50 protein-coding genes and 2 tRNA genes (2 of these 52 cut by a window edge) are annotated in these 56,876 nt (G+C 60.1%); 25 read left to right on the top strand and 27 right to left on the bottom strand.

All coding sequences use genetic code 11. The annotated features are described in order from the left end of the window. Positions 1 to 404: the 5' portion of an organic hydroperoxide resistance protein gene (locus RBH71_RS16620; protein WP_003511906.1), read on the bottom strand. It extends 19 nt beyond the left edge of the window; the window shows 404 of its 423 coding nt (coding positions 1-404); the start codon lies at positions 402 to 404; the stop codon falls past the left edge of the window. Positions 405 to 596: 192 nt separating this feature from the next. Here RBH71_RS16620 and RBH71_RS16615 point away from each other — a divergent pair, with 192 nt between their 5' ends. Continuing rightward, positions 597 to 1,055, top strand: coding sequence for a MarR family winged helix-turn-helix transcriptional regulator (locus RBH71_RS16615; RefSeq protein ID WP_003511901.1), 459 nt, complete (start codon positions 597 to 599; stop codon positions 1,053 to 1,055). Between the two features lie 54 nt (positions 1,056 to 1,109). On the opposite strand, the gene RBH71_RS16610 is transcribed toward RBH71_RS16615, so the two are convergent. Further along, a complete protein-coding gene (locus tag RBH71_RS16610; RefSeq protein WP_013635657.1) occupies positions 1,110 to 1,835 on the bottom strand; it encodes a L,D-transpeptidase in 726 nt (241 codons plus the stop codon). A 159-nt stretch (positions 1,836 to 1,994) separates the two neighbouring features. Continuing rightward, positions 1,995 to 2,903, bottom strand: a complete 909-nt coding sequence (locus RBH71_RS16605; protein WP_003511899.1) for a L,D-transpeptidase — start codon at positions 2,901 to 2,903, stop codon at positions 1,995 to 1,997. A 166-nt stretch (positions 2,904 to 3,069) separates the two neighbouring features. Here RBH71_RS16605 and RBH71_RS16600 point away from each other — a divergent pair, with 166 nt between their 5' ends. Further along, complete coding sequence (locus RBH71_RS16600; RefSeq protein WP_003511898.1) at positions 3,070 to 5,790, top strand: heavy metal translocating P-type ATPase; 2,721 nt, start codon at positions 3,070 to 3,072, stop codon at positions 5,788 to 5,790. 45 nt (positions 5,791 to 5,835) lie between these two features. Here RBH71_RS16600 and RBH71_RS16595 read toward each other — a convergent pair whose 3' ends face one another. The 4 genes from RBH71_RS16595 to RBH71_RS16580 form a co-directional block, all read right to left on the bottom strand. Continuing rightward, a complete protein-coding gene (locus RBH71_RS16595; RefSeq protein WP_003511897.1) occupies positions 5,836 to 6,801 on the bottom strand; it encodes an alpha/beta hydrolase family protein in 966 nt (321 codons plus the stop codon). Positions 6,802 to 7,061: 260 nt separating this feature from the next. Further along, positions 7,062 to 8,687: a cisplatin damage response ATP-dependent DNA ligase gene (locus RBH71_RS16590; RefSeq protein ID WP_003511896.1), complete on the bottom strand. Its 1,626-nt coding sequence runs from the start codon at positions 8,685 to 8,687 to the stop codon at positions 7,062 to 7,064. Then, entirely contained in the window at positions 8,684 to 9,706 is a 1,023-nt protein-coding gene (locus RBH71_RS16585; RefSeq protein ID WP_323572687.1) for a ligase-associated DNA damage response exonuclease, read from the bottom strand. Before RBH71_RS16585 ends, RBH71_RS16590 begins: the two co-directional genes overlap by 4 nt. Before the next feature lie 226 nt (positions 9,707 to 9,932). After that, positions 9,933 to 11,465: an MDR family MFS transporter gene (locus RBH71_RS16580; RefSeq protein WP_003511892.1), complete on the bottom strand. Its 1,533-nt coding sequence runs from the start codon at positions 11,463 to 11,465 to the stop codon at positions 9,933 to 9,935. A gap of 141 nt (positions 11,466 to 11,606) precedes the next feature. Here RBH71_RS16580 and RBH71_RS16575 point away from each other — a divergent pair, with 141 nt between their 5' ends. Beyond that, positions 11,607 to 12,122: a MarR family winged helix-turn-helix transcriptional regulator gene (locus RBH71_RS16575; protein ID WP_003511890.1), complete on the top strand. Its 516-nt coding sequence runs from the start codon at positions 11,607 to 11,609 to the stop codon at positions 12,120 to 12,122. 81 nt (positions 12,123 to 12,203) lie between these two features. Continuing rightward, positions 12,204 to 12,863 carry a glutathione S-transferase family protein gene (locus RBH71_RS16570; protein WP_003511889.1) on the top strand — a complete coding sequence of 220 codons (660 nt, stop codon included), beginning with the start codon at positions 12,204 to 12,206 and terminating at the stop codon, positions 12,861 to 12,863. 97 nt (positions 12,864 to 12,960) lie between these two features. Here RBH71_RS16570 and RBH71_RS16565 read toward each other — a convergent pair whose 3' ends face one another. Together RBH71_RS16565 and RBH71_RS16560 are read right to left on the bottom strand one after the other, a co-directional pair. Continuing rightward, complete coding sequence (locus RBH71_RS16565; RefSeq protein WP_003511887.1) at positions 12,961 to 13,581, bottom strand: glutathione S-transferase family protein; 621 nt, start codon at positions 13,579 to 13,581, stop codon at positions 12,961 to 12,963. 226 nt (positions 13,582 to 13,807) lie between these two features. Further along, positions 13,808 to 14,800, bottom strand: a complete 993-nt coding sequence (locus RBH71_RS16560) for an asparaginase (protein ID WP_323687421.1) — start codon at positions 14,798 to 14,800, stop codon at positions 13,808 to 13,810. Positions 14,801 to 14,873: 73 nt separating this feature from the next. On the opposite strand from RBH71_RS16560, the gene RBH71_RS16555 reads away from it, so the two are divergent. Then, positions 14,874 to 15,626, top strand: a complete 753-nt coding sequence (locus RBH71_RS16555) for a DUF3750 domain-containing protein (RefSeq protein ID WP_003511884.1) — start codon at positions 14,874 to 14,876, stop codon at positions 15,624 to 15,626. 7 nt (positions 15,627 to 15,633) lie between these two features. Here RBH71_RS16555 and RBH71_RS16550 read toward each other — a convergent pair whose 3' ends face one another. Then, a complete protein-coding gene (locus RBH71_RS16550) occupies positions 15,634 to 16,977 on the bottom strand; it encodes a chloride channel protein (RefSeq protein ID WP_003511883.1) in 1,344 nt (447 codons plus the stop codon). 146 nt (positions 16,978 to 17,123) lie between these two features. On the opposite strand from RBH71_RS16550, the gene RBH71_RS16545 reads away from it, so the two are divergent. Together RBH71_RS16545 and RBH71_RS16540 are read left to right on the top strand one after the other, a co-directional pair. Continuing rightward, entirely contained in the window at positions 17,124 to 17,396 is a 273-nt protein-coding gene (locus RBH71_RS16545) for a YlcI/YnfO family protein (protein ID WP_003511882.1), read from the top strand. Next, the gene (locus RBH71_RS16540; RefSeq protein ID WP_003511881.1) at positions 17,393 to 17,692 is read left to right on the top strand and encodes a type II toxin-antitoxin system RelE/ParE family toxin; all 300 of its coding nucleotides are present in this window, start codon (positions 17,393 to 17,395) and stop codon (positions 17,690 to 17,692) included. The genes RBH71_RS16545 and RBH71_RS16540 overlap by 4 nt, the downstream gene beginning before the upstream one ends. A gap of 3 nt (positions 17,693 to 17,695) precedes the next feature. Here the strand turns inward: RBH71_RS16540 and betA are convergent, their stop codons facing one another. The 3 genes from betA to betI form a co-directional block, all read right to left on the bottom strand. Continuing rightward, positions 17,696 to 19,345 carry a choline dehydrogenase gene (gene betA / locus RBH71_RS16535; RefSeq protein WP_065658185.1) on the bottom strand — a complete coding sequence of 550 codons (1,650 nt, stop codon included), beginning with the start codon at positions 19,343 to 19,345 and terminating at the stop codon, positions 17,696 to 17,698. A 72-nt stretch (positions 19,346 to 19,417) separates the two neighbouring features. Next, on the bottom strand, positions 19,418 to 20,899 hold the full coding sequence (gene betB, locus RBH71_RS16530) for a betaine-aldehyde dehydrogenase (protein WP_003511879.1): 1,482 nt from the start codon (positions 20,897 to 20,899) through the stop codon (positions 19,418 to 19,420). Between the two features lie 11 nt (positions 20,900 to 20,910). Then, positions 20,911 to 21,531, bottom strand: coding sequence for a transcriptional regulator BetI (betI, locus tag RBH71_RS16525; protein WP_003511878.1), 621 nt, complete (start codon positions 21,529 to 21,531; stop codon positions 20,911 to 20,913). Positions 21,532 to 21,877: 346 nt separating this feature from the next. On the opposite strand from betI, the gene RBH71_RS16520 reads away from it, so the two are divergent. The 3 genes from RBH71_RS16520 to RBH71_RS16510 all read left to right on the top strand — a co-directional run bounded on the left by RBH71_RS16520 (position 21,878) and on the right by RBH71_RS16510 (position 25,204). After that, positions 21,878 to 22,117 carry a ribbon-helix-helix domain-containing protein gene (locus tag RBH71_RS16520; protein WP_025592709.1) on the top strand — a complete coding sequence of 80 codons (240 nt, stop codon included), beginning with the start codon at positions 21,878 to 21,880 and terminating at the stop codon, positions 22,115 to 22,117. 182 nt (positions 22,118 to 22,299) lie between these two features. Further along, positions 22,300 to 24,102, top strand: a complete 1,803-nt coding sequence (locus tag RBH71_RS16515) for a GGDEF domain-containing protein (RefSeq protein WP_003511876.1) — start codon at positions 22,300 to 22,302, stop codon at positions 24,100 to 24,102. Positions 24,103 to 24,190: 88 nt separating this feature from the next. Next, the gene (locus RBH71_RS16510; RefSeq protein ID WP_003511875.1) at positions 24,191 to 25,204 is read left to right on the top strand and encodes an NAD(P)H-quinone oxidoreductase; all 1,014 of its coding nucleotides are present in this window, start codon (positions 24,191 to 24,193) and stop codon (positions 25,202 to 25,204) included. A gap of 388 nt (positions 25,205 to 25,592) precedes the next feature. On the opposite strand, the gene RBH71_RS16505 is transcribed toward RBH71_RS16510, so the two are convergent. The 5 genes from RBH71_RS16505 to RBH71_RS16485 all read right to left on the bottom strand — a co-directional run bounded on the left by RBH71_RS16505 (position 25,593) and on the right by RBH71_RS16485 (position 30,277). Next, a complete protein-coding gene (locus RBH71_RS16505; RefSeq protein ID WP_323687420.1) occupies positions 25,593 to 26,633 on the bottom strand; it encodes a sulfate/molybdate ABC transporter ATP-binding protein in 1,041 nt (346 codons plus the stop codon). A gap of 11 nt (positions 26,634 to 26,644) precedes the next feature. Continuing rightward, positions 26,645 to 27,514: a sulfate ABC transporter permease subunit CysW gene (cysW, locus tag RBH71_RS16500; protein WP_003511871.1), complete on the bottom strand. Its 870-nt coding sequence runs from the start codon at positions 27,512 to 27,514 to the stop codon at positions 26,645 to 26,647. Next, on the bottom strand, positions 27,507 to 28,364 hold the full coding sequence (cysT, locus tag RBH71_RS16495; protein ID WP_013635645.1) for a sulfate ABC transporter permease subunit CysT: 858 nt from the start codon (positions 28,362 to 28,364) through the stop codon (positions 27,507 to 27,509). Before cysT ends, cysW begins: the two co-directional genes overlap by 8 nt. A gap of 201 nt (positions 28,365 to 28,565) precedes the next feature. Then, positions 28,566 to 29,591 carry a sulfate ABC transporter substrate-binding protein gene (locus tag RBH71_RS16490; RefSeq protein ID WP_003511869.1) on the bottom strand — a complete coding sequence of 342 codons (1,026 nt, stop codon included), beginning with the start codon at positions 29,589 to 29,591 and terminating at the stop codon, positions 28,566 to 28,568. 245 nt (positions 29,592 to 29,836) lie between these two features. After that, positions 29,837 to 30,277 (bottom strand): RrF2 family transcriptional regulator, encoded by a 441-nt coding sequence (locus RBH71_RS16485; protein ID WP_003511868.1) that lies wholly within the window; start codon positions 30,275 to 30,277, stop codon positions 29,837 to 29,839. Between the two features lie 204 nt (positions 30,278 to 30,481). On the opposite strand from RBH71_RS16485, the gene RBH71_RS16480 reads away from it, so the two are divergent. Genes RBH71_RS16480 through cysN form a run of 3 tightly spaced genes read left to right on the top strand, consistent with a single transcriptional unit; the run spans position 30,482 to position 33,726 of the window. After that, positions 30,482 to 31,264 (top strand): phosphoadenylyl-sulfate reductase, encoded by a 783-nt coding sequence (locus RBH71_RS16480; protein WP_013635643.1) that lies wholly within the window; start codon positions 30,482 to 30,484, stop codon positions 31,262 to 31,264. Between the two features lie 27 nt (positions 31,265 to 31,291). Further along, on the top strand, positions 31,292 to 32,245 hold the full coding sequence (gene cysD / locus RBH71_RS16475; RefSeq protein WP_003511863.1) for a sulfate adenylyltransferase subunit CysD: 954 nt from the start codon (positions 31,292 to 31,294) through the stop codon (positions 32,243 to 32,245). Continuing rightward, positions 32,245 to 33,726, top strand: a complete 1,482-nt coding sequence (gene cysN, locus RBH71_RS16470; RefSeq protein WP_003511861.1) for a sulfate adenylyltransferase subunit CysN — start codon at positions 32,245 to 32,247, stop codon at positions 33,724 to 33,726. The genes cysD and cysN overlap by 1 nt, the downstream gene beginning before the upstream one ends. Before the next feature lie 79 nt (positions 33,727 to 33,805). Here cysN and RBH71_RS16465 read toward each other — a convergent pair whose 3' ends face one another. Continuing rightward, positions 33,806 to 34,033: a hypothetical protein gene (locus RBH71_RS16465; RefSeq protein WP_003511859.1), complete on the bottom strand. Its 228-nt coding sequence runs from the start codon at positions 34,031 to 34,033 to the stop codon at positions 33,806 to 33,808. Positions 34,034 to 34,136: 103 nt separating this feature from the next. On the opposite strand from RBH71_RS16465, the gene RBH71_RS16460 reads away from it, so the two are divergent. Together RBH71_RS16460 and RBH71_RS16455 are read left to right on the top strand one after the other, a co-directional pair. Continuing rightward, complete coding sequence (locus RBH71_RS16460; protein WP_003511857.1) at positions 34,137 to 34,358, top strand: hypothetical protein; 222 nt, start codon at positions 34,137 to 34,139, stop codon at positions 34,356 to 34,358. Then, a complete protein-coding gene (locus RBH71_RS16455) occupies positions 34,355 to 34,675 on the top strand; it encodes a hypothetical protein (protein ID WP_003511855.1) in 321 nt (106 codons plus the stop codon). Before RBH71_RS16460 ends, RBH71_RS16455 begins: the two co-directional genes overlap by 4 nt. Before the next feature lie 161 nt (positions 34,676 to 34,836). Here the strand turns inward: RBH71_RS16455 and RBH71_RS16450 are convergent. Next, positions 34,837 to 34,913 (bottom strand) — tRNA-Pro (locus RBH71_RS16450). A 264-nt stretch (positions 34,914 to 35,177) separates the two neighbouring features. Between RBH71_RS16450 and RBH71_RS16445 the strand changes: the two genes are divergently transcribed. Together RBH71_RS16445 and mqo are read left to right on the top strand one after the other, a co-directional pair. Then, a complete protein-coding gene (locus tag RBH71_RS16445) occupies positions 35,178 to 35,597 on the top strand; it encodes a hypothetical protein (RefSeq protein WP_003511854.1) in 420 nt (139 codons plus the stop codon). Positions 35,598 to 35,986: 389 nt separating this feature from the next. Beyond that, positions 35,987 to 37,720: a malate dehydrogenase (quinone) gene (mqo, locus tag RBH71_RS16440; protein ID WP_025592695.1), complete on the top strand. Its 1,734-nt coding sequence runs from the start codon at positions 35,987 to 35,989 to the stop codon at positions 37,718 to 37,720. 263 nt (positions 37,721 to 37,983) lie between these two features. Here the strand turns inward: mqo and RBH71_RS16435 are convergent. Beyond that, positions 37,984 to 38,058: transfer RNA gene (locus RBH71_RS16435), tRNA-Gln, on the bottom strand. 202 nt (positions 38,059 to 38,260) lie between these two features. On the opposite strand from RBH71_RS16435, the gene RBH71_RS16430 reads away from it, so the two are divergent. Continuing rightward, on the top strand, positions 38,261 to 39,169 hold the full coding sequence (locus RBH71_RS16430; RefSeq protein WP_003511851.1) for an MBL fold metallo-hydrolase: 909 nt from the start codon (positions 38,261 to 38,263) through the stop codon (positions 39,167 to 39,169). A gap of 145 nt (positions 39,170 to 39,314) precedes the next feature. On the opposite strand, the gene RBH71_RS16425 is transcribed toward RBH71_RS16430, so the two are convergent. Beyond that, positions 39,315 to 40,235: a DUF1499 domain-containing protein gene (locus RBH71_RS16425; RefSeq protein WP_111801212.1), complete on the bottom strand. Its 921-nt coding sequence runs from the start codon at positions 40,233 to 40,235 to the stop codon at positions 39,315 to 39,317. 531 nt (positions 40,236 to 40,766) lie between these two features. Between RBH71_RS16425 and RBH71_RS16420 the strand changes: the two genes are divergently transcribed. The 3 genes from RBH71_RS16420 (at position 40,767) to RBH71_RS16410 (ending at position 43,358) form a co-directional block, all read left to right on the top strand. Further along, positions 40,767 to 42,131: a dicarboxylate/amino acid:cation symporter gene (locus tag RBH71_RS16420; RefSeq protein WP_003511848.1), complete on the top strand. Its 1,365-nt coding sequence runs from the start codon at positions 40,767 to 40,769 to the stop codon at positions 42,129 to 42,131. 241 nt (positions 42,132 to 42,372) lie between these two features. Continuing rightward, positions 42,373 to 42,969: a demethoxyubiquinone hydroxylase family protein gene (locus RBH71_RS16415; protein ID WP_003511846.1), complete on the top strand. Its 597-nt coding sequence runs from the start codon at positions 42,373 to 42,375 to the stop codon at positions 42,967 to 42,969. A gap of 116 nt (positions 42,970 to 43,085) precedes the next feature. Further along, positions 43,086 to 43,358: a hypothetical protein gene (locus RBH71_RS16410; RefSeq protein WP_003511845.1), complete on the top strand. Its 273-nt coding sequence runs from the start codon at positions 43,086 to 43,088 to the stop codon at positions 43,356 to 43,358. Here the strand turns inward: RBH71_RS16410 and ppdK are convergent. Beyond that, positions 43,336 to 46,062 (bottom strand): pyruvate, phosphate dikinase, encoded by a 2,727-nt coding sequence (ppdK, locus tag RBH71_RS16405; RefSeq protein WP_003511838.1) that lies wholly within the window; start codon positions 46,060 to 46,062, stop codon positions 43,336 to 43,338. The genes RBH71_RS16410 and ppdK overlap by 23 nt on opposite strands. A gap of 228 nt (positions 46,063 to 46,290) precedes the next feature. Between ppdK and RBH71_RS16400 the strand changes: the two genes are divergently transcribed. Continuing rightward, on the top strand, positions 46,291 to 47,268 hold the full coding sequence (locus tag RBH71_RS16400) for a VOC family protein (RefSeq protein WP_003511837.1): 978 nt from the start codon (positions 46,291 to 46,293) through the stop codon (positions 47,266 to 47,268). 270 nt (positions 47,269 to 47,538) lie between these two features. Here RBH71_RS16400 and RBH71_RS16395 read toward each other — a convergent pair whose 3' ends face one another. The 3 genes from RBH71_RS16395 to RBH71_RS16385 all read right to left on the bottom strand — a co-directional run bounded on the left by RBH71_RS16395 (position 47,539) and on the right by RBH71_RS16385 (position 52,412). Next, on the bottom strand, positions 47,539 to 51,006 hold the full coding sequence (locus RBH71_RS16395) for a chromosome segregation SMC family protein (protein WP_003511835.1): 3,468 nt from the start codon (positions 51,004 to 51,006) through the stop codon (positions 47,539 to 47,541). 84 nt (positions 51,007 to 51,090) lie between these two features. After that, complete coding sequence (locus tag RBH71_RS16390; protein WP_003511833.1) at positions 51,091 to 51,771, bottom strand: DsbA family protein; 681 nt, start codon at positions 51,769 to 51,771, stop codon at positions 51,091 to 51,093. A gap of 128 nt (positions 51,772 to 51,899) precedes the next feature. Next, positions 51,900 to 52,412, bottom strand: a complete 513-nt coding sequence (locus RBH71_RS16385) for a DUF721 domain-containing protein (protein ID WP_003511832.1) — start codon at positions 52,410 to 52,412, stop codon at positions 51,900 to 51,902. Between the two features lie 97 nt (positions 52,413 to 52,509). On the opposite strand from RBH71_RS16385, the gene mutY reads away from it, so the two are divergent. Beyond that, complete coding sequence (mutY, locus tag RBH71_RS16380) at positions 52,510 to 53,613, top strand: A/G-specific adenine glycosylase (protein WP_003511831.1); 1,104 nt, start codon at positions 52,510 to 52,512, stop codon at positions 53,611 to 53,613. After that, positions 53,610 to 54,221 carry an HAD family hydrolase gene (locus RBH71_RS16375; RefSeq protein WP_003511829.1) on the top strand — a complete coding sequence of 204 codons (612 nt, stop codon included), beginning with the start codon at positions 53,610 to 53,612 and terminating at the stop codon, positions 54,219 to 54,221. The genes mutY and RBH71_RS16375 overlap by 4 nt, the downstream gene beginning before the upstream one ends. Positions 54,222 to 54,557: 336 nt before the next feature. On the opposite strand, the gene RBH71_RS16370 is transcribed toward RBH71_RS16375, so the two are convergent. Further along, complete coding sequence (locus RBH71_RS16370; RefSeq protein ID WP_003511827.1) at positions 54,558 to 55,700, bottom strand: site-specific DNA-methyltransferase; 1,143 nt, start codon at positions 55,698 to 55,700, stop codon at positions 54,558 to 54,560. A 232-nt stretch (positions 55,701 to 55,932) separates the two neighbouring features. On the opposite strand from RBH71_RS16370, the gene RBH71_RS16365 reads away from it, so the two are divergent. Further along, on the top strand, positions 55,933 to 56,876 hold the 5' portion of the coding sequence (locus tag RBH71_RS16365; protein WP_003511826.1) for a hypothetical protein. It continues 157 nt past the right edge of the window; only the first 944 of its 1,101 coding nucleotides appear in the window; the start codon lies at positions 55,933 to 55,935; its stop codon lies off the right edge, out of view.

The following is a 56,876-nucleotide window of genomic DNA, read 5'->3' as shown; positions in this document are numbered from 1 at the left end:
ACTTCCGTGGAGGTGCGCATGGCGTGGCTGTAAGGGCACACGATGTGGGCGGCGGCTACCAGTTCTTCTGCCTTTTCGCGCTCAAGACCGGGAATGTTGACCTTCAGCGACACTTCGATGCCGAAGCCGGTGCCGTCTTCGCGCGGACCGATGCCAACGGTTGCCGTCACAGTCGTGTCTTCAGGAATCTTTACCTTCTGCTTGCCGGCGACAGCCTTCAATGCGCCGAGGAAGCAGGCGGAATAACCGGCTGCGAAAAGCTGCTCCGGATTGGTGCCGCGGGCGCCATCGCCGCCGAGTTCCTTCGGAACGGTCAGCGTTACGTCGAGTACGCCGTCTTCCGACTTGGCGTTGCCGGCGCGGCCACCGGTGGCGGATGCTTTGGTCGTGTAGAGAATAGGCATGGCATTTACTCCCGTTGGGTTGGTGTTGGGTTTCCTATAATGCGCAATTCAATTGTGCGCAATATAATTTTGCACATTGAATAAAAAATTGTTTTTGCGATAATTTCACGAAATTTCGCCGCGCATCCATGTGGCAGGAACCGAAAGGCAGGGCTGATTGTTCCCTTCCCGGTTGATTTTTGGAGCAGAACAATGGGCGCAGAGAGCGATGACACCAATTTGGAAAGCCTGTTGAGGCTGGACCAGCAGATATGCTTTGCCCTTTACGGCGCGGCGCACGCTTTCACCCGCGCCTATAAGCCGCTGCTGGACCCGATCGGCCTGACCTATCCGCAATATCTGGTCATGATGGCTCTGTGGGAAAAGGAAACCTCCACCGTCAAGGCGCTCGGTGAAATGCTGGGCCTCGATTCGGGCACGCTTTCGCCGTTGCTGAAAAGGCTGGAACATGCCGGGCTGATCACCCGCAAACGCGGAACTGTTGACGAGCGGCAGGTGCTGGTGGCCGTAACGCCCAAGGGCGCCGATCTCAAAAAGGAGGGCGTGAAGATCATGGCGGCAATCGGCGACGCCACGGGCTGCGGGCTGGAGGAACTGGTGCAGCTGCGCGACCAGGTGAATGCGCTGAAGGAAAATATCGCCCGGCCGTGACCCCGAAAAAACAAAGGCGGCACAAGGCCGCCTTTTTATCCGAACAGGCTTGGCTTACTGCCAAACAACCACACGCGCCTTCTGCGGCACGCGGTCATAGAGGTCGATGACGTCCTGGTTCATCAGGCGTACGCAGCCGGAAGAGACGGCCTTGCCGATGGAGTTCCATTCCGGCGATCCATGCAGGCGGTAAAGCGTGTCCTTGCCGTTCTGGAAGATATAGAGCGCGCGGGCGCCGAGCGGGTTTTTCAGGCCCGGTGGCATGCCGCCGTTCTTGGAAGAATATTTGACCAGTTCCGGCTGGCGGGCGACCATTTCGTCCGGCGGGGTCCATTTCGGCCATTTCTGGCGCCACTGGATGACGCCTTCGCCGGACCAGGCGAAACCATCGCGGCCGATGCCGACGCCGTAACGCATGGCGCTGCCGCCCTGCTCCACGACATAGAGGAAACGCGAGCGCGTATCCACGACGACGGTGCCGGGGCGTTCGCCGGTCGGATCGACTACGCGCTGACGATAATAACGCCGGTCGATCTTCTGATAGGGAACCGCGGGAATGACGTAACCGCCATCCTCGACCGAACCGTACATGACGGCCAGTTCCGCATCGCTAACGCCCGACGAGAACATCTGGCGGAAATCGCTGCCGATGCTGCTCGCCTGCTGGCGAATGGCTTCACCCGTGCCGGAAGAAGCGCAGCCCGCCAGCAACGAAGCGGAGGAAATACCCAGAAGGGAAAGGAAAGTGCGTCTGGAAAGATCTGTGTCGGTGCTTGTCATAAGGCCGGATTGTCCCACATTTCGAACGGCTATATCGCCGTTGTACATCGTTTGTTCCACGTACACAGGCGTATTGCGAAAATAGTTAACCGACCGCTAAAAGCCAGTCAGAAGGCGCTGGGGGAACCCCACGATGCAGCGCTTTCTTTTAGAAAGTGGTCAGATAACCACAATCTGTGCGCCCTTCGGTACGCGCTCGTAGAGGTCGATCACATCCTGATTGAGCATGCGCACGCAGCCGGACGAAGTTGCCTTGCCGACGGACTGCCAGTCGGGCGTTCCGTGCACGCGGTAAAGCGTGTCCTTGCCGTCCTTGAAAATGTAAAGGGCACGCGCGCCGAGGGGGTTGTTGAGACCCGGCGTCATGCCGCCATTGGCGGCGGAAATGGAGGTGAGTTCCGGCTGGCGCCTGACCATTTCGTCGGGCGGCGTCCAGCGCGGCCATTTCGCCTTCCACTGGATCTTGCCGCGACCCGACCAGGCGTAACCGTCGCGCCCGAGGCCAACGCCATACCGGATAGCCTTGCCGCCCGGCTGCACCAGATAGAGAAAATGCTGCTTCGTATCCACGACGATTGTACCCGGCGCTTCCGCTGTCTGGTAGCTCACCTCCTGCCGGAGATAACGCGGATCGATGCGACCATAGGGAATGGGCGGCAGGGACCGGTCGTCATCGCGAATCGGGCCATACATGACCCGGTGCAGCGGATTGGAGACCGGAAGGCCATAGGCCATCGCCTGACCTTGCGCCTGCGGCACATTCAATCCCTGCACCTGCGGCGCGCTCAGGCCCTGCCCGCGCACCGGCGGACCGTATTCCTGATGGAAGCGGGTTCTAAACAGATCCGGCGGGCGCGTGGAAAGCTGACCCGGCTGTGGTGGCAGTTCCGGCTGGCGATTGGAGCTTACGGAATTGAAATTGAACACCGGCGCCGTTTCCTGAACGAAGACGTCCGGGTTCATCCGGCTCGTATCCGTCACGAAAAGGCAGCCGCTCAGGAAAGGCAGCAGCGCAATAACCGCCAGCGAGGCCGCCCGGCGGCAGTTTTTCAATAGGAGTGCTGTCATCTGAACCGCTTCATGAAACCAAGTTTGAAGGCATGATGCATTGCGCGGCTGGCGCGAGGCTGGTGTGTGCCTTTCAAAAAAATCGGAAAAGCGCATTTTTGCCCTTGAACCTCTAGTTGCTAGAGGTGCCAGATTGGCTGTCGAGTGGAATTCAGGAGCTAGAACCATGAATATTTCGACACGCGGCAGTTTGAACGGGGAATCAGGAGACCTGACCTTCACGGTCGGCGGCATGGATTGCGGCAGCTGTGCGGCGAAGATCGAAACGGCGCTCTCCCGCCTGCCCGGCGTTGCCGACGTCAAGGTCTCCGTTGCGCGCGAAAGGCTGAACCTTTCGCTGGCGGAAGACAAAACGTCGGTCGCAAAAATCGAGGATACGCTGCGCAAACTTGGCTTCAAGCCCGCTTTGCTGCCGCAGGACAAGGCTCCGCGCGAAAAGATTGCGGCGGAACATCACGATCATGGGCATGATCATGACCATTCATCGTGCTGTGGTCATCACCATGCGGAAGCAGCACCGAGCATCGAGCAGAACAATGCCCTGACCTTCTCTGTCGGCGGCATGGATTGTGGCAGCTGCGCGGCCAAGATTGAAACCGCGCTCTCCCGTCTGCCCGGTGTTGCCGACGTCAAGGTATCCGTTGCGCGCGAAAGGCTGAACCTTTCTCTGGCAGATAACAAAACCCCGGTCGACAAGATCGAGGACACGCTGCGCAAGCTCGGCTTCAAGCCTGCCTTGCTGCCGCAGGAAAAAACCGCACTTGGCAAGGTCGAAGAACATAATCATGATCATGCGCACGACCATGACCATGGATCATGCGGCGGTCATCACGGCCATGATCACGATCACAAACATGATCATTCAGGCCACGACCATTCGAGCCATGACCACGCCGACCACGACCATTCAAGCTGCGGCGGCCACCATCATGACGATGCGAAGCACGCGCATAGCCGCGGGAGCGTTGAAACCGTCGCGCAGAGCGCCGACATAGGCCACGCCCATGGCGCGGATGAAAAAAGCGTGTGGTGGCGCACCGCCAAGGCGCGCAACACCTTCACCGGCACCATTCTCGTGGCCGTTGCCTATGCGGCGGAGCTTGGCTTCCCGGCATGGGGCAGTTACGCCTTCATCGTCGCAACGCTGGTCACGCTGTTTCCCATTGCGCGCAACGCCTTCAACGCCGCGCGTTTCGGGGCGATCTTCACCATAGAGATGCTGATGACGATTGCCGCCATCGGCGCCATCATCATTGGCGAGGCGGAAGAAGCGGCGATCGTCGTGCTGCTGTTCTCCGTTGGCGAGTTGCTGGAAGGCTTTGCCGCCGCACGTGCCCGCTCGGGCATCAAGGCTCTCGGTTCCCTGCTGCCAAAAACGGCACTGGTGGAAGAAAACGGTACGCTCCGGCAGGTGGCCGCCGATAAGGTTCGCATCGGACAGGTGGTCGTGGCGCGTCCGGGCGACCGCATTGCCGCCGATGGCGTGGTGATGGAAGGCGAATCCAGCGTCGACGAATCGCCGATGACCGGCGAGAGCATTCCGGTCGCCAAGGAAAAAGGCGCACGCGTCTTTGCGGGTTCGATCAACCATGATGGTTCGCTGCGCATTCGGGTCGACCGCGCGCCGGAAGACAACACCATTGCCCGCATCATCACGCTCGTTGAAGAAGCACAGGACGCCCGCGCCCCGACCGAGCGCTTCATCCAGAACTTCTCGCGTTATTACATGCCGCTGATCGTCGCGATTTCCGCACTTACCATCGTCGTGCCGCCGCTTGTGGGCCTTGGCGATTGGGACACCTGGATTTATCGCGGTCTCGCCCTGCTTCTGATCGGTTGCCCCTGCGCACTTGTCATTTCCGTTCCGGCTGCCATCGCCTCCAGCCTTTCGGCTGCGGCACGGCACGGTATGCTGGTGAAGGGCGGTGCGGTTATCGAGATGCTGGCACGCACCGAAACCGTGGCCTTCGACAAGACCGGCACGCTGACGCTCGGCGAACCTGTCGTGACGGATGTGGTGGCTCTTGACGGCAACGAGGCCGGGCTGATCGCACAAGCCGCGACCATCGAGAACGAGTCCAGCCATCCGCTTGCCAGAGCCATCGTCAACCATGCCAACAAGGCAGGCGTAACTCCCCTGCCCGGCTCGGAGATCAAGGCGATTTCCGGTCGTGGCATGCAGGGCACCGTCGGCGGCAAGCGCCTGTTCATCGGCGCGCCGCGTTTTGCAACCGAAGTCGGGACCGTATCGACGGAACTTGCAGAGCGCATTTCCGCACTGGAAAGCGAAGGCAAGACCGTGGCTGTCGTCATGGCCGAGGGAGCGGCGAGCGGTCTCTTCGCCATGCGCGACGAACCGCGCAAGGATGCGGCAGAAGGCATCAAGGCACTGAAGGAGATGGGTATTTCCTCGCTTATGCTGTCTGGCGACAATGCCCGCACGGCAAAGGCAATCGGCAACAAGCTGGGACTTGAAGCGCGCGGCGAACTCCTGCCGCAGAACAAGGTCGAGGAAATCCGCAAGCTTGCCCAGAAGAAAACCGTGGTGATGGTGGGCGACGGCATCAACGATGCGCCCGCCCTCGCGGCTGCAAGCGTCGGTGTCGCCATCGGCTCAGGCACGGATGTGGCGATGGAAGCGGCGGATGCAGCGCTGATGCGCAACAATGTCGGCGATGCTGCCCGCCTGATCGGCCTATCGCGCGCCACCATGCGCAATATCCACCAGAACGTAACGATCGCGCTCGGCCTGAAGGCGGTATTCCTGGTGACAACGGTTACCGGCCTCTCCGGCCTGTGGCTCGCTGTCTTCGCCGACACCGGCGCTACGGTTCTCGTCACCGCCAATGCCATGCGGCTGCTCGGCTACTTCAAGAAGAGCGCCTGACTTTACGAGAGGGCCGAAAGCCGCAAAGCGGTTTTCGGCCCTTTTTTATGCAAATTCGTTGAAAAAGCGGATGCTTTCCGTCACGGCGCCCGGCACCACGCCATTGTGTGTGCCGGGCAGCAGTTTTTTGTCGACCTTGAATCCCGAATACACGGCGCGGTCGACGAAAAGCTGGTGATCGGCGTCGAATGGGCGCTCCTCCGTGCCGCGCAGCAACAGCGCCGGGCATTTGAGGCTGGGGCCGAAACAGACCGAAGAGCGCATGATGAATTCCCGCTCGTCGGTTTCGTCGAAACAGAGTTCGTCCGAGTAGCGGTTGAAGTAACGCCATGAATTGACGCCCGCAGAAATCGGCGCGGCGGCACGGAATTTGCGGCTCATGGCGGCCAAGAGCGTCAGCGTGCCGCCATTGGAATGCCCGGCGATGAAGAAGCGTTTCCTGTCGATACCGGGCAGGCTTTCCAGATAGGTCGCCGCCGCCAGCGCGTCCGCTGTTTCGTCGTAGAAACCGGAATAATTGCCGTTCTGGCCGTTTTCGCCCCGGAAGGACGGCAAAAGCACCACGAAACCCGCCTCCCAATAGGGCTTCATCATCGCCCAATGGCCGTCACCGGTGGCGTTGCCGCCGTGCAGGAAAAGCACTGCGGGTTTGAGTACCGTCGAGGGCTGATAATGGGAAAGCCAGGCCACAAGCTCGATGGAACCATCCGGCCCGCCACGATAGGTGACCCGTTCCGCGCCCGGCGGTGTGCCGAGCGGCGATGATTTTTCCGGAGCGGACATTTTGCGCAGCAAATGGGTATGGAACCGTTTGCGCGCCTCGCCGTAATCCTGCTTTTCCAGCGGCAGCACCTCGGGCGTGGGAATGCCCGCTTTCGCACCTGCGGGCAAAAGTGCCGCTGCTGACAGGCCCATGGCACCCACAAGCAGATTGCGCCGCGTCAGGCTCCTTAAGGTCGCGCCGCTTTCTTCCTGTCCGAATGCTGAGGAGAGAAAGCGTTTATCTGGCATATGCGCACCTGAGTGATCAAAACATTAGAAGCAGTTCAGCACTGCGGCGAGAGGCTGTCCAATCACGGATTCGCGAATGACAACAATGTATTCGCAGCCATCATGGCATTTTCTGGACGAAACATTCCCTTACTCCTGGGCTTGTTACAGGAATCCAGTCGACGCGCATCGGCGCGGCGGGAAGAGTCCCATCAGCCCATTGACTTGGGCTGGCTGGATCCCTGTGACAAGCACAGGGATGAGGGAGACAGCGGAGACCCCTACCCATCAACGCCATCGATCATCGCCACAAGCGTCGCCAAGCGATCCGCCTCCGCCGGGAGTTTGTCGGCGCGAAGCCTCGCAATGCGTGGAAACCGCATGGCAACGCCGGATTTGTGGCGGTTGGAACGGTTGATGCCCTCGAAAGCCACCTCCAGCACGAAACCGAAATCCGGCGTGGCGCGCACCGCGCGCACGGGCCCGAAACGCTCCACGGTATTGTCGCGCACGAACTTGTCCAGCACTTCAAGCTCCGCATCGGTAAAACCAAAATAGGCCTTGCCAACCGGCACCAGCTGTTCACCATCCTCCCCTTCCGCCCATACGCCGAATGTGAAATCGGAATAATAACTCGAGCGTTTGCCGTGGCCGCGCTGCGCATACATCATGACAGCATCGATATTGTAGGGATCGCGTTTCCACTTGAACCACGGCCCCTTGGCGCGACCCGCCTGATAGGCGCTGTCGCGGCGCTTGATCATCACGCCTTCGATCACCGGATCGGGTGGCGCGGCGCGCAGCGTATTCAGCTCGTCCCATGTTGAAAAACCGATGAGCGGAGACAGGTCGAAGCGGTCATGCGGGGCATGTTCGATGATATCCGACAGGCGGCCACGGCGTTCTAGATAGGTCTGCGCGCGAATGTCGCTCTCACCATCGAACAGCAGGTCATAGGCGCGGATGAAGGCCGGATAGTCATCCTGCATCTTGGCCGTCACCGTCTTGCGGTTCAGCCGTTGTTGAAGGTCGGAAAAGGTGCGCGTGAGATTGTTGGAGCGCGCCGTGCCGCCAATCAGCAATTCACCATCCATCACGCCTTCGAAATCGATGGCATCGAGCACGTCGGGAAATGCGCCGGAAATATCGTCGCCGGAGCGGGAGTAGAGTTTGCGCGTCTCGCCTGCGCGGGAAAGCTGCACACGGATGCCGTCCCATTTCCACTCGGCCGCATAATCGGCAGGGTCCAGACCATCGAGATCGCCGTCTGCAACCGGGGTGGCCAGCATTACCGAGTGAAAGATGGCGGGCGTTGCCAGAACCGGTCGCTCGGACTTGCCCTCCAGCCAGGCGAAAAGCGTCGTGTAAGGCGGCGTCAGACCGTGCCAGAGGGTTTCGATTTCGATGATGTCCTTATCCGCGAAATCCGCCAGTGCCTGCCGCGCCAGCCGCGCCGAAACGCCGATGCGAAGGCTGCCGGTTGCGAGTTTCAGGAAGGCGAAACGCGAGGAGGTATCGAGCCGGTCGAGCAGATCGCGCACCGCTCCGCGCACCTCGGTGCGGCCGAGCGAATTCATCAGCGTCACGACTTCGCCAAGACGGGGATCCTGCGCCTCGGAATCATCCAGACCGCCGATATTGCCCCAGACCAGCGAGATGGTCTCGGCCAGGTCGCCGACATAATCGTATGAATAGCGGAACAGCACCTCGTCCATGCGCTCCAGCACCAGCTCGCGCAGCATTGCGGGCTTGACGCTTTTGAGGTCCAGCGTGCCGGCAATCGCCGCCAGCCCATACCCCCGGTCTGGGTCAGGCGTATCGCGGAAATAATCGGTCAAAAGCTTCAGCTTGCCGTTGCGCGATGGGGTGAGGACAAGTCGGTCGAGAAGGGTGGCGAAGGCTTTCATCTCAATCCCCCCTCGTCTTCGTAACCGACAAGATGCAGCGGTTTGGCAGCAATGCCCTGCAATTCGCACCAGCGCACCAGCGCCTCCTCGCGACCATGCGTGACCCAGACGGCCTGCGGGCCAATTTCTTTGATGGTTTCCAGCAGTTCCGGCCAGTCGCAGTGGTCGGAGATGACCAAAGGCAGCTCCACGCCGCCCTGTTTCGCCCGCTGTCGGACCATCATCCAGCCGGACGCGAATGCGATCAGCGGCTCGTTGAAACGGCGCGCCCAGCGCTCCTGAAATGCAGAGGGCGGGCCGACGACGATCGCGCCCTTAAAGATGGCGGGATCGCTTTTTTCAAGCGTCGCGGGGCGCAGCTCACCGAGATCGATGCCTTGCGACACGTAATAATCGCAAAGCCGCGCCAGCGCGCCGTGGATATAGATGGGATCGGCATAACCATTGTCGCGCAGGAGCCTGATAACGCGCTGCGCTTTGCCGAGTGAATAAGCGCCGACCAGATGGGTGCGCTCGGGAAACTGCTTGATGGAGGTGAGCAGCTTGCCGATTTCCACCCGCGGCAGCGGGTGGTGAAACACCGGCAACCCGAAGGTGGCCTCGGTGATGAAGACATCACACGGCACCGTTTCGAAGGGTGTACAAGTGGGATCGATACCGCGCTTGTAATCGCCGGACGCAACGATGCGCATGCCGTTCATTTCCACGGAGATCTGCGCCGAACCCAGCACATGGCCCGCCGGGTGGAAACCGACGGTCACGCCGTTTACCTCCACCGTCTCCCCGAATGCGACCGCCTGCTCGCTGCCGCAGAAGTCCTCGCCGTAACGGATGCGCATGATATCGAGCGTCTGGCGTGTGGCCAGCACCGCCCCGTGGCCGGCGCGGGCGTGATCGGAATGGCCGTGGGTTATCAACGCGCGCGCCACCGGCCGCACCGGGTCGATATAAAAATCGCCCGGCGGGCAATAAAGACCCTTGGGCGTGGAGTTCAGGAGCTGTTCCGGCTTCATATTCATTGAGATAGGGCCGCCCGCGCGAATTTAAAGTGCTGCGAGCATAACGCGGAACGGGCGTTAAATTTCCAGGGGTGCAGTTTTGTTTTCGCGCTCAGAGGTCGCGGGTATATTGGAAAGGCTCGGAACCATCCCTCATCCTTGTGCTTCTCACAGGGATGAGGGAAGAGCTAGTTGCCGGAGGAAGGCACAGCTCGAGTTCACCGCGCCTTATAAGGACAGCCGCCCCCTACTCCCCCGCACTTTCCGCCGGCTTGGCCGCCTGTGCTGCGGCTGGCAACCGGACCGGTTTCAGCATCAGTGCTGCGGCAAGGCCGATGGCGGCGGTTGCGGCGGCTGCGAAGAACAGCGGCGTGAAGGCATCCGAATAGAGCGAGGCAACGGCGGCCTGGGATGCCGCGGGCAGTTCGGAGAGCATCTTCGGCGTCAATTCCTCAATCCGTCCGACACCCGGAATGGTCACGGCAACGCCCTTGAGGCTGGAGGTGACGATCGCGCCATAGACCGAGATGGCGATTGCTGCGCCGCCCATGCGGGTGAGCGTCACCGCGCCGCTTGCGGCACCGATATCGGTCTTCGGCGCGGAATTCTGCACGCCGATAATGGGTGCCTGCTGGCCGAGGCCGACGGCGAAACCCTGCGCCAGCATGAGAATCGCAATCAGCCAAAGCGGCGTTCCCGCATGCATCTGCGTGAAAAGCAGCATGGCGATGACATTGATAGTAAGCCCGGCCACCGAAAACGGTTTGTAGACGCCGGTGATCGAGATCAACCGCCCGGCAGACAGTGAACCCATGACGATGCCGCCGGTGACGGCGATGAAGAACAGGCCGGCATGGGATGGGGAAAGCCCGGTCGTGGTCTGCAGGAACAGCGCGTAATAATTGACCATGCCGATGCCAATGCCGCCGCTGGTCAATGAAACGATCATCAACAGCGGAAAGGTGCTGTCCTTGAAGAGCCTGAGCGGCACCACGGGTTCCGGCGCGCGACGTTCCACCTGCACCCAGAGGAAGGCGGCGATGACGGCGAAAGCGATAATACCGAGGCTGGGACCTGCAATAAGCGAACCGAACAATTCGCTGCTGTCGGCCCAGAAGACGACGCTTGCGATCGTCGCTGCCAGCAAGACGGCGCCGAGATAGTCGATCTTCGGCTGACGCGCGGGACGGCGGTAGGGCAGCAGGAAAATCAGGCCGGTGATGACGATAAGCCCGAGTGGCAGGTTGATGAGGAAGATCGACCGCCAGCCGAACAGATCGCTCATCGTGCCGCCGAGAATAGGCCCGACGCTGCCCGAGGCCATGATGGTGAGGCTGGAATAGCTCTGGTAACGGGCTCTTTCACGCGGTTCGAACAGATCGGCATTGACGGAGAAGATCGAAACCATGATGCCGCCGCCGCCAAGGCCCTGAAGCACGCGGGCCGCGATCAGGCTATCCATCGACCAGGCCAGCCCGCAGGCGAGCGAGCCGAGCGTGAAGATGATAACCGCAGCGATCATCACGTATTTTCGCCCGAACAGGTCTCCGAGCTTGCCATAAACAGGCATGACCGCGCTGGTCGCCAGAAGATAGGCCGAGCCGATCCAGCCGAAACGCTCCAGCGCGCCGAATTCGCCGACGATGGTGGGCAGCGCTGTCGAGACGATCTGGTTGTCGAGGGTAGCCATGAACATGGCCAGCATCAGAAACAGGAAAACGATGAGCCTACGCCGGTGATCCGACACAAGCGGCGCCACGGGGGCAACGGACATATCCATGAAAAATCTCGTTGAGTTTCGGCAATTTTGCTGCGACAATTTGTGTGCTATTAGCATATATATGTCAATGGCAAGTTTTTGACATCCATGATATTGGCGCTAAATGTGATCGCAAATCGGGATTGAAAGGAACGGCTGAGCGTGTCGACTGAGGAAGACTGGAACGAGGATCTGCCCGAAGACATCAAGCGCATCGGCAATACGATGACGCGTATGCGCATCATGATCGGACGGCGCATCATCGGGCGCATGGCGCTTGCCAAGGTGGCTCCGGGTCTGGAACTCTCCCATATCGACGTTCTCGATATATTGCGCCGCGCGGACGGCGATGTCACCGTTGGTGCGATTGCCGAGGGCATGCGCATCGACCCCTCGCGCGGCAGCCGGGTGGTGGCGGATATGGTCGGGCGCGGCCTGTTGAAACGCGGCGTCTCGCAGGAGGATGCCCGCCGCAGCATCGTTGAGATCACACCACTTGGCACCAGTCTGCTGCAGGAAATGCGCCGGACCAAGATGAGCGTCATCCAGGACGTGATGGATGGATGGCCGGAGGAGGATGTCGAGACATTCGCGCGGCTTTTCGATCGGTTCATCGACCGTTTCGAGGCCCGGCTGTCACCGGATACGGACCTCCTGACGGATCAGAAAAAATCATAGTTGACCCTGACATCCACAACTTCACTTTAAAAGGACGAGAACTTAACGTGCCGCCATCGAAAAGGTAAAAGGGTGACTTCGATGTTGACGATCTATGGTGTCTACCGTTCCCGCGCCACGCGCACGCTCTGGCTTGCCGGGGAACTGGGCATGGAATTCAAGCACGTGCCTGTCGTGCAGGCCCGCCGCGTTGCCGATCCCCTGGCCGCAGACGCGCCGCTCAACACGCTGTCCCCCGCGTTTCTGGCCATCAATCCGATGGGCACCATCCCCTGCATCGAAGATGACGGCATGGTGCTTTATGAATCCATGGCCATCAACCTTTATCTCGTCCGCAAATATGGCGGACCGCTCGCACCGGTCGACCTGAAGGAAGATGCGGCGATGCTGCAATGGTCGTTCTTTGCCGCGACCGAAATCGAGACCAATTCGCTGAAGATTTCCTCCGCCATCGCCGAAGGGCTTTCGGAAAGCGATGCTGGCAAAGCGGTGATCGATGTCGCCGCGCGCCTTTTGAGGCGGCCCTTCCGGGTGCTGGAGCAACATCTTGCCAGCCACGATTATCTGGTAGGCGACCGTTTCACCGTCGCCGATCTCAACGTCGCGGAAATCGTCCGTTACGCGCAGGGCCACCAGCCGCTGTTTGACGCCCATCCGGCGCTGAAAGCCTGGCTGGAGCGCTGCCAGGCCCGCACGGCATTCAAGTCCATGTGGGACAGCCGGGCCGCCGAGGCGGCGTGAACGAAGGCACTAGTGGGGATAGTTGGCAGACCTCTCTTCGCACTCGACGTCATCCTCGGGACAAGCCCGAGGATGACGAAGCAAGCTTTTTAGCACATCACCCCTTCTCACCCGCCAGCGCCCGCTGCACGGCCGGGCGCTCGTTCATGCGCCTGAAGTGATCATGCACCTTCGGGAAGCGGGCGATATCCACGCCGTCGCTTTCCAGCCAGCCGGACATGACGAATAGATAGGGATCGGCGACCGAATAGGCGGTGCCCAAGACCCACGGGCCGTGCAGCATGCCGTGCTCGATCAGTTCGAAACAATCGGTCATGGTCTGCGGCACCTTCGCTTTCATATCCGCCAGGGAACTATCCTCGCTCGCCCAGCGGCTGCCGCGCCGGCCATGCGCATGGGCGACATGCACCGTGGAGGAAATGAAGGCGTTGAAGGCTTGCATCAGGGCGAATTCGAAGGGATCGTCGAGTGGGGCGAGTTTCTTCTCCGGAGCCATCTGCGCAATGAAGGCGAGGATGGCAGGCGTTTCCGTCAGCACCCCGCTTGCCGTTGCCAGCGCTGGCACGCGGCCTTTCGGGTTGATCTTCAGGAATGCCTCGGAGCGCTGCTCGCCCTCGGCGAAGTTGACGCGATGGGCCGTGTAAGGCAGGCCGGATTCCTCAAGCACGACATGGCTGGCGCGGGAGCAGGAACCGGGGGAGAAAAACAGTGTGAACATGGATATGCAACCTCCAGGGCAATGAGGGGCGCCCACCTCCTCGCGTGCAGACGCCAGCCCCTGCGGCGGCGATCTGGCAGACCATCACATGCAAGGGCAAACCATCATCCTGCCGGCAGCGGGCCGCGTCAAAGGTTATTTCTGAAGCGTGTCGCGTTTAACCGAAGGCATACCGCGCGCCTTATTTTTTGTCTTAAGCCGCTGCGCAGTTTTACAGGAGATGCCTCTAGAGGCCGACAACCCGGATATCGCCGACGTGGATGCCGTTCCAGTTGCGCATCTGCCGGTTTGCCATGGCAAGCAGCGCCTCGTTCTCGGCGCCATCGAAATATTTCGCCAGCATTGCGGCAATCATCGCTTCCGCCGCACGCGTCGTGCCGTCTTCGCATTTCACCGCCATGGCGATGCCCTTTTCCGGCAGTGCGGCCACGAACACGCCTTCCGCACCGGTCTTGGCGAAAATCCTGCCCGGCGCGATCTGCATCAGCCTGGTGCAGGTGCGGCCGGTGCCCGCCACGTAAAAGGGTTCCGCCATGCAGGCGTCAAAGAGCCGGCAGGAGGCTTGCGCGCGCCCGGCCTCCAGCCCCCTGCCCGTCGCCATCTTGGCAAAACCATGCGCCAGACCCTTGAGCGGCACGGCATAAGTGGGGATCGAGCAACCGTCCACGCCGCAATTGTCATGGCCAAGCGTCGCACCCGTCAGGCTTTCCATCGTCGCGCGGATTTCCCGCTGCAGGGGGTGGTCGTAACCGACATAGCCCTTGGGGTCGGTGCCTGTGTGACAGCAGGCGCAGATGAAGCCGGAGTGCTTGCCGGAGCAGTTATTGTGAAGCGCCGTCGGCTTTTCCAGCGTGCGGGCCTGATGGATGATGGTCTTCTGGTCGGAAGACCAGTGCGCGCCGCATTCCAGCGTATCCACATCCCTGCCCGCCCTTGCGAGCATGGAGGCGGCGAGCGCCGCGTGTTCGTCCTCGCCGGAATGAGAAGAGCAGGCAAGCGCCAGTTCGCGATTGCCGAAGCCATAGGCATCCGCCGCGCCGCTTTCCACCAGCGGCAGCGCCTGCATGGCCTTGCAGGCAGAACGCGGGAAGACGCCACGCTCGACATCACCAGCTGAAAACACGACGCCACCATCGCCATCCACCACCACTGCAAGACCCTGGTGGCGGCTTTCGACCAGACTGCCCCTGAGGACTTCGACGGTAACGGAATTGTTCATTTTTGCGGCCTCAAAAAGTTCTGATTTTATGTCGTTGATAGCGCAATTGATTTTTCGATGCACGAGGCTATCAGTGAAATTTGCAAAACGTCTGCTGCTGGCGATTGCCATCATCTATCTGCTGCCAGCTCTGGCATCGGCGGGGTTGTGGGCAATGAGGGATCACCCGCAGGGCTGGCGTGACGCGCGCTGGTCTTCCTCCGGCACCCTGCCGCAAGCAGGTGCCGACCGGCAGGCGGCGGTTTACGTTTTTTCCGCCATGACCGGTGGCTTTAAAGGCTCCGTCGCCAGCCATGCCTGGATCGTGCTGAAAAAGCCGGGCGCGACGGCCTACGATCGCTACGACAAGGTGGGCTGGGGAATGCCGATACGCCACAATGGCTATCCGGCGGATGCCTATTGGTATTCCAACACGCCGCGTCAGGTGGTGGCCATTCATGGGGCCGCAGCGGAAAAACTGATCCCGAAGATCGAACAGGCGATTGCCGACTATCCCTATGGCAAACCGGGCGGCTATCGTATCTATCCCGGTCCCAACTCCAACACTTTCGTTGCCCATGTGCTGCGCAGCGTGCCGGAGCTCGGTGTGGTTCTGCCATCAGACGCGGTGGGCCGCGACTATCTGCCCAACGGCGCGTTTTACCACGTCGCCGACGACTGGAAGGATGCGAGCCTCTCGCTTGGCGGGTTGTTCGGCATTTCGGCGGGCGCACGCAGCGGCTTCGAGGTCAATTTCCTCGGCCTGGTCGCGGGTTTCGATTTCAGCCGGCCCGGTGTGAAGATACCGGGACTTGGCTATTTCGGAGTGGCGGGTATCCGCGCGTAAAGTCGGGTCAGGTCTCAGCGGCCTGTGCTGCGCGTTTGGCGCGGATGCTCTGGGCAATAAAAACACGCGACAGGCCGTGATAGAGCGGCTCCCGGGAGAATAGCCGGGAGGTTAGATATCCCAGCATCGATGCCACCATGATGGGGATGACGCCGTCATGATTGCCGGTCATTTCGAGGATGATCACGAAAGCCGTCATGGGGGCCTGCACCACGCCCGCGAAATATCCCGCCATGCCGACAATGGCGCCAAGGCCGATGCTCGTACCCAGCAAAGTCGCCATCGTACTGCCAAAGCCCGCGCCCACGGACAGCGACGGCGCGAATATACCGCCCGGAATGCCCGACATCATCGCCAGAAACGTGGCCGCCAGCTTTTCGATGAAGAAGAAGGCCGGTGCGGCCTGGCCCTCGATTGCGGCGCGCGCCTGTTCGTAACCCGTTCCGAAGGTCGCGCCATCAGTCGCAATACCGATGACGGCGGAGGCAAGGCCGCAGGCGGCGGCAACCGCCAGCATCCGCCTTGACGGCATGGCCTGGGCGAAGCGCCGGATGCGCGCGGACAGGCGCAGCGCCCCCGCGCTGAACAGCGCGCCGAACGCACCACCACCAATGCCGCAGACCAGTACAAGCAGCCAGTCCATCATGGTTTTCGCCATGACGGAACTGGTGCCAAAGTAAGTATAGCTGCCGACCAGCGCCAGCGAGGCAAGGCCGGACAGGATGACGGCGGTAAGGACGAGGCCGTTTGCCCGGGATTCGTAGGTCTTGCTCATTTCCTCGATGGCAAACACGATGCCGGCCAGCGGTGTGTTGAACGCTGCCGCAATACCCGCCGCTGATCCGGCAAGAATAAGACCCTTTGCCTGTGCCATGCCGCCCCAGCGCGCCGCCTGAAGCATGATCGAGGCCCCGACTTGCACGGTTGGTCCCTCTCTCCCGATCGACGCACCGGACAAAAGCCCGACGACCGTCAGCGCGACCTTGCCGAAAGCGAGTTTCAGCGACAGGAGCCGCGAACGATCCGCGTCGTCACGTAGGTGCCGCGCGGCGATGGCCTGGGGAATGCCGCTGCCGCCGGCATTGGGAAAAACCGTCAGCGCCAGCCAGGCGCACAGCGTGAAACCGAGCGGCGTCACGACAAGCGGCAGCAGAAACGCCCATTCGCCGGAAGATGTTGCCGAGAAGAAAAGATGCTGGGCGCGATCCGCCGCCCAGGCAAACCCGACGCTGATGATGCCGACTGCAAGCGCGCCGATCCAGAATACTGCCCTCGGCTTCCACACCCGCCATGAACCCCACACAACACGGGAACGGCGGAGCATCTTCAGCTTTTTGTAGTCGACGGGCATGGGGATCCAGATCGGTGATTTCAGTTATTGTCGGGCGGGAGGCCCTTTTATCGGCCTGCCAGCCGGCGATTGCAAGTTTTGCATTTGACTCGTTGCGACAGATGGCAGAAGCTGCGCATCGCAAATGCAACGCATGGAGAGAAAAGATGAAAACCGCAACTTTGCCTTCGCTGCGTGTAACGGCGGATTTCCGCGAGGCGGCAGAAAGCGTTCTGAAAGACGGCGAGACGCTATCGTCATTTGTCGAGGATTCGGTCCGCAGGCAGGTGGAAATCCGCAAATCGCAGGCGGAATTCATTGCGCGCGGGCTGGCGTCGCTCGAACAAGCGGAGCGAACCGGTGTCTATTATAGCACCGACGATGTTCTTTCGATGATGCAAAGAAAACTCGATGCTGCGAAAGCCGCGAAACGGAAATGACATATCAGCTTCGTTATACCGAAGAAGCACTGGCGGATTTCGATCGCATCTATGATTTTCTGATCGCATACGACATCAATGTGGCCGAGAAGGCCATTCACGCCATAAGAGCAGGATTAGACATTCTCAGCGATTTTCCCTTCAGTTGCCGTAAGGCATCTTCTGAAAACGGGCTGATACGTGAACTCCTCGTGCCGTTCGGGTCATCCGGCTATATCGTGCTGTTCCGCATCGACGGCCCGGAAACAGTCACCATTGCCGCCGTTCGCCACCAGCGTGAGGATGATTACCATTGACCCTCACCGGTCGCTGACAGCCGCGCGCGGGTTTACCCACGGCTCCTGATTGGAGCGCGGCAGCGGGGTTTTGCCAAGGATGTGGTCCGCCGCCTTTTCGCCCGTCATGATCGACGGGCCATTCAGATTACCATAGGTCACATGCGGGAAGATCGAGCTGTCGGCGACCCGCAGCCCCTCCACGCCGATCACCCGGCATTCGGGATCAACGACCGCCATGGGGTCGTTCCTGTCGCCCATCCGGCAGGTGCCGCAGGGGTGATAGGCGCTTTCCAGATGTTCGCGCAGGAAGGCGTCGATCTGTTCGTCCGTCTCCACCTTTTCGCCCGGTTGGATTTCCGGCCCGCGAAAATCGTCGAAGGCTTTCTGGCCGAAAATCTCGCGCGTGAGGCGCACGCAATGGCGGAATTTTTCCCAGTCTTCCGGGTGGCTCATATAGTTGAAGCGGATGACCGGGTCGTCATGCGGATCGGCGGAACGCAGCGTGACATTGCCGCGCGACTTCGACAGGTTGTAGCCGACATGTGCCTGAAAACCATGGCTTTTCGCAGCAGCCTTGCCATCATAGGAGATGGCGACGGGCAGGAAATGGTACTGGATGTCAGGCTGTTTCAGGCCAGGCGCTGAACGCAGGAAGGCGCAGGCCTCGAACTGGTTGGAGGCCCCTAGCCCGCCTTTCGACAGCAGCCATTGCGCGCCCGCGACCCCCTGCCAGAACCAGGGCAGCCAGGAGTAAAGCGACACCGGCTTGGTGGAGACCTGCTGGAAATAAAACTCCATATGGTCCTGAAGGTTTGCGCCCACACCCGGCCGATCCGCCTTAACCTCTATGCCCATGTCCTTCAGATGAGCGGCAGGCCCGATGCCCGAAAGCATCAGCAATTTCGGCGAATTGAAAGACGATGCCGAGACGATGACCTCACGATCGGCCCTGATTGTTTCCACCCCGCCCCTGCGCTCGATTTCGACGCCGACGGCACGGCCGTTCTCGATGACGACCTTGCGGGCGAAGCCGTTGACCAGCGTGACATTACCGCGCTTCAGCGCCGGCTTCAGATAGGCATTGGCGGCGGACCAGCGGCGGCCATTATGGATGGTCTGCTCCATCAGGCCGAAACCTTCCTGTTTGGAGCCGTTATAGTCGTCTGTCAGCTCGAAGCCTGCCTGCGCACCAGCCTGAATGAAGGCGTGGAACAGCGGATTGCTGACCGGCCCGCGCTGAACATGCAGCGGCCCATCCGTGCCGCGCCACCCCTCTTCGCCGCCATGGCTGTGTTCCATGCGCTTGAAATAAGGCAGCACATCCGCATAGGCCCAGCCATGCGCGCCCAATTCCTCCCAGCGGTTGAAATCCTCGGCATGGCCGCGCACGTAAACAAGGCCGTTAATGGAGGACGAACCGCCGATGACCTTGCCGCGTGGGGCGGTGATGCGGCGATTGTCGAGGTTCGGTTCGGGTTCGGAGAGATAGCCCCAATTGTAGCGCTTCATACTCATCGGCCAGGCCAGTGCGGCCGGCATCTGGATGAAAGGCCCGAAATCCGAGCCGCCAGCCTCAATGACAATCACCGAATAACGGCCGTCTTCCGACAGGCGATAGGCGATGGCGGAGCCTGCGGAACCGGAACCGACGATGACGTAATCTGCGTGCATGATTTGCTCTCTCTTCAATGAGCGTTGGTTCCGATTAACGGGCTGAGGGTGTGCCCCCCCCCCCACCAAATCTCAATAAGGCGCGTCCACCTTGCCTGTGCTCACATAAACCGTCTTCAGCTCGCTATAATGCTCCAGCGCCGCCGCCGAATTCTCGCGCCCGAAACCAGACTGCTTGGAGCCGCCGAATGGGATTTCCACCGGGCAGAGATTGTAGGTGTTGATCCACAGCGTGCCCGCCTCCAGCTGGTCGACCACGCGATGAGCGCGGGCCAGATCGGCGGTGAAGACGCCGCCGGCAAGGCCGAATTCGGTGGCGTTGGCGCGGGCCAGAACCTCACCCTCATCATCGAAATCCAGCACGCACATGACCGGGCCGAAGATTTCCTCGCGCGCGATGGTCATGTCATCGGTCACATCGGCAAACACGGTCGGCTGCACATAGGCGCCCTCGCCTGCAACATTGTTGGGAATGCCGCCGCCGGTTACCAGCGTCGCACCCTCCGCCTTGCCCTTTTCGATATAGCCAAGCACCTTTTCCTGCTGGGCTTTGGAGACCAGCGGGCCGAGATGGGTGGCGTAATCCAGGGGGTCGCCGAGGATCATCGCCTCGGTGCGGCGCTTCAGGTTTTCGAGGAAGCGGTCCTTTGCCTTTTTCTGCACGAAAACGCGGGTACCGTTGGAGCAGACCTGACCGGAAGAATAGAAATTGCCGAGCATCGCGCCGCCGACAGCGCTTTCGATATCGGCATCGTCAAACACGATCAGCGGCGATTTTCCACCGAGTTCCATCGTCACGTGCTTCAGATGCCCGGCGGCGGCGGCGGCCACCTTGCGGCCGGTGGGCACCGAGCCGGTGAGCGAGACCTTGGCGACATCCGGGTGGTTGACCAGAAGCGGGCCGGTATCGCGATCACCCTGAATGACGTTGAACAGGCCCTTGGGCAGCCCTGCCTCGATCAGGATTTCGGCAATCTTCAGAGCGCCGAGCGGGGTGTTTTCCGAGGGCTTGAAGACCATGGCGTTGCCGGCAACGAGCGCCGGGGCCGCCTTCCAGCAGGCGATCTGCTGTGGATAGTTCCATGCGCCGATGCCGACACAGACGCCGAGCGGCACGCGCTTGGTATAGGCGAAATCGCCGCCGAGCGGGATGTAGTTGCCGTTCAGCGCGGAAGGCGCGATACCGCCGAAAAATTCGAAGGCATCGGCACCCGAGGTCGGATCGGCGACGATGGTTTCCTGGATCGGCTTGCCGGTATCCAGCGTTTCGAGCGTGGAGAGCGCCTCGTTGCGTTCACGCATGATATCGGCGGCGCGTTTCAATATACGCCCGCGCGCCATGGGGCTCATTGCCGCCCATTCCTTCTGGGCGCGTTTGGCCGATGCAATGGCGCGCTCGACAATCGCGGGCGTTGCCGCATGCAGCCTTGCAATGACTTCGCCCGTGGCCGGAAAGACGCTTTCAAAAAGCGTGCCGGCATTGTCTTCGACATAGTCGCCATCAATGAAATGCGAGGCTTTGGGCTGCGCCCTGAGAGACGTCGCGATAGTCATGTCGAATACTCCTAGAGAATGCGGACGGACGGCTTCGGGCGCTGTCCATCAGGATATGGTTTGAGCTGCAAGTCGAAATAGTCTTCGACAAGGGCCGGCGCTGAGGCGAGCCCAAGCGGGGCCGAACGCAGGCTGTGCCTGATATACAGCCCGTCGATAAGGGCTGCCGCCCCTTCCGCAATGCGCGCCGCGTCATCGGGCGGGCATAGCCGGTTCAGGCTTGCCATGAGGTTCGAGCGCAGGCGACGGGAATAGAGCACCAGCAGGCGGCGGGTTTCTTCCGAGCGCTGCGCCTCCACATAAAAGGCAAGCCATGCCGCCACCGTCTCGGGCGTGAACTGGTCGCTCTGGAAAGAGACGTGAACGATGGCGCTCAGCCGTTCGCGCGGGCCATTGGCGCGGGTCAGCGCCGCCACCGCATCGCGCCTCAGATCCCGCAGCAGGCTGCGGATGGTTTCCAGAAGAAGCTGCTGCTTGCTGCCGAAATAATGATGCGCAAGCGCCGGCGATACGCCCGCTTCCCGGGCAATATCCGACATTGTCACATTCAGCGAACCATGGTGGCCTATGGTGCGTAACGCCGCATCCACAAGCGCCTTGCGGCGCAAAGGCTCCATTCCGATCTTGGGCATAAGGGTCTCCTTGATGGCGGGCAAAATATTCTTGATTGATCAATCAATCAATAAAAAACGCGCCATTTCATGTCGCTGATTTGCCATGGATCAAAGAAAACCGGGCAAGGCCGGATAAGACTAGCCGCTCCCATGCCGAGGAGCCGCTCACAGGGGAAAAACTAAACCGTGATATACTGCAAATTGGGAATGGAACACGTTTCGTGCTAATATGCTGAGTGATACAAATTTCGCTGGAAGCGGCGCCAGACGAAAACTGAAAAAACGCCCGCAAGACCGCGATCCTCATCAGGTCCCGGCACGGACCGGAGATGCCTTCGCAACGGTTGAACAAGGGAGTGATATCATGCCAATGGTGACAGTATCGATTTCCCCGGAACAGGCAGCAAGAATGCGCGAGGCCGTGAATAGCGGCGCCTACGCATCCGGCAGCGAGGTCGTAAGGGCCGCGCTGAGACTATGGGCGGCCTCTGCTGCCGCAACCGGCGCAGATACAGAGGCTGCAGCACCTGTCGAGGCGGATCGCGAACGCCTGAATGTTGCGGAACTTTACGCCGCTCACACCGGACATGTGCGCCGGGCCTGAGGGCCTGCCGGATACCCCTGGCTATTGAGGGGCCCGTGACAAAACCTTCATTAAAGCTTCACAGTCGTGAAAGCTTTTGTTGACCTGTAATCTGCGATTGTCTGCTGAAAAGAGACAAGTTCCCGTGTGTGCATTTGACTTGTCATGCCACCAACGGGAACTGGCAATAGCGGAGAACAGAAATGCCGGCCGTAACGCTGGAGAACGATGTCATAAGGCGGTTTGCCTCCGGGCACATGTTTCCCATGGCGAAGCTTGTGCTTGAAACCGCGTTTCAGCCGATCGTCGAGGCGACGACGGGCACGATTTTCGGATATGAATCACTGATGCGCGGCCATGACCGGCTTGGGTTTTCCAATCCGCTCGCGCTTCTCGACCAGGCTGCCGAGGATGGCGAGCTGAAGGCCTTCGAGCAGATGCTGGCGAGCCGGGCGCTCGCTAAATTCTCCACCCTGGCGGATTTTTCCACCACCACCCTGTTCCTCAATCTCGATGTAAGGCTTATCCCGCACGGGGACGCCATTCTCGACAAGCTCGTTGGCCATCTGGCGCGGGCGGGCATTCCGGCCTCCTCCATATGCTTTGAACTTTCCGAACGTTTCGACAATACCAGCGTGCCGGAGTTCAAGGCGCTGATCGCCCGCATGCGCAAGGAAGGTTTCAAGCTGGCGATCGACGATTTCGGCGCCGGTCACGGCGAGATGAAGCTTTTATGCGACTATCCGCTTGATTACCTGAAGATCGACCGGCATTTCATCAGCGGTGTCGATCATCTTCCGCGCAAGCAGCATCTGGTGCGCAACATCGTCAACATCGCTCATGTTCTCGGCGTCCGGGTCATTGCGGAAGGCATCGAGACCGAAGCGGAATTTCTCACCTGCCGCGAATATGGCGTCGATCTGGTGCAGGGCTGGCTGATCGCCAGGCCGACGGTTTTCACCAGCGAACTTCCCGAGAGCTTTCCGCACCTCAACCGCGTGGGCGTGGCGCGGCGCAACAGCCAGTCGCTGGACGAAATCCTCATCCGTCGCGAAATAGAGCGTCTTCCCACCGTCTATGAGCATGACAGCGTCGACAGCGTCTTCGAATTGTTCCGCAGAAACCCGCAGCAGGCGTTTTTCCCGGTGCTCAACGCCAATGGCGAACCGCGCGGCGTCATCAACGAATATCACCTCAAGGAATACATCTACCGGCCTTTCGGGCGCGATCTCCTCAAGAACAAGATCTACGAGCGCACCATTTCCCACTTCGTCGATCCCGCGCCGATCGTGGGTCTCGACGCCGATGCCGATCAACTGATGAACATGTTCGCCAGCATGGGCGGCAGCGCCTGCATCATCCTGACCGAAAACATGCGTTACGCCGGCATCGTCTCAGCCGCATCGCTCATCAAGGTCATCAATGAAAAACAGCTCAAGATGGCGCAGGACCAGAACCCGCTGACGGCGCTGCCGGGCAACCGCGCCATCGGCGGCTTCATCGCCGACAGCTGCGGCGATGGCGATGAGACCCGTTTCTTCTGCTATTGCGATTTCGACAATTTCAAACCCTTCAACGATAAATACGGCTTCAATGCCGGCGACCACGCCATCACCCTGTTTTCCGCACTGATGCGTCGCTACTTTTTCGCTGGCGACTGTTTTCTCGGCCATATCGGCGGCGACGACTTCTTCGTCGGCGTGCGTGACTGGGCGGTGGAGGAACTGACGGAAATCCTAGAGCGGCTGCTGAGCGATTTTCACGGTGAAGTGGCCGAACTCTATTCGCCAGAGGATCGTCAGGCCGGTCGCATGGTCGGGCTGGACCGTCGCGGCAATGAGCGGGATTTTGCCCTGCTGCGTTGCTCCATCGGCGTTCTCACATTGCCAAAAGGTTTGATCATCGCCAATCCCGAGCGCATCGGCAGCGAGATCGCCGGCATCAAGACAGCCGCGAAAGAAAACGATGGCGGCCTCGTCATCCGGGTGTTCGGGGAGACAAAATGACATCAGCGACAAAGGGCCTCCTTCCCTAAGCGGTACATCTGTCCTAAATCTTCAGGTAACGCCGACAAATGAGGAATTGCCCCTGGCCATGCCCGAAAATGTGACCCTGCCCGAAAAAATGCGCTTCATCGACCTTCCCTCCCATGGTGGCCCGGAGGTGATGCAGCTTTCGCAAGCACCTTTGCCAACCCCCGCCAGAGGCGAAATCCTGGTGAGGGTCGAGGCGGCCGGCGTCAACCGCCCCGATGTCGCGCAGAGGCAGGGCGCCTATCCGCCGCCGAAGGACGCAAGCCCGATCCTCGGCCTCGAAATTGCCGGAGAAGTGGTGGCGCTCGGCGAAGGCGTCAGCGAATTCAAACCTGGCGACAAGGTCTGCGCGCTCGCCAATGGCGGCGGTTATGCGCAATATTGCACCGTACCGGCCGGGCAGGCCCTGCCCTTCCCCAAGGGGTACGACGCCGTCAAGGCCGCCGCGCTGCCGGAAACCTTCTTCACCGTCTGGGCCAACCTCTTCCAGATGGCGGGCCTGACCGAAGGCGAAAGCGTGCTCATCCACGGCGGCACCAGCGGTATCGGCACAACTGCCATCCAGCTCGCCAAAGCCTTCGGCGCTGATGTCTATGCGACGGCGGGTTCTGCGGAAAAATGCGAGGCCTGCGTCAAGCTTGGTGCCAAACGGGCCATCAATTACCGCGACGAGGATTTCACCGCCGTCATCAAGGCTGAGACCGATGGCAAGGGTGTTGATGTGGTTCTCGACATGATCGGTGCGGCCTATTTCGAAAAGAACATTGCCGCACTCGCCAAGGATGGCTGTCTGTCCATCATCGCCTTTCTGGGCGGCGCCGTGGCTGAAAAGGTCGATCTGCGGCCAATCATGGTCAAACGCCTGACCGTCACCGGCTCCACCATGCGGCCACGTACCGCTGACGAGAAACGCGCCATCCGTGATGAGCTTATCGAACAGGTCTGGCCGCTCATCGAAAGCGGCAAGGTTGCGCCTGTCATCAACAAGGTCTTCACGCTGGACGAAGTTGTGGAGGCCCACCGGCTGATGGAAACCAGCAATCATATTGGCAAGATCGTGATGCGGGTGTCCTGATCAGACCTCTTGCATTAATGACGAATCGTACTACCTTCTAGTTATGTTCAACGTATCGGAAGGAGGTGATCCAATGTCTAATGAGATTTCGGTCTCTGGTGCAGGCAATGGAAAGGGTGGGTTTTCGACGGGGCAGCCCTCGGCGTAAAACCTCTTGCCTTCGGAACGTTGAGAAACAGTCCCGGGTCTGTAAACAGGACCAAGCTCATGGAAGGGTCGCCTCTGGCGACCCTTTTCCGTTTCTGGGGTGATCGCGCGTTTACCCGGTTCCCTCATCTCTGTGCTTTTCACAGAGATCCAGCCAGACCAAGTCTTTGGGCTGAATGGATACCGGCTCAAGGCCAGTATGACCGGGAACCGCCAGCTGCCAATCGCAGCCGCATCTCCCCTACTTCTTGCCAAACACCTTCCACCGGGTCGGACGAAACCGCAGTTCGGCACCTACTGCCACGGCGGCGTTGAGCGGCACCTCGATTTCGAGGTGATAGGGGTCATGGCCGTTATTGGCGATGTCGATTTCGGCGATGCGGGTGCCGGCGAGGCGGCGACAGGTGGTAACCTTGCCGTAAAGCGCGTTTTTCTCGTCGGTCAGCACCACATCTTCCGGACGGAAGAACAGCTCGCCCTCACCTGCGCCATTTTCGGCGACGCCGATGCTCTCGCCCTGAAACACCACCTGGCCGTCGCGGATCGTCACCGGTAGGCTGGAGGATCCGCCGATGAAGGAGAAGACGAAGGGGGAATTGGGCGTGTCGTAGACGTCATCCGCCGTGCCGACCTGTTCGATCTTGCCCTGGCTCATGACGACGACGCGGTCGGCCAGTTCCAGTGCTTCTTCCTGATCGTGGGTAACGAAGACGGTGGTGTGGCCCGTGCGGTCGTGGAATTCGCGCAGCCAGCGGCGCAGTTCCTTGCGCACCTTGGCATCGAGTGCGCCGAAGGGTTCATCGAGCAGCAGCACTTTCGGCTCGATGGCGACTGCGCGGGCAAGTGCCACGCGCTGACGCTGGCCGCCGGAAAGCTGGGTGGGGTAACGCTTTTCGAGGCCGGTCAGATGCACCATGTCCAGAAGCTCCGATACCCGTCGGCGGATTTCCGCTTTCGGCGGGCGGGAGGCGGAAGGGCGCACCTTCAGGCCGAAGGCGATGTTGTCGGCAACCGTCATGTGGCGGAACAGGGCGTAGTGCTGAAACACAAAACCGACATTGCGCTCCTGCACCGAGCGGTGCGAGGCATCCTCATCACCGAAGAAGATGCGGCCTTGGGTCGGCTGCTCCAGGCCGGCTATGAGACGCAACAGCGTCGTCTTGCCGGAACCGGAGGGACCGAGCAGCGCGATCAGCTCGCCGGAACGAATGTCGAGCGACACGTCGTTCAGCGCCGGAAAGCGATCAAACTGCTTGGTGATGCCGGAAACTTTCACTTCCATGAATATGCCTTTCAATGCTTGCCGGCTGCGTTGCCCGCGCCAAAGCGTATTTCGAGAATGGTTTTGAGAACGAGCGTCACGAGCGCCAGACCGGCCAGCAGCGTCGCCACCGCGAAGGCCGCGCCGATATTGTACTCATTATAGAGTATCTCGACATGCAGCGGCATGGTGTTGGTCTCGCCGCGAATATGGCCTGATACGACAGAGACGGCGCCGAACTCGCCCATGGCGCGGGCGTTGCAGAGCAGCACCCCGTAGAGCAGTCCCCATTTGATATTCGGCAGCGTGACATACCAGAAGGTCTGCCAGCCGGTTGCGCCAAGCGAGATCGCCGCCTCCTCATCGCCATTGCCTTGCTCCTGCATCAGCGGGATCAGTTCACGCGCGACGAAGGGAAAGGTGACGAAGATGGTGGCAAGCACGATGCCCGGAACAGCAAAGAGGATTTCGATGCCATAACTCTTCAGCCATGGCCCGAGCACGCTGTGCGAAGAGAACAGGATGACATAGACCAGACCCGATATGACCGGCGAGATCGAGAACGGCAGGTCGATCAGCGTTATCAGGAATGCCTTGCCCTTGAACTCGAATTTCGCGATCGCCCAGGCGGCGGCGACACCGAAGATAAGGTTGAGCGGCACCGAAATGGCGGCGACAAGCAGTGTCAGACGGATGGCGGAGAGTGCATCCGGCTCGACGATCGCTTCCCAGAAGGCATCGGCGCCTTTGCGAAATGCCTCGAAGAACACCGATACCAGCGGCAGCACGAGGAAGGCCGCAAGGAACAGGAAGGCAATCGCAATCAGCACCAGCCGGGCAGGCAGGCTCTCGCTGGCGGGATCGCGGAACGGTCGGGACGAGGTGCGGGAAGCATCAGACATAACCGTACCTCTTGCGGCTCCAGGCCTGAATGAGATTGATGAGGAACAGCATGGCGAAGGAAATGATCAGCATGATGGTGGCGATGGCCGTCGCGCCCGCATAATTGAACTCCTCCAGCCGGATGACGATGAGGAGCGGTGCGATTTCCGAGACGTAGGGAATATTGCCGGCGATGAAGATGACCGAGCCGTACTCTCCGATACCGCGCGCGAAGGCGAGTGCGAAGCCCGTCAGGATGGCCGGCGTGAGGCTTGGCAGCAGCACCCGGCTGATGGTCTGGAAACGGTTGGCGCCGAGCGTTGCCGCCACCTCCTCCACCTGCCGGTCTATTTCTTCCATGACCGGCTGCACGGTGCGGACCACGAATGGCAGGCCGATGAAGATCAGCGCGATGACGATACCGGTCGGCGTAAAAGCGATCTTGATGCCGAATGGTTCGAACAGCGAGCCAACCCAGCCGCGATTGGCATAAAGCGTGGTGAGCGCGATGCCGGCAACCGCCGTCGGCAGGGCAAAGGGCAGATCCACGATGGCATCAACGAAACGCCGGCCGGGAAAACGATACCGCGTGAGAACCCAGGCGACGATGACGCCAAAAACAGCGTTCACCAGTGCGGCGATGAAGGCGGTGCCGAAACTGACGCGCAGCGCATTCAGCGTACGGCTATCGACAGCGATCGCAATAAAATCTGCAAAACCAAGTTTCGCCGTGGACCAGATGAGGCCGCCGAGCGGAATAAGAATGATGAGAAACAGATAGGCGACCGTGTAACCGAACGTCAGGCCGAAGCCTGGTATCACGCTCGATTGACGCCACTTCCACCTGTTTCCGGATGTATTATTGCTCATCAACGCTCCGGATAATCTTTAGTTTGGCACATTTCCGGACAGAAAACCGGGGTCCACTTTTCCTGGAAATGCTCTCTGGGAGCCGGTGTTCCCCGGCCTTGTTATAAAGGATCGACCGGCACGGTGTCCGGTCGATCGATTTGTCGTTTTTCAAGTTCCTTTAAGCGGGGTGGGCGGATTTGTCTTCAGCCCATCATCCGCTTACTTGGCGGGCTTGTAAATCTGGTCGAAGATGCCGCCGTCACCGAAATGTTCAGGCTGCGCCTTGGCCCAACCGCCAAACTGCGGATCGTCGATGGTGACGAGCTTGATGTCGGGCAGCTGCTTCAGCAGATCCTTGGAGACAACTGCGGGGTTGGATGGACGATAGAAGTGCTTCGCCGCAATGTTCTGACCTTCGTCGGAATAGAGATATTGCAGATAGGCTTCCGCCGCCTTGCGGGTGCCCTTGGCGTCGACGTTCGCATCAACCACGGCGACCGGCGGCTCGGCGAGGATCGAGATCGGCGGCACGATAATGTCGAAGGCATCCGCGCCGAATTCCTGACCGGCCAGATAGGCTTCGTTTTCCCAGGCCAGCAGCACGTCGCCGATCTGGCGCTGCGCAAATGTGACCGTGGAGCCGCGGGCACCGGTATCGAGCACCGGAGCGCGCTTGTAGAGTTCGCCGACATAGGCCTTGATCTTGTCCTGGTCGCCCTTGAACTCTTCATTCGCCCATGCCCAGGCGGCGAGATAATTCCAGCGTGCGCCACCTGATGTCTTGGGGTTCGGGGTAACGATCTGCACGTCGCCCTTTACCAGATCGCCCCAGTTATGGATGCCCTTCGGGTTGCCCTTGCGGACGAGGAACACGATGGTGGAGGTGTAGGGCGAGGAATTATGCGGCAGGCGGCCGCGCCAGTCCTTGTTGATCTTGCCGGAATTCTGGACGATGGCATCGATATCGCTCTGCAGCGCCAGCGTCACCACATCGGCTTCCAGACCGTCGATGACCGAGCGAGCCTGCTTGCCGGAGCCGCCATGCGACTGCTGGATCGTGACATCCTCACCGGTATCGGCCTTCCACTTCTTGGCGAAGGCTTCGTTGAAATCCTTGTAGAGTTCGCGGGTCGGATCATAGGACACGTTAAGCAGCTTGGTCTGCGCGGCAGCCGAGCCGACACCTCCCAGAGCCAGCGATAGACCGAGAGCGAAAACGCTCAAACCGGACAGAAGCTTGGACATCGGTATTCCCTCCTGATGAAGATGGCTTAACTCTACTGGACCGGTAGAGTTGGTCAATGAGGCCGAATACGATCGAAAAAGTGTTTCCCGAGAGCGTTTCCACGGGCAACAAATACAGCGCAGCATAGGCGAAAGGCGCAACAAGCGTCGTGTAAAACTTTGCTGAATGCAAAACCGTTTCACATTTTTGACGATTTTTTGGCGTTAGGGCGAAAAATATTCAGGTGTTTTAGACGATTTTTTCGTCAGGCCGTCAAAAGTTCGGGCACTTCCACACCTGAAACGGCATCCGCAACGGTGGTGTTGAAAAGGATATTGCGGGTGGCGTCGGCCACGCGGGCGAAGACGTGGCGTATTTCGCACTGCTTTTCGCCATCGCAATCCTCGCACCGGCGATAGGCGGTCTGCGACAGGCAGGGCAAGGGAGCCAGCGGCCCGTCGATGAGGCGCAGCACCTCGCCGAAGGTGATATCGGCAGCCGGGCGCGCCAGTAAATAACCGCCCTGCTTGCCGCGCCTGCTTTCGACGATGCGTTCCTTCTTCATTTCGAGAAGGATCTGTTCAAGGAATTTTTTCGGAATGGCCTGTTCGCGGGCAATATCGGAAATTTGCACAGGACAGCCGCCGTCGGCCTTTGCCAGCGAAAGAAGCGCCCTCAGCGCATATTTTGCCTTCTGCGAAATCATCGTGAAACCAGTAGAACACAAGCCCGGATACCCGGCAATTCCGGCTTAGCGCAGAAGTTGTCACAATTCAAATCCAAGCTGCAAAGAAGGTGAACGGGCATCTTTTGCTCATAGATCGTGCGCGTGAGGCATTTTTGCTCTGAAGTGCAGCGCACAAAGACTGTCATTTCTGTTCCAGAGGCCCGATTTCAACAATAATCGGCCATGGAAATCCCGGACGTGACAATGACGATCAATTCAGCAAATGCCTCTGCCGATACCGCTTCCCTCGACGCCACGCTTGCCGGGCTCGATCTTGCGGGACGACTTTCCTTTATCGCCGGTCTTGGCGGCCGTGCGGTCTTCACCACCAGCCTCGGCATCGAGGACCAGGTCATCACGGCGGCCATCGGCACCCATCGGTTGCCGATCGACGTCGTGACGCTGGAAACCGGCCGGCTCTTCAAGGAAACCGTCGATCTCATCGAGGAAACCGAGGAACGCTTCGGCATCGACATCCGTCGCTTTCGGCCCGAACAGGACGATATCGACGCCTATGCCGAAAAATACGGCCTCAACGGTTTTTACGAAAGCATCGAGGCCCGTCACGCCTGCTGTCATGTCAGAAAGCTGATCCCGCTCGGCAAGGCGCTGGAAGGTGCCACCTTCTGGATCACCGGGCTCCGCCGCGGCCAGTCGGGCAATCGTGCGACCACACCTTTTGCCGAGTTCGACGCCGAGCGTAATCTGATCAAGGTCAATGCCTTGGCGGACTGGGACATCGACCAGATCAAGGCCTATGTCGCTTCTGAAAACATTCCCGTCAATCCGTTGCATGCGCGTGGTTACCCCTCCATCGGCTGCGAGCCGTGTACACGCGCTATCAAGCCCGGCGAGCCTGAGCGCGCCGGACGATGGTGGTGGGAAAACGACGAGAAGCGCGAATGCGGTCTTCACGTCGCCGGTGCGGACCAGACATCCGCCATTTCCGCCATCCCACAACGATAATCATTCAGACCAGTTCCGGAGTTTAAAATGTCCAACGCAGTCCACGAGACGGACAGCAAGAATACTGTCGCATCCAAGCCGCCGCTCGATCCGCATCTGAAGGCGCTTGAAAACGAAGCCATTCATATCTTCCGCGAAGTCGCAGCCGAATTCGACAATCCCGTGATGCTCTATTCCATCGGCAAGGATTCATCCGTGCTGCTACATTTGGCGCGCAAGGCCTTCTTCCCAGGCCGCGTGCCCTTCCCGCTGCTGCACGTCAATACGGGCTGGAAATTCAAGGAAATGATCGAATTCCGCGACAAGATCGTCAAGGAATATGACCTCGATCTCATCTCCTACACAAACCCGCGCGGCGCGAGCGAAAACGTGACGCCCTTCACCCACGGTTCGGCGCTCTACACCGACATCATGAAGACGGAAGCGCTGCGCCAGGCGCTGGACGCCGGTCAGTTCGATGCCGCCTTCGGCGGTGCGCGCCGCGACGAGGAAGCAAGCCGCGCCAAGGAGCGCATCTATTCCTTCCGCACGCCGGACCATAAATGGGACCCGCGCAACCAGCGCCCTGAGCTGTGGAACATCTATAACGGCATGGTCCGCAAGGGTGAAAGCGTGCGCGCCTTCCCGCTCTCCAACTGGACCGAAGTCGATATTTGGCGTTACATCGAGGCGGAAAACATTCCGCTGGTGCCGCTCTATTACGCTGCCGAGCGCCCCTATATCGAGCGTGACGGCATGATGATCCTTGCCGAAGACGAGCGGCTGGAGCTGCTGCCCGGCGAAGAGATCCAGCACGGCTCGATCCGCTTCCGCACGCTCGGCTGCTTCCCGCTGACCGGCGCGATCCACTCCGAGGCGGCGACGCTTCAGGAGGTCATCGCAGAGCTGGAAATCGCCACCGTTTCCGAGCGGCAGGGCCGCGCCATCGATCGAGACCAGTCCGGCTCGATGGAGAAGAAGAAGCGCGAGGGCTATTTCTGATGACCGCCGCTGCTACCAACACCGCCTCCACGGCCACCATTCTGCCCTTTGCCGAACATTCGAAGGCGACGCGTGATACGCGCCCGCTTCGTCTCATCACCTGCGGCAGCGTCGATGATGGCAAATCGACCCTGATCGGCCGTCTCCTGTGGGACACCAAGGCCGTCAAGGAAGATCAGGCCGCTACCCTGCATCGCGATAGCGGCAAGCAGAACGATCTCGGCCTGCCAGATTTCGCGCTGCTGCTCGACGGGTTGCAGGCAGAGCGCGAACAGGGCATCACCATCGATGTCGCTTATCGCTATTTCTCAACCGACCGGCGCGCCTTCATCGTGGCCGACACGCCCGGCCATGAGCAATATACCCGCAACATGGCGACCGGCGCTTCCACGGCCGATCTCGCCGTACTTTTGGTCGATGCGCGCACCGGCATTCTGGAACAGACACGCCGACACGCCACCATCGCGGCGCTGATGGGCATCCGGCAATTCGTGCTGGCCATCAACAAGATCGACCTGACGAATTACGACAAGGCAGGTTTTGAACTGATTGCCCACGAATTCCGCGATTTCGCCTCCGACCTCGGCATCAAGCAGATCACAGCCATTCCAATGTCGGCGCTGAAGGGCGAAAACGTCGTGCTATCAGGCAAGGCCTCCATGCCCTGGTATGAAGGCCCGACGCTGGTCGAAACGCTGGAGCTTGCCACGGTGCGCTCGGCGCAATCGGGTGGTTTCCGCTTCCCCGTACAGCGCGTGTCGCGCCCCGGCGAAAGTTTCCGCGGTTATCAGGGCACGGTTGCCGGCGGCTCGGTCAAGCCGGGCGACAGCGTTGTCGTGCTGCCGTCGGGCATGGTCGCGAATGTCAAGCAGATCGTCACTTTCGATCTGGTGCGTAACGCCGCCGTTGCTGGTGACGCGGTCACGCTCGTTCTCGACCGTCAGGTGGACGTCTCGCGCGGCGACATGATCGTGTCCATCGAGGCACAACCGCAGACAGGGCTTGCCTTCGACGCGCAGATCGTGGCGTTGCAGCCAGGTGGCATCGAGGCCGGCAAACGTTACTGGCTGAAAAGCGGCAGCCGCCGCCAGCGCGTCAGCGTGCAGCCGGTCAGCCAGCTCAACCTGAAAGAAGGCGAATGGCAGGCGCACGAGACATCGCTGCCGATGAACGCCATCGGCAAGGTGCGGCTCTCCTTCGACGAGACGGCGATCTTCGATGCCTATGAGCAGAACCGGGCAACCGGCTCCTTCATCCTGATCGACCCCGACACCAACAACACGGTGGCGGGTGGCATGATTGCCGGCAAACGCAGCGTTGGCGCGACGGAAGAACAGGGTGACCGCGTCATTCTCTCCCTGCCCGCCCATCTGGCCGAGAAGCTTCTGGCAAGCGAACTGCTGGCCAAGCACCGCGACGAGATCGACATCCGCCGCACGGATGGCGCGACAGCCTCACGGCTGATCAGCGATCTGGACTGAAAGACACGCGCACACAACAAAAAGGCGACCGTCCAAGCGGTCGCCTTTTTTGTTTGAAAGCCTTTGGATCAGGCCTCGTTTAAAACACGAACATGTAAAGCAGGATGATCACAAAAATCGGAACACCCATCGCCCACAGTGCAATACCTTTTAGCATGTTATCCTCCATCGTTGTTGTGGTGGGATAACGGTTGAGGAGTGGTTGCGTTCCCTGCGACTGCGCTGACGACGGGTTCATCGCAGTCGATAACGTCAAACGCATCAAGTTTTCGACGCTTGGCAGAGCCCAGAAGATGGCCAGCGTCATGGCGCTGTGTTCAGGCACGGTTAATGACCGACACCTCACTCTCTCAGCAATGGAACTGCGTGGTTCAGCGCACGTTAGTGTCCGTCATTGGGAGATGAAGATTATGAAAATTCTGACTGCAGCGATCTGCCTGGTTTCGGTGGGCATCCTAAGCGGCTGTGTCGATGATCGGGGCTACCGTAGCGGCGGATATTATACGACAGGCGTGTACTACCGCACCTATGAACGCGATCGCCACTACCGTGACTATGACCGTCGCGACTGGCGCGACCGGAGGGATTGGCGTGATCGTCGCGACTGGCGCGGTGATTACCGCTACCGATGATCGACTGGACCTACATTCAAGACCATTGGGATTGGGCGGGGCACATTCTAGAGGCCGTCATCATGGCGGCGATTGTCGCCGTTCTGTTTCGCCTGCTCGTTAGCTGGCGAGTGGCGTGGATAATCGGTCTGGCCTTCGCCGCCGGTCATTTTCATGGCCGGGAAAAGCGGGACTACGAGGTGTCCGTAGAAATGCCTCCTCCCCATCTGGAGGGTTATTACTTCTGGAATTGGTCCTGGGATGGTTTAACCGACTTCTGGCCGACGGCTGTTGTTTGCGTTTTGCTCATTCTCCCGTTGGCGAGGACGAGAAATTGACATTCCGTGCAATCACCGAAGTCGTGACTTGCAGCCGCGGACGCCGAATGCGTTTACCCGTCGGGTTTTAAACCGTCAGGTCTCGGTACGATGCCTTGATCCAAGGATCTTGAGAAAGTGTTGGGATCATTTGAAAGCCCCGGGAAATATTAGGCTTAAGCTGGTCGGAGTGAGAGGATTTGAACCTCCGACCCCGTCGTCCCGAACGACGTGCGCTACCAGACTGCGCTACACTCCGTGACCAGCGGCGCTTCTATAGACCAGCCTCCAGCATTCGACAAGCGGCATATTGCATTTTTTGTGACAAGTTTTCAACGCGCTGCGAAGGGCGGTCGCCAAGTGCCTGCCGCACCGGGCGGCGTGTGGGAAAACGTTACAAAAAAGCAATTGTGGCAGGAAATTTTCGTCAAGCGGCACAGCTCCCCTGCCCGTCGCCGCCAAATCTGCTAGGGGAACGTAATGACCGGCGGGAAGCCGGACACGGCACAAAGGACATTTCACCATGCTATTTCGCAGCGTAACGCTCGCAGGGCTCGCCATTGCGCTCTCCGCCTGCACGACATCGACGGGCTCTGCCCCTTCCTTCACCCAGAAGAGCCCCGTTGAAACGCGGTGGGTCGGTCAGTCCGCAGGTATTTTCTTTGCAAAATTCGGCCCGCCGCTGAGCGACACGGAAACCGGCAGCTCGACCATCTATAACTGGCGCGGCGGTTACAAGAAGGCCACCATTCCGGCCAAGTTCGAAGAAGGCAAGGACGGCAAGAAGGGTCGCCAGATTTCGCCCGCCCGCACCGCCTCGCTCTCCTGCACGGTTCAGCTCACCGTCTCCAGCGACTACACGATCACTTCGGTACGCACGGTTTCCGACCGCCCCGGCGTCAACGGCCCGAGCTATTGCGCGGAATTCCTCGCCGCAAACTGAGTTTTCGTCCAGCTGACGAAACGAGCCAAGGCCTGCCCTAACCGGCGGGCCTTTTCACTTTTTTGCGATTATTGTCATTTTTCCTGAATTTTTTTCACACGGACCAGCGCAACCTGATCCGCCAAGCGCGGCAAACGCCGAATTGACGGCGTTTTCGCGATATTCGCGCTTGAGACACTTTCAACCGTTTGAAAGCACCGTCTAATCCTCGCAACCACAAAAATGACAATCCGCAAAATGGCAGAAACTGCCAATGCGACCTTATGTCCCGGCAAAATCCCCGCAAAAGCGCTTGAACTGGAGTGAATAGGTCAGGGTTGTGCCGGTTTCGGCTTTGCTGTAACGGGGCGGCTGGGAGGAGTGTTTTTAACACAAAACAAGAATCAGGTATGGCCGTGACTCCCATCGATCAAGACAAATCCCAGCTCACTGATCTTTCCTCAGACGCGCTTCCCTCCCATGCGCTTCCGATGAACCGCAGACAGGTTCTCGGCACTGCGCTCGCAGGGCTTGCAGCGACAGCGCTGCCGACATCCTCGCTTCTCGCCAATACGGCTACCAAGAAGGTCGACGTGCTTCTGATCGGTGGCGGCATCATGAGCGCGACGCTCGGCGTGTGGCTGCGTGAACTGGAGCCAACCTGGTCGATGCAGATGCTCGAGCGGCTGGACGGCGTGGCGCTTGAAAGCTCAAACGGCTGGAACAATGCCGGCACCGGCCATTCCGCGCTTGCCGAGCTGAACTACACGCCGGAAGACGACAACGGCAACATCAAGATCAGCCAAGCCGTCAACATCAACGAATCCTTCCAGATTTCCCGGCAGTTCTGGGCATGGCAGGTACGTAACGGCGTTTTGAAGAACCCGCGCTCCTTCATCAACCACACGCCGCATATGAGCTTCGTCTGGGGCGATGAGAACATCGCCTATCTCGAAAAGCGCTACGAGGCGCTGAAGGCAAGCCCGCTTTTTGCCGGCATGGAATATTCCAGCGACCCCGAGCAGCTTAAGAAATGGGTGCCGCTGATGATGGAAGGCCGCGATCCTTCCCAGAAGATCGGCGCGACCTGGTCGCCGCTCGGCACCGACATGGAATTCGGCGAGATCACCCGCCAGTTCGTTTCGCATCTGCAAAGCGACCGAAATTTCGACCTGCAAGTCAACAGCGAGGTTTCCGATATCCAGCGCAATGCCGATGGCAGCTGGCGCGTGACCTATAGCAACCTGAAGACCGATGCTGAGCAGACCGTGGATGCGAAATTCGTGTTCATCGGCGCCGGCGGCGGTGCGCTGCATCTGTTGCAGATGTCCGGTATTCCGGAAGGCGACAATTACGCCGGTTTCCCGGTTGGTGGCTCGTTCCTGATCAACGACAATCCTGACGTGACGATGCAGCATCTGGCCAAGGCCTACGGCAAGGCCTCGGTCGGCTCGCCGCCCATGTCGGTTCCACACCTGGATACCCGGGTGCTTGGTGGCAAGCGCGTCATCCTGTTTGGACCTTTCGCCACCTTCTCCACCAAGTTCCTGAAGGAAGGCTCCTATTTCGATCTCGTCTCCTCCGTCACGACAAGCAATGCCTGGCCGATGGTGCGCGTCGGCATCGATGAATATCCGCTGGTGGAATATCTCGCCGGCCAGCTGATGATGTCGGACGACGACCGCTTTGCCGCGTTGAAGGAATATTTCCCGAACGCGAAGCAGGGCGAATGGCGTCTGTGGCAGGCGGGCCAGCGCGTGCAGATCATCAAGCGCGACGAGGAAAAGGGCGGTGTACTCAGGCTCGGCACGGAAATCGTTGCCGCGCAGGATGGCAGCATCGCCGGTCTGCTCGGCGCCTCTCCTGGCGCCTCCACGGCCGCACCGATCATGCTGAGCGTTCTGGAAAAGGTCTTCAAGGACAAGGTGGCAACACCGGAATGGCAGGCCAAGATCCGCCAGATCGTTCCGAGCTACGGCACCAAGCTCAATGACGACCCGGAAAAAGTTCAGCAGGAATGGGCCTATACGGCCGAGCACCTGCAATTGCCGACCCCGCCGCAGATCGATCTTGGCGCGCTGAAGGGCGCGGGAGCGGCACCTGCTGGCGCGCCGGTGAAGAAGGTTCCGGATATCGCGCTTTAAGGCTTAGCCGCGATTTTAAGTTTGGACGCCGCGTGTCTTTGGATGCGCGGCGTTTCTGTTTAAGCAGGCCTTTAACACACACGCGTCATCCTGGCCTCTTCGCGAGGATCCATGGATTTCAACGGCTTGTGGATTCTTGGGTCAAGGTTGGTGATGACGGAGGACAGGTTTTCGCGCGTCACAACATCCGGGATCGCAGTGAAATGGTACGGCTGATAGATGCCCGCCGGCACCTGTGCACGCTGTTCTGATTCTGGAAGTGATGGCTGGGGCGCCAGGATTCGAACCTGGGAATGCCGGTACCAAAAACCGGTGCCTTACCGCTTGGCGACGCCCCAACAGGGCAGCTTGGGCGAAACGCCGCTGCCTGAACCGGGCCTGATTAGCAAAGCCTGCCCGACGCGGCAATGACCTGACGGCTTATTTTTTCACAAAATCCAAGCTTTTTGGATGCCGTGCCTGACATGGCATGTTAGGGCTTGGCGATTGCGCGGCTGAGGCTGCGGCTCTGCGTGGCATGGCATATTTCAGGAGGTCTTGATGGCGGACCCGGCATTCGATCTCGATTTCAGGCCGGCCTATGGCGAGGCGGTTCCCGTTGCCCCGCTCATCCAGCGCATCACCGTCAACAATCCTTCCGCGTTTACCTTCCATGGCACCAACTCCTATATCGTCGGCGACCGGTCCGTTGCCGTCATCGATCCCGGCCCGGAGGATGAGGCGCATTTTCAGGCGCTGATGGCGGCGCTTGATGGCCGCGAGGTTACCCATATCTTCGTCAGCCACACACATCGCGATCACTCGCCGCTTGCGCAGCGGCTGCGGCAGGCGACCGGCGCTATCACGGTTGCGGAAGGCCCGCACCGCGCCGCCCGGCCACTGCATGTGGGTGAGACCAATCCCTTTGCCGAAAGTTCCGATACGGCTTTCGTGCCGGATGTGGCACTTGGCGACGGGCAGAGCCTTTCCGGCGACGGCTGGGCGCTGACGGCGCTGCACACGCCGGGGCACACCGCCAACCACGCCGCTTTCGCACTTGATGGCAGCGGCATCGTCTTTTCCGCCGATCACGTCATGGCCTGGGCCACCACCATCGTCGCACCGCCTGATGGGTCGATGAGCGATTACATGGCCTCGCTGGAGCGCCTGCTCGCCCGCGACGACCGGCTGTTCCTGCCCGGCCATGGCGGCCCGGTCAACGATCCCGCAGCCTTCATGCGCGGGCTTCGCGCCCACCGCCGCATGCGGGAACGGGCGGTTTTGAAGCGCATCCGGGAAGGCGACCGGCGGATCGCCGATATGGTGAAGGTGATCTATGCCAGCACCGACAAACGCCTGCACGGGGCTGCAGCACTTTCCGTACTGGCGCATATCGAAGACCTGATTGAAAAGGGCGAGGTCCGGACCGAGGGTGCGCCTTCGTTGCTGGGGGAATATTTTCCGGCGTGAGGCAGGCGTCTGGGCGCAACGCTCATATCGGCGTCATCATATCCGGTCCAAACATTTCAACCACCATCGCATTTCCCCGTCGTTCCGGCCTTGAGTGGGCTGGGTACCGGCTCGACGCCGGAATGACGAGGAAGGAAACTAAGCCTTAATTGTCGTTCAGGCCCTGCATTTCCGCATCCAGCGCATCGAGATAGGCTTCTGCGATTGCTGCACCCATGCCGAGATCGTGCGGGCCGTAACGGGAGGCAACGCGCACATCGACGATCGTGGTTTCCGCCTCCTCTTTCAGCCGGATGAGGATGTCGAAACGCAGGCCCCAGATGCGCGTGCGCTTTTCGCCCTGCATCAGCACCACGCCGCTGCCGTTAAAGAAGGTGGGCTGCGGTGCCTCGACCGGCCGTGCCATGGGAACCGGCACGATGGAGGGGAGGTCCTCTACCGGCACTTCCTCGGTGGGCTGAGACTTGTCCTGTTCGGGAACGCCGACGGAGGGCGGCTCCACCGTGCCGATGACGCCTTTGGTATGGGTGATGCGGATGCTCTGGGCGGCGGCCATTTTTTTGGCGGCGGTGTAGATGCGGTCTATCGCACCTTCATAACGGCGTCCGGCAAGGCTCGCATAGGCCACGGCCTGCGCGTCCCGGTCCGCTTTTGCAACAGTGGCCGGTCTTGCCAGCCATTGCTGATTGGCAACGGGCGGCACCAGCCATTCCGGCGCATCGGCAAGATCGGTGGAGATGTCGTAAATCTTCGGCTGCTGCCAGTACAGAAATGCGCCGTAACCGACGACGACGAGCGGCAACGCCGACAACAGCAGCGCGGCAAGCGCAGAAAGGCCGCCGCGCGCACCCGTGGTCCATAGCCGTTCAAGACCAACCAACGCCAGAAGCATCGCCACCAAAGCGATTCCAGCGGCAATCATCAGCAGGCCGACGAGATCGGGCGTCGTCAACGGTCCGAAACGGTGGATGCCGGCGGCGACAAGAAAAAGCGCCAGCGCCGCCATACCGAGATAGCGGGAAAGATAGGCTGCAACTGAAAAAGGCCGGACGAAACGCACAGTCATGGAAGCGGATATCCGTTAGATCGCATTGGCGTAAATGCGTTGCACCCGAAATCTGGCAAGGGAATCACCTGCATATGATGTCATAGACCGGATTTGCGGTTAGGAAAACAAGGACGGGTCTGATCTGCGGGTAAAGTGCGTAAACCCACCTTTGTCGCGCCGGACTTGATCCGGCATCCAACCACGGCGCGTCTGCATCCTGAAAGAAGCCTTCCACGATCAAGGCCTTGATCGCAATGGACCCCGGATCTGGTCCGGAGTGACGGCGTGGGAACGCAACGGCCTCAGCAAACGCAAACGCTCTTCTAGCCTCCGACGTCGCTTTGAGCGCGTGAAAGGCCACGGCCACGATAGAGCGGAATATTTTTCCGCATTATCTCCCTTTAAGAGAATAATGCATCAGCAGTGCAACAAATACGCAAGCTCATCCCTTATTTGCTGAGGAAATCGGCGTATTCTTCGTCCCTTCCTTCGAGAATGCGTGTAAAAAGTGCATTATCCTCGTTTTCTTGCATAAAAAAGAGACAATCCATGTCACAGGCAACGACGCCGGCCCGCTCATCCGGGTCAAAACCCTTTTATCGCAACTTCGGCTTTCAGGTTCTGATCGCCATGGTCATCGGCCTGCTGCTCGGGCTCGTTGCGCGCAATATCGGTCCTGATGCCGCCGGCAGCCCGAACTGGCTTTCCGTGACGTTGCAGACCATCGGCAGCATTTTCGTGCAGCTGTTGCGCGCGCTGGTGCCGCCGCTGATTTTCACAGCCATCGTCGCCTCCATCGCCAATCTCAAGAACCTCTCCAATGCGGCAAAGCTCGTCTGGCAGACGCTTCTTTGGTTCGCCATCACGGCGCTGATAGCCGTGGTCATCGGCATCGTCCTTGGCCTCGTCATTCAGCCGGGCGTGAACACCGCGATTGCCAATACCGCAGCGGCAGCACCTTCCTCCACCGGTTCCTGGCTCGACTTCCTGAAGGGTCTCGTGCCGGCCAACGTGTTCGGCCTCGAGGCCTCGACCAAGGTCAATAACGGTTCCGCCAGCACCTCGCTGAACTTCAACGTGTTGCAGCTGCTCGTGGTGTCGATTGCCTTTGGTGTCGCGGCGCTGAAAGCGGGCAAGGCGGCGGAGCCGTTCCTTGCCTTCAACCAGTCGCTGCTTGCCATCGTGCGCAAGATCCTGTGGTGGGTCATCCGCCTCACGCCCATTGGCACCATCGGCCTGCTCGGTCGCGCCGTTGACCAATATGGCTGGACGACGCTTTCGCAGCTTGGCTGGTATGCGGCGGCCGTTTATATCGGTCTGGCGCTGGTTCTCTTCGTGGTCTATCCGGCGCTGCTTCTCGCCCATGGCCTGAAGCCATCGCGCTTCTTTGCGGGCGCATGGCCGGCAATCCAGCTCGCCTTCGTGTCGCGCTCCTCCATCGGCACCCTGCCCGTCACCGAAACCGTGACGGAAAAGAGCCTCGGCGTGCCGCGCGAATATGCCGCCTTCGCCGTGCCGCTCGGCGCCACCACCAAGATGGACGGCTGCGCCGCCATCTATCCGGCGATTTCAGCGATCTTCATCGCCCAGTTCTTCCAGGTGCCGCTCGGCATTCAGGACTATGTGCTGATCGTGTTCGTCTCGGTGCTTGGCTCGGCCGCAACGGCGGGCCTGACGGGTGCCGTGGTGATGCTGACGCTGACGCTCTCCACGCTCGGTCTCCCGCTCGAAGGTGTTGGCCTGCTGCTCGCCATCGACCCGATCCTCGACATGGGCCGCACGGCCGTCAACGTCGCCGGTCAGGCGCTGGTGCCCACCATCGTCGCCAAACGTGAAGGCATTCTGGACGAGGCAGTCTACAACAACGCCAAGAACATCGAGGCACTCGATGACCGCGACGCGGTTCCTGCCTGAGTGAAGCATTCGGAAGTGGCTGCTACCTGTGCGCCACTTCTTCGCTGCCACGATCAATACCACCGATGATTTCGATCATCTTAGCGATGTCACCGCAGCCGCCAGCAATAAAAAGCTGAGCGGCTGCTCTCATGTCTAGCGTCATTTATCGGAAAACCGTTGTGCAATTCGTTTAGTGTTGTTGGAGACACTGGAGGCCAATTCAACCGGCAGGGCCGACCGAACGGGAATACACTCAGGTATGTTTCATATGTCCGATAGTTTCGGCAAACACGATCCGGCTCTTACCGTTCGCCGCGTTCTCAAAGTCAATCATGCCGGCGAGTTTGGTGCTATCCGCATCTATGGAGCACAGATATGGATGGCTCGTCGGCTGTTTCCGGACATCGTGTCTGCTCTTCATGAAATGCGGGAAGACGAAATCGATCATTGCCGCTTATTCCGGGAAGCGATGCCTTCAAGAAATGCCAAGCCCTGTCGCGTGATGGCGTTTTGGAGCCTCGGAGGTTATCTGCTCGGCTTTTTGACTGCGCTTGGCGGACGCAACATGGTCTGGATTTGCACCGAGGCCGTGGAAAGCACTGTTCACCGCCATCTGGAAGAGCAATTGGCCTTTTTGCAGACGAGAGATCCTGAGCTTCATCAGCTGATTGCCTCTATCCAGGAACAGGAACTGGCCCATCTGCGGGAGGCCGAGAAAAACCAGATGACGCGCGGCATAGGCCACAGGTTGCTTCTACCGATTATCGGCTTTCTCACCGACTTGATGATCTGGCTATCGACCTGGGGAGACTCAAGCTGGATGCGCGCCGAAATGGAGCGCTCCAAGCGAGCCTGATGGCTCGCCCCGATGCAACTTTCCGTCCCAACACGACTTTTCCCGATCATGAAACAGGCGTATCAATCGCGGCAATAAAAGTGCCGCCCAGCTGTAATGTTCTAGGGAGAAACAAAATGCGCGTTTCCATCGTCTTAGGTTCGCTCGCCGCTCTACTAGCGCTCACCGCCTGCCAGACGCTGACGCCGGAAGAGCGCCGGGCGCGGGATGAGGCGACATGCCGGGGTTATGGTTTCCGCCCCGGCACCGACCCCATGGCGGGTTGCCTTCTCGATCTGGAAATGGATCGTCGCGCCGACAACCGCGCCTGGCAGGCGCAGATGAACCGCGACATGTTCTATCGGCCGGTGGTGGTGGAGCGGCGGATCATCGTCCAACCAAACCCCTGACCGGAATGAAGGCGACATTGCTGGCGGTTTCACCCTGCCTTGCCCTTGCGGCAAGTGTCGCCTGCGCGGCGGCAAGACGCGCGATGGGCACGCGGAAGGGCGAGCAGGACACGTAGTCGAGATCCGCATCCTCGCAGAAATGGATCGAGGCCGGGTCGCCGCCATGTTCGCCGCAGATGCCGAGTTTCAGCTCCGGACGCGTCTGGCGGCCGCGCTCGGCGGCAATGCGGATCAGTTCTCCCACACCGTCGAAATCGAGCGAGATAAACGGGTCGCGTTCAATAATGCCCTTGCGCTGATAGGTATTGATGAAACGTGCCGCGTCGTCACGGGAAATCCCGAAGGTCGTCTGCGTCAGATCGTTGGTACCGAAGGAGAAGAACTCCGCAGCTTCCGCAATCACATGCGCGCGCAGCGCCGCGCGCGGCAACTCGATCATGGTGCCGGTCAGATATTCGAGCGTCATGCCGGTCTCTTCCGCCACCTCGGCGGCCACCGTGTCGATGACGGCCTTAACGTAATCGAGTTCGGACCGGAGGCCGACCAGCGGCACCATGATCTCAGGCACGACAGGTGCACCGGTGATGCGCGCCGCCGCAACCGCAGCCTCAAAAATGGCGCGCGCCTGCATTTCGGCAATTTCGGGATAGGAAATGGCAAGCCGGCAGCCGCGATGGCCGAGCATGGGGTTGAATTCGTGCAGCGCATCCAGCCGCTGGCGGAATACGGTCTGCGGCATGCCCATGGCGGCGGCGACCTCTACGATCTCGCCATCGCTCTTCGGCAGGAATTCGTGCAGCGGCGGATCAAGCAGGCGGATCGTCACCGGCAGGCCGTGCATGATCTGGAAAAGCTCGGTGAAATCCGAACGCTGCATCGGCAAAAGCCGGTCAAGCGCTGCCCGCCTGCCCTTTTCGCTTTCGGCGAGAATCATCTCGCGCATCACATGAATGCGATCGCCTTCGAAGAACATATGCTCGGTGCGGCAAAGACCTATACCTTCTGCACCGAAAGCACGGGCGGCGCGGGCATCGGCCGGTGTATCGGCGTTGGTGCGCACTGTCATACGGCGCAGATTATCGGCCCATTGCATCAGCTTGCCGAAGTCGCCTGACAGTTCAGGCTGCGTCATCGGCACTTCACCTTTCATCACCCGGCCGGAAGAGCCGTCGATGGTGATGACATCGCCGCGTTTCAGCATGCAACCAACGCCGATCAGCACCTTGTTGCGCATATCGACGCGCATCGAACCCGCGCCGGTAACGCAGGGAATGCCCATGCCGCGCGCCACCACGGCGGCGTGGCTGGTCATACCGCCGCGCGTCGTCAAAATGCCTTCGGCGGCATGCATGCCGTGAATGTCTTCCGGACTGGTTTCGATGCGGACCAGAATGACGCTTCGGCCTTCAGCTTCCGCAGCGACCGCTTCTTCCGAGGTAAAGACGATCTCGCCGGTTGCCGCCCCCGGGGAGGCAGGCAGGCCGGAGCCGATGATGGGCCGGGAAATACCGGGATCGATGGTGGGGTGCAGCAATTGGTCGAGCGATGACGGCTCGATGCGGCAGACGGCTTCTTCCTGCGAAATCAGCCCATCCTCGACCATATCGACGGCGATCTTCATGGCGGCGCGTGTGGTGCGCTTGCCGGAACGGGTCTGGAGCATCCAGAGCTTGCCGCGCTCGATGGTAAATTCCAGATCCTGCATGTCGCGATAGTGGGTCTCCAGCCGCTTGCAGATCACCATGAACTCGGCGAAAGCCTCCGGCATCAGCTTTTCCATGGAGGGTTTGTCGGAACCCGACGCCAGCCTCGCGGCCTCGGTGATGGATTGCGGCGTGCGGATGCCCGCCACCACATCTTCACCCTGGGCATTGACGAGGAACTCACCGTAAAGCTCCGCCTCTCCGGTGGAGGGATTGCGGGTGAAGGCAACGCCGGTTGCCGATGACGAGCCGAGATTGCCAAAGACCATGGCCTGGACGTTGACCGCCGTGCCCCAATCGCCGGGAATATTGTGCAGGTGTCGATAGGTCACGGCGCGATGGTTCGTCCAGCTGGCAAAGACTGCACCGATCGCGCCCCACAGCTGAACATGGCAATCCTGCGGGAAAGCCTCTCCCAACTCGTCCTCGATCAGTTGCTTGTAAAGCGCAACGACATGCTGCCACTCGACCGCCGACATATCGGTATCGTATTCATGGCCGAGCCGGCCTTTCTCGTCTTCGAGAATTTCTTCGAACAGCTCATGGTCGAGACCCATGACGACATCGGCATACATCTGGATGAATCGGCGATAGCTGTCCCAGGCGAAACGGGCGTCGCCCGCATCGTGGCCCAGCGCCTGCACCGTGCGGTCGTTGAGGCCAAGATTGAGCACCGTGTCCATCATGCCCGGCATTGAGGCACGCGCGCCTGATCGGACCGACAACAGCAGCGGCGTCTGGCTGCCGCCGAATGTCTTGCCGGTCACGGCTTCCATGCCGTGAAGGCCGGCCATGACCTGCAGCTTCAGCTCTTCGGGGAGATCGCGGCCGTTCTTGTGATAAAGGGCGCAGGCATCGGTTATGATGGTGAGGCCGGGGGGAACGGGAAGGCCGAGACTTGCCATTTCGGCAAGGTTTGCACCCTTGCCGCCCAATATAGCAACGTCACCTGCCCGGCCTTCGGCAGCACCGTTGCCGAAGGTATAAACCCACTTTTTCATTCCACGCTCTCCACCCAGAAGCGTTGTCATTTTTCTATCATCTACAGCATTGGCAGCATGTTGGAAACGCCACAACGTCCAGTTTACATCGCAGTGCAGCATAATTGCGGCGAATTGCGCGCCAGAATTGCCGCAAAAGCAAAATAACAGCGTTACTGACGCATTCGTGTAGTGCGCAGAAACGGAGTGTTCCCTAAGCCATCCACATCGCCCAAAAAGAGATTATTCATGCAATTTACTCGCCGCCACACGTTGAAATTTGCCGGAATTTCTTGCGCCGCCACCGCCCTTGCCGGTGCTCTTAGAGCAGAAGGCGCCCCACCCGCAGCAAGTGCAGGCACCGCCCTTCCCTTTGCGCTGACCACGCCGATGCATGTCAGTCAGGCGGCGCTTCGGGTGCGCGATCTCGATCCGATGATCGATTATTACCGTTCCGTGCTCGGGTTGAATGAGGTTGCGCGCAACGCACGGGGTGTGACGCTCGGCGCCGGCACCGTTCCCCTGCTTGATCTCGTTCACAAGCCAACGGCGGATTATGAAAGCCCCACCTCAGCCGGCCTGTTCCACATCGCCTATCTGATGCCCACCCGCAAGGATCTGGCGCGGTGGCTGGTACATGCGGCGTTAAGGCAGGTGCCGCTCACGGGCTTTGCCGACCATAATGTCAGTGAAGCGGTCTATCTCAACGATCCCGAAGGCAACGGCATCGAGGTTTACAGCGACCGGCCGAAGGACACATGGGTCTGGAGCGGCAGCGTGGTTAAGATGGGGACCGAACCGCTCGACGTCGATGATCTCGTAACGCTGACCGACACCAAAAAGAGCGATTACGAGGCCGCACCTTCCGGCATGCGCATCGGCCATATTCACCTGCGGGTCGGCGAGATTGCCACCGCACGCGCCTTTTACGAGGAAGCCGTTGGTCTCAAACCGACGCAGGATGCCCGTTCGGATGCCTCTTTCCTGTCATCGGGCGGATATCACCACCATCTGGCCGTCAACACATGGAACAGCCGGGGGGCGAAAGAGCGCAACGCCACCGAAACCGGCCTCGAATGGTTCTCTCTTGCCATCAAAAATCCCACGGACCTTGAAGCGCAGAAAACGCGGCTGCGGGCGGCCGGTTATGTGCTGGTGGAGATGGAAAACAAGGTTGTGGAAGCGATTGATCCGTGGGGCACGCGGCTGCGGTTGGTGCCGGTATAAGAGGGCGGCAAGTCGGCTGGTTTCCTGTGACTGGTTGAGGAGCGAGGGACGCGAGGCACAACACCAAAAAAAGCCTTGCGAGGCCACGGCAGCGACCTCGCAAGGCTTTCCATCCGGTACAGGAAACCGGATGGGGGGTCTGGAAAGAGCCCAAATTCCTTTCAAAAAGACATAGCAAAATGCCGCGCATTGTCGCCCACCCGTATGGGTGATGCGGCCAGATAAATTCGCGATGGACAAGGCTTAAGGGGCAGACCCGGAACGGGAAACTCAGACGGCTTCGCGCAGTTGCTCGGCAGTCTGCAAATCCACGGAAACCAGTTGCGACACGCCCTGTTCGGCCATGGTGACGCCGAAGAGACGGTTCATGCGCGCCATGGTGATGGGATTGTGGGTGATGATGACGAAACGCGTTTCGGTGGAGGCAACCATTTCGTCCATCAGATTGCAGTAACGCTCGACATTATGGTCGTCGAGCGGCGCGTCCACCTCGTCCAGCACGCAGATCGGTGCGGGATTGGTGAGGAAGACTGCAAAGATCAGCGCCATGGCCGTCAGCGCCTGTTCACCGCCGGAAAGCAGCGTCATGGTCTGTGGCTTCTTGCCAGGAGGACGGGCGAGAATTTCCAGGCCGGCTTCCAGCGGATCGTCGGATTCGATCAGCTGCAATTCCGCCGTGCCACCACCAAACAGATGGGTGAAAAGCCGCTGGAACTGCGAATTGACCACATCGAAGGCCGCAATCAACCGTTCACGGCCTTCGCGGTTGAGGTTCTGGATACCGGCGCGCAGCTTGCGCACAGCGTCGATGATATCGTCGCGTTCCTTGATGAGGGCCGCGAGCTTGGCGGAAAGCTCCGCCTGCTCTTCCTCGGCACGCAGGTTGACGGCGCCCAGCCTCTCACGCTCGATCTTCAGCCGGTCGAGATCGCGCTCGACATCGCGAATATCGGGCTTCGGCTGGTCGGGACCAAGGCCGGTCAGGCGCAACGCCATATGCGGCTCGGTATTCAGCGTTTCGCGGATGCGATGTTCGGTTTCCTGCCGCTTCTCGCGGGCGGAAACAAGCCGCTCTTCGGCGCGGCCGCGCTTCTCCCGGGCTTCTGCCAGTTCGGAAAGGGCGGTGGTGGCAACGCGGTCGGCGGCGCGTTGCAGGTTTTCCGCCTCCGCCAGCCGGTCCGCGGCCAAGCGGCGGGCGTCTTCGGTTTTCTGAAGCTCGGTCAGGAGGTTGCGGCGTTTCTCGTCGAACTCTTCCGGCGCAATGTCCAGTTCGGCGATTTCCTCGCGCGCCTCTTCCTCACGCTCGCGCAGGGTGGCGATGTGATCGGCGGCACTGGCGGCCCGCGATGCCCAGGTGGAGCGCTCCTGCGCGATTGCCTGAAGCCGGCGCTGGCGGCTTTCCGCCTCGCGGCTCACGCCCTCGTGGCGGGCGCGCGCTTCCGCCAGCAGGCCACGGTCTGTGGCGACTTCCAGCTGGCTTTCACGCAGGCGCAGATCAAGGGCGGAAAGATCCGGCGCGTCTTCCATTTCGATGCGGGCGTTTTCTTCCTGAACGACGATCTCGTCGATCTGCGCGCCGATCTGGTTCAGCGCTTCCGAGACGATATCCCGGCGGCGCAGAAGATCGCCCGAGGCGCGTTCGGCTGATGTCAGCGCCTCTCGTGCCTCGGCAAGATGACGCGTCACCAGCCGGCTTCTGTCGCGCACTTCCGAAAGCCGCAACTCGGCGCTTTTGATGTCGTCGGTCCTGATGGAGAGCTGTTCTTCGGCCTCCTCCAGACTGAAACGGGCCTCTTCCAGTTCCGTCTCGATTTCGGCAAGCCGGTTCTTTTGTGCCAGACGAAGGGCGGCGGCTCCCGGCGCATCAGCGCTGGCGATGTGGCCATCCCAGCGAAACAGCGCGCCCTCGCGCGTCACCAGCCGCTGACCGGCCTTCAGCGACGGCATCAGGCGCAAGGCTTCCGCAGTGTCGGCTGCAACGCCGATCTGGGCGAGACCGCGCCTTAACGCGTCCGGCGCCTGCGCATAGTTCAGAAGCGGCTTGACGCCCTGCGGCAAAGCAGGATCGCCCGCACCATCGCCATTGCCGGCCCAATAGGCGGGAGCAGCGGGATCAAGGGCACTTTCGAGGTCGTCGCCAAGGGCTGCACCAAGCGCTGCCTCAAAACCACGTTCCACCGTCATTTCTTCCGCCACCGGCGTGAAGCTGCCATTGGCGGCAGCACTGGCCGCCAGGATTTTGGTGATGGTGCGCGCTTCCGTATCCAGAGCGTTCAGCCGGTTTCTCGCCGTTTCCAGTGGGCCGCGCGCCAGCGCTTCGGCGGACCGCGCCTCGGCAACGGCGGCTTCGGCTTCCTCCGCCACGATCAGAGCGTCTTCCACCGCGATCTCGGCTGCCTCGACCGCCTCGCGGCGCTCCGAAGGATCGGGAAGGCCGGAGAGTTTTTCATCGACGGCATCGATCTCGGAGGATGCCTCCTGCGACTGGCGTTCCAGCCGGAGTTTACGATCGGAAAGCTCGCGGATCGCCCGTTCCAGCTGCTGGCGCCCGGCGGCGGCCTCGGCGCGCTCGGCGGTGATGGCAGTGAAAACGGTTTCGCTTTCAGTCAGTTTAGCGGCGGCTGCCTCAAAGGCTTCGCGCATCTCTTCGGCATGACGACCGGAATCGGCGAGAATTTCGAGAAGGTCTGCCTCTTCCTCATCGAGCCGCGCAAGGATCTGGGCGTTATCAGAGACAAGCCGTTCTTCGCGAACGATGTCTTCGCCAAGCTGCGACAGACGGCGCGCCAGCTCATCACGGCGGCGCAGCAGGCGGTTCGCCTCGTCATCCAGCTGGGTGCGGGCAATCTGCAGACGTTGCAGGGCGGCAGCGACACGCGCTTCATCCTCGCGCAGTTCCGGCAGCTTCAGGCTGGCAATGCCCTGCTGTTTGGCCGCCTCCATCTGCGCCTGCGCCTTTTCGGCAACGATGTTCGTGGCCTGATTAAGCGCGCTTTCCGCTTCGCCTTCGGCTTCCTTGGCTTCTACCCAGCGGATATGCAGCAGGGTCGCCTCGCGGGCGCGGATATCCGCCGACAGCATCTTGAAACGGTTGGCCTGCCGCGCCTGGCGTTTCAGGCTTTCGATCTGGCTTTCAAGCTGGGCGGTCACATCCTCCAGCCGCTCCAGATTTGTTTCGGCAGCGCGCAGGCGAAGCTCCGCTTCATGGCGGCGGGAATGCAGGCCGGAAATGCCAGCCGCCTCTTCCAGAAGCTGGCGGCGGGCCTGCGGCTTGGCATTGATGAGTTCACCGATACGCCCCTGCCCCACCATCGAGGGCGAACGCGCGCCGGTGGAGGCATCGGCAAACAGAAGCTGCACATCCTTGGCGCGCGCTTCCTTGCCGTTGATGCGATAGACCGAGCCGTTTTCGCGCTCGATGCGGCGCGTCACCTGAATTTCATCGGCATCGTTGAAGGCGGCGGGCGCGGTGCGATCGGAATTGTCGAGATAAAGGCCGACCTCGGCGGTGTTGCGGGCCGGGCGATTGCCGGAACCGGAGAAGATGACGTCATCCATGCCGGATGCGCGCATGTTCTTGTAGGAGTTTTCGCCCATCACCCAGCGAAGCGCTTCGACCAGATTGGACTTGCCGCAACCATTGGGACCGACGACACCGGTCAGACCCGGCTCGATGATGAATTCCGAGGGTTCAACGAAGGATTTGAAACCGACGACGCGGAGCTTGTTGAACTTCATGCCGCTCCGCTCCGCCTGAAATAACGGCAATAAAAAACGGGCGAATGGAAATATCCGCCGCCCGTTCCTTTAAGGGTTCGGCGATCAGAGCAGCTTGTCGATGACAGCCGACATGGTTTCAACCGACATGTCTCCCGCGTATTTCTTGCCGTTGATGATGAAAGTCGGCGTGGAGTTGACGCCGAATTCCGTCGCACCGCGTTGCATCGTTGCGTTCACATCATCCAGAAGCTTCTGGTTCGTCAAGCAGGCCTCGAAAGACTCCTGTGAGAAACCGGCCATTTTCGACAATTGCAGCAGGGCCGCACGGGCATCCTGGGCTGTTGCCCAGCTCTGCTGCTGCTTGAACAGCATGGAAACGAACGGGAAATACTGTCCTTCCGGTGCGCAGCGCGCCAGCATGAAGGCAGCGGCGGCACGCGGATCGAACGGGAATTCGCGGATGACGAAATAGGCCTTGCCGGTATCGATGTATTTCTTCTTGATCTCGTCAAAGGTCTTGTTGTGGAAATTGGCGCAATGCGGGCAGGTCATCGACATATATTCGACGATCTTGACGGGAGCGTTCGCATCGCCGAGCGCCGCTTCCGGCAGCGGACCAGGCTTCAACACCGCAGCCATATCCACGTCACCGGTGGATTCAGGCAATTCCTGCGCCTGGGCAACGCCCGGCGTGAAGGCAAACGGCAGGGCCGTGGCAAGGGCAGCAAGTGCAACACCGCCGAGAAGGCTGCGACGGGAAATGGTCAGTTCGGAAAAATGCATGAAAGCACCTGTTGGTAATAGACTCTATTGTCTGTTGATTCCGATATAGCGACGGCCTGTTCATCACAAGCGGGGTTTTGAACTCTTCTTGTCAAAGAATTGTGACCAGTCAAGGACCGTGCGCGACATCAAATCGTCCCGCCCCGCGGCTTCTTCTTCTGCATCACCGCCGTGCCGAGCCTTTCCACTGCCTTGCGCAGCGCTTCGCTCTCGATGCCGTCCATCATGTCGTCGAGACGTTTTGCCGCATCACCGCGCAGCGGCGGCGGCTTTCGCCGGCGGGGAACGGGCTGCGATACCGGCTTCTGCACGATCCTGATCTGGCGTACCGCCGGAAAGCCAAAAAAACCGTTGATGCGGGCGATGAGCTCGCCCTGTGCATGGGTGAGGAACAGAGCGCGTGCGCCTTCGCAGGCAATCGTCAGCACGCCCGGCTGGTAACCGCCGCGATCCGGCCCCTCGTCGCGCCGCGGCCAGGTAATCTTTTCCGGCCGCGTGCAATCGGCGAAGTCATCGCCGGCGATCTCGTCCCACGAGCCGAGCAGCGCCGTGTTGATGCCCGCCCGTTTCGACAGGAGGGGATCCATGATGCCATTGGCTATTTCGGCAATCTGGATGACGCCTTTGCGTGGATATCGCATTTTTCACTCGGGTTTCAGGACCGGACAGTCCGGAGCTTCTTGATAGGTCGGTATGAATGGCCCAACTATAGGCCGAATCGAAGAGAAACGGCAAACCATGCTTCAAAAAACCGCCCCGTCATCGCACGCGCAGATGCTGCTCGCATGGTACGACCGCCACCATCGCGAGTTGCCTTGGCGCACCTCGCCGGCCATGGCGGCACAAGGAAAACGTGCCGATCCCTATCATGTCTGGCTTTCCGAAGTGATGTTGCAGCAGACGACGGTGCAGGCGGTTAAACCCTATTTCCTGAAGTTCCTCGCAACGTGGCCTCATGTCAGCGATCTGGCGGCGGCACCGGTTGAGGATGTGATGGCTGCATGGGCGGGACTTGGTTATTACGCCCGCGCCCGCAACCTGAAAAAATGTGCGGAAGCTGTGGCGAAAGAGCATGGCGGCGTCTTTCCCGATACCGAAGAGGGCCTGAAGAAGCTGCCCGGCATCGGCGACTATACATCTGCTGCCGTGGCGGCCATTGCGTTCAACCGGCAGGCGGCGGTGATGGACGGTAATGTGGAGCGCGTCATCTCCCGCCTTTTCGCGATAGATGCACCCCTGCCCGGCTCGAAACCCGCCATGAAGGCGAAAGTGGCGGAGCTTACGCCTCCCGACCGGCCGGGCGATTTTGCGCAGGCGATGATGGATCTCGGTGCGACGATCTGCACGCCGAAGCGCCCTGCCTGTGCGCTCTGTCCGTTCAATCGCGACTGTCTGGCGCTTGCCCATGACGAGCCGGAGCGGTTTCCGGTCAAGGCCGCGAAAAAGGCAAAACCGGTGCGGCTGGGAGCCGCCTTCGTGGCGGTGAATGCAAGCGGCAAAATTCTGCTGCGGCGGCGCATAGAAAGCGGCCTTCTCGGTGGCATGACGGAGGTGCCGACAACAGCATGGACCGCCCGCGTGGATGGCGGCACCGACACGAGCCACGCGCCTTTTGCCGCGTCTTGGCAAGCGGCGGGCGTCATCGTGCATGTCTTCACCCATTTCGAGCTGCGGCTCACCGTCTATCGGGCACAGGTGCCGGATGGGCTTGAAACCGGCGCGGATGACGGATGGTGGGAGCCGGTTACAAATCTTGACGCGCAAGCCTTGCCGACGGTGATGAAAAAAGTCATCGCACAGGCTATTCCATCCGCATTCGATGAAAGCAGGAAGTTTCGATGACCAAGATTGAGCATATCGTATTCGACATCGGCAAGGTACTGATCCACTACGATCCGCATATTCCCTATAGCCGCCTCATTCCCGATGCCGACGAGCGCAAATGGTTCTTCGAGAATGTCTGCACCCATGACTGGAACCTCGAACAGGATCGCGGACGCGGCTGGGAAGACGCCGAGGCGCTGCTGATGGAACAGTTTCCCGAGCGGGAAGAGCATATCCGCGCCTTCCGCAAGTTCTGGCATGAGATGGTCTCGCATTCCTATGACGACAGCGTCGCGATCATGACCGGCCTGATCGACAACGGTCACGACGTGACGATGCTGACCAACTTCGCCTCCGATACCTTCCGCGAAGCGCAGAAGATGTTCCCCTTCCTCACCCTGCCGCGCGGCGTGACGGTTTCTGGCGATGTGAAGCTGCTGAAACCGGATGTGGCGATCTACGAGCTGCACGCGAAGGAATTTGGCCTCGACCCTGCCGCAAGCATCTTCATTGACGATACGCTTGTGAATGTCGAAGGCGCCAAGGCCGCCGGCTGGCAGGCGGTGCATTTTACCGGAGCGGAAAAGCTGAAGCAGGATCTGCAATCCTACGGCGTGGATGTCTGACACACCATCAGATCCAAAAAGAAAATTGGCGCAGGCGGAAATGGCGGTCTCCTGCCTGCGCCAGTCCTGCCGCAAGCGGCATGGGACAGCAATGTTTTCGTGAACTTTCCGAACCGGATTTTCACAACCATTGCTTTGCGTAGGACACTATGACCGTTCTCTTGCGCGAAACTTGTCTGGCTAAATTTAGATATTCAAAAATACCAACGCCCGACACCGAAGTGCCGGGCGTTGGTCGTTCTCCATCCGGGACTGAAGGTACTAAACCGGACGGAGACGTATGCTGACAATGGCGGGCGGTGGATCGTTGCCTTCAGCCTTTTGGGCTTTAGACTGTCAGGCCTTTGCCAGTTCACTGCGGATGATTGTTCTCAGATCATCGATAGGCTTCAGCTGGTCGCCATCCTCGAAGTGCCAGAACGTCCATCCGTTGCATGCGTCGAGACCCTGCACCTTTGCACCAAGACGGTGAATGGAGCCGGCAGTCCCGCCGGATGCAATCGTACCATCGGCACGAATAATGGCGCTATAACGGCGCTTTGCATCGGTCAGCACCTGGCCGGGACGGACGAGACCGCTTTCCACCAGGGTGTTGAAGGCAACACGCGGTTCGGCCCTCTTGCCGGTCATAACGGTCAGCTCCGCCTTGCCGAGCGGCTCGACGGCGGCGATGCGGGCAGACGCCGCGTCGATGTAATCCTGTTCGCGTTCGATACCAACGAAGTGGCGGCCGAGACGTTTTGCAACCGCACCCGTGGTGCCGGAGCCGAAGAACGGGTCGAGCACGATGTCGCCAGGCTTGGTGGAGGCCATGATGATGCGTGCCAGCAATGCTTCCGGCTTCTGGGTCGGATGCACCTTCTTGCCGTCGTCACCTTTCAGCCGCTCATGGCCGCTGCAAATCGGGAACAGCCAGTCGGAGCGCATCTGAACGTCGTCGTTGGAGGCCTTCAGCGCTTCGTAGTTGAAGGTATAGCCCTTGGCTTTCGGATCGCGGCTCGCCCAGATCATGGTCTCATGGGCGTTCTGGAAACGGCGGCCCTTGAAGTTGGGCATGGGATTGGTCTTGCGCCAGACGATATCGTTCAGGATCCAGAAATCGAGGTTCTGGAGCATGGAGCCGACACGGAAGATGTTGTGGTAGGAGCCGATGACCCAGATGGTACCATTCGGCTTCAGCACGCGGCGGCAGGCCAGCAGCCAGGCGCGGGTGAAGGCATCATAGGCCTCGAAGGAGGAGAACTGGTCCCACTCGTCATCGACTGCATCAACCAGCGACTGATCTGGCCGGTGAAGCGTACCGCCAAGCTGGAGGTTGTAGGGCGGATCGGCGAAAATCGCATCCACCGACTGGCTCGGGAGGGCATCCAAGGCAGCGACACAATCACCTTTGATTATGCTGTCTTTCCAGGCGTCACTCTCGCCCGCACGATCAAAACCGGCACGCCGAAAATCGGCCAGCGGAAAAACTGCTGCCATTGGTACTCGCTCCATACGCTTACTCTCTACTGATGCTTATGGTTACCGAAGATGGTTATCAAAGCCTGAACAAGTCACGGAAAATGCGAAATAAATGGCTGTTGCGGCCGACACGCGCAATTTGCTGGCGCGGGCGGGGAACCCGAAGTGGCGCAAAAACGTTGTGCACAACGGGTTGTCCTGTTCCGCATGTCGGTGCTGGCAATACCGGCAACTCAGGGGGTAATCCGCAATGACGTCCGTAACGCGAGTGGCTTCTTTTTCAGTGCATGCCTTTTCCGCGGCTCTTCTTCTGGCGGCGCTGCCGTCAAGCTTGGGGGCGCAGGAGCCGGCACCGCTATACAACGTCGTCACCGACGCTGTGCTGTTCGATGGCGGCCCCTCGCTAGGCAACAGCGACAGGGTGCGGTGGGATTTCTACAAGGCCAACCGGGCCGGCGTGCGCAGCGACGTCAATGCCGGCGGCTCCTACGACGCCACCTTCGAAGCGAAGCTGCCGGCGGGCAAATATGTCGGCGTGGCAGCGCTGGGCAACATCCGTCGCGAAATACCCTTCGAGGTGAAGGAGGGAAGCCTAACGAGGCCAAAGGCGAATTTCGACGCGGCGGAACTGACGGTGGTGCCAAAACGCAGCCCCGGCGGCGATGTGGAAAGCCAGGCGAAAACCGAAATCACCAAGGACGATTTCAAAGACAGCGTCTACGGGCAGAACACGACCTTCGTGCCGGCGGGCGAACTCCTCCTCACCGGCAGCATCGGCCCTGCGCGTGCGCAGGAAACGCTTGCCATCAAGGCGGGCGAGACGATCAGCCACGATCTAGTCATCCCGAGCGGCGTGGTCGTTGCCAAGGCGGCCTATACGGACGGTGGCAAGGCTGTGGAAACGGACGATATCCGTTTCGAAGCGCTTTCAGCCAAGGAGACGCTTGATGGCACGCGCCAGACCATCAACGGCGTTTACGGCACCGGCAAAACCATGGAAATGCCTGCCGGTGATTTCGTGATGCGCGCGCGTCTGGGCAAGGTCACGGTGGAACAGCCCTTCACCGTAACTGCAGGAAAACGCACCGAGATCAACCTCAACCTCGATGCTGGTGTTCTGGCAATCACGGCACCGGGTGCGGAGCGGATCGACATCGTCGAAACGACCAAGGACCTTCAGGGTACGCAAAAGGA

Origin of the sequence: Rhizobium sp. AN68, from assembly GCF_030758035.1 — a bacterium.
GTDB lineage: Bacteria > Pseudomonadota > Alphaproteobacteria > Rhizobiales > Rhizobiaceae > Agrobacterium > Agrobacterium tumefaciens.
The sequence above is the reverse complement of the archived record's forward strand: the minus strand, read 5'-3'. Positions and strand labels throughout refer to the sequence as shown.

Coding starts and splice junctions, on each gene's coding strand:
- RBH71_RS16615 (WP_003511901.1), top strand. CDS start 597: ATGGGCGCAGAGAGCGATGACACCAATTTGGAAAGCCTGTTGAGGCTG.
- RBH71_RS16610 (WP_013635657.1), bottom strand. CDS start 1,835: ATGACAAGCACCGACACAGATCTTTCCAGACGCACTTTCCTTTCCCTT.
- RBH71_RS16605 (WP_003511899.1), bottom strand. CDS start 2,903: ATGACAGCACTCCTATTGAAAAACTGCCGCCGGGCGGCCTCGCTGGCG.
- RBH71_RS16600 (WP_003511898.1), top strand. CDS start 3,070: ATGAATATTTCGACACGCGGCAGTTTGAACGGGGAATCAGGAGACCTG.
- RBH71_RS16595 (WP_003511897.1), bottom strand. CDS start 6,801: ATGCCAGATAAACGCTTTCTCTCCTCAGCATTCGGACAGGAAGAAAGC.
- RBH71_RS16590 (WP_003511896.1), bottom strand. CDS start 8,687: ATGAAAGCCTTCGCCACCCTTCTCGACCGACTTGTCCTCACCCCATCG.
- RBH71_RS16585 (WP_323572687.1), bottom strand. CDS start 9,706: ATGAATATGAAGCCGGAACAGCTCCTGAACTCCACGCCCAAGGGTCTT.
- RBH71_RS16580 (WP_003511892.1), bottom strand. CDS start 11,465: ATGGATATGTCCGTTGCCCCCGTGGCGCCGCTTGTGTCGGATCACCGG.
- RBH71_RS16570 (WP_003511889.1), top strand. CDS start 12,204: ATGTTGACGATCTATGGTGTCTACCGTTCCCGCGCCACGCGCACGCTC.
- RBH71_RS16565 (WP_003511887.1), bottom strand. CDS start 13,581: ATGTTCACACTGTTTTTCTCCCCCGGTTCCTGCTCCCGCGCCAGCCAT.
- RBH71_RS16560 (WP_323687421.1), bottom strand. CDS start 14,800: ATGAACAATTCCGTTACCGTCGAAGTCCTCAGGGGCAGTCTGGTCGAA.
- RBH71_RS16550 (WP_003511883.1), bottom strand. CDS start 16,977: ATGCCCGTCGACTACAAAAAGCTGAAGATGCTCCGCCGTTCCCGTGTT.
- RBH71_RS16545 (WP_003511882.1), top strand. CDS start 17,124: ATGAAAACCGCAACTTTGCCTTCGCTGCGTGTAACGGCGGATTTCCGC.
- RBH71_RS16540 (WP_003511881.1), top strand. CDS start 17,393: ATGACATATCAGCTTCGTTATACCGAAGAAGCACTGGCGGATTTCGAT.
- betA (WP_065658185.1), bottom strand. CDS start 19,345: ATGCACGCAGATTACGTCATCGTCGGTTCCGGTTCCGCAGGCTCCGCC.
- betB (WP_003511879.1), bottom strand. CDS start 20,899: ATGACTATCGCGACGTCTCTCAGGGCGCAGCCCAAAGCCTCGCATTTC.
- betI (WP_003511878.1), bottom strand. CDS start 21,531: ATGCCCAAGATCGGAATGGAGCCTTTGCGCCGCAAGGCGCTTGTGGAT.
- RBH71_RS16520 (WP_025592709.1), top strand. CDS start 21,878: ATGCCAATGGTGACAGTATCGATTTCCCCGGAACAGGCAGCAAGAATG.
- RBH71_RS16515 (WP_003511876.1), top strand. CDS start 22,300: ATGCCGGCCGTAACGCTGGAGAACGATGTCATAAGGCGGTTTGCCTCC.
- RBH71_RS16510 (WP_003511875.1), top strand. CDS start 24,191: ATGCCCGAAAATGTGACCCTGCCCGAAAAAATGCGCTTCATCGACCTT.
- RBH71_RS16505 (WP_323687420.1), bottom strand. CDS start 26,633: ATGGAAGTGAAAGTTTCCGGCATCACCAAGCAGTTTGATCGCTTTCCG.
- cysW (WP_003511871.1), bottom strand. CDS start 27,514: ATGTCTGATGCTTCCCGCACCTCGTCCCGACCGTTCCGCGATCCCGCC.
- cysT (WP_013635645.1), bottom strand. CDS start 28,364: ATGAGCAATAATACATCCGGAAACAGGTGGAAGTGGCGTCAATCGAGC.
- RBH71_RS16490 (WP_003511869.1), bottom strand. CDS start 29,591: ATGTCCAAGCTTCTGTCCGGTTTGAGCGTTTTCGCTCTCGGTCTATCG.
- RBH71_RS16485 (WP_003511868.1), bottom strand. CDS start 30,277: ATGATTTCGCAGAAGGCAAAATATGCGCTGAGGGCGCTTCTTTCGCTG.
- RBH71_RS16480 (WP_013635643.1), top strand. CDS start 30,482: ATGGAAATCCCGGACGTGACAATGACGATCAATTCAGCAAATGCCTCT.
- cysD (WP_003511863.1), top strand. CDS start 31,292: ATGTCCAACGCAGTCCACGAGACGGACAGCAAGAATACTGTCGCATCC.
- cysN (WP_003511861.1), top strand. CDS start 32,245: ATGACCGCCGCTGCTACCAACACCGCCTCCACGGCCACCATTCTGCCC.
- RBH71_RS16465 (WP_003511859.1), bottom strand. CDS start 34,033: ATGACGCTGGCCATCTTCTGGGCTCTGCCAAGCGTCGAAAACTTGATG.
- RBH71_RS16460 (WP_003511857.1), top strand. CDS start 34,137: ATGAAAATTCTGACTGCAGCGATCTGCCTGGTTTCGGTGGGCATCCTA.
- RBH71_RS16455 (WP_003511855.1), top strand. CDS start 34,355: ATGATCGACTGGACCTACATTCAAGACCATTGGGATTGGGCGGGGCAC.
- RBH71_RS16445 (WP_003511854.1), top strand. CDS start 35,178: ATGCTATTTCGCAGCGTAACGCTCGCAGGGCTCGCCATTGCGCTCTCC.
- mqo (WP_025592695.1), top strand. CDS start 35,987: ATGGCCGTGACTCCCATCGATCAAGACAAATCCCAGCTCACTGATCTT.
- RBH71_RS16430 (WP_003511851.1), top strand. CDS start 38,261: ATGGCGGACCCGGCATTCGATCTCGATTTCAGGCCGGCCTATGGCGAG.
- RBH71_RS16425 (WP_111801212.1), bottom strand. CDS start 40,235: ATGACTGTGCGTTTCGTCCGGCCTTTTTCAGTTGCAGCCTATCTTTCC.
- RBH71_RS16420 (WP_003511848.1), top strand. CDS start 40,767: ATGTCACAGGCAACGACGCCGGCCCGCTCATCCGGGTCAAAACCCTTT.
- RBH71_RS16415 (WP_003511846.1), top strand. CDS start 42,373: ATGTTTCATATGTCCGATAGTTTCGGCAAACACGATCCGGCTCTTACC.
- RBH71_RS16410 (WP_003511845.1), top strand. CDS start 43,086: ATGCGCGTTTCCATCGTCTTAGGTTCGCTCGCCGCTCTACTAGCGCTC.
- ppdK (WP_003511838.1), bottom strand. CDS start 46,062: ATGAAAAAGTGGGTTTATACCTTCGGCAACGGTGCTGCCGAAGGCCGG.
- RBH71_RS16400 (WP_003511837.1), top strand. CDS start 46,291: ATGCAATTTACTCGCCGCCACACGTTGAAATTTGCCGGAATTTCTTGC.
- RBH71_RS16395 (WP_003511835.1), bottom strand. CDS start 51,006: ATGAAGTTCAACAAGCTCCGCGTCGTCGGTTTCAAATCCTTCGTTGAA.
- RBH71_RS16390 (WP_003511833.1), bottom strand. CDS start 51,771: ATGCATTTTTCCGAACTGACCATTTCCCGTCGCAGCCTTCTCGGCGGT.
- RBH71_RS16385 (WP_003511832.1), bottom strand. CDS start 52,412: ATGCGATATCCACGCAAAGGCGTCATCCAGATTGCCGAAATAGCCAAT.
- mutY (WP_003511831.1), top strand. CDS start 52,510: ATGCTTCAAAAAACCGCCCCGTCATCGCACGCGCAGATGCTGCTCGCA.
- RBH71_RS16375 (WP_003511829.1), top strand. CDS start 53,610: ATGACCAAGATTGAGCATATCGTATTCGACATCGGCAAGGTACTGATC.
- RBH71_RS16370 (WP_003511827.1), bottom strand. CDS start 55,700: ATGGCAGCAGTTTTTCCGCTGGCCGATTTTCGGCGTGCCGGTTTTGAT.